This window comes from Polaromonas sp. A23, assembly GCF_002001015.1.
In the GTDB taxonomy this organism is placed as follows: Bacteria; Pseudomonadota; Gammaproteobacteria; order Burkholderiales; family Burkholderiaceae_C; genus Polaromonas.
Window position 1 is genome coordinate 1 of the sequence record NZ_MUNO01000008.1, and the last position, 55,277, is coordinate 55,277.

At 63.0% G+C, this 55,277-nt stretch carries 56 protein-coding genes and 1 pseudogene (1 of these 57 running past the window's edge); 34 read left to right on the forward strand and 23 right to left on the reverse strand.

What is annotated here, in order from left to right:
* Positions 1-278: pseudogene (locus tag B0B52_RS03545) on the reverse strand (lysophospholipid transporter LplT); the annotation flags it as partial.
* Between the two features lie 197 nt (positions 279-475).
* On the opposite strand from B0B52_RS03545, the gene alr reads away from it, so the two are divergent.
* On the forward strand, positions 476-1,570 hold the full coding sequence (gene alr, locus B0B52_RS03550) for an alanine racemase (protein ID WP_077592244.1): 1,095 nt from the start codon (positions 476-478) through the stop codon (positions 1,568-1,570).
* A complete protein-coding gene (locus tag B0B52_RS03555; protein WP_077592245.1) occupies positions 1,567-2,376 on the forward strand; it encodes a hypothetical protein in 810 nt (269 codons plus the stop codon). The genes alr and B0B52_RS03555 overlap by 4 nt, the downstream gene beginning before the upstream one ends.
* Positions 2,377-2,391: 15 nt before the next feature.
* Here B0B52_RS03555 and B0B52_RS03560 read toward each other — a convergent pair whose 3' ends face one another.
* The 12 genes from B0B52_RS03560 to hpaR all read right to left on the reverse strand — a co-directional run bounded on the left by B0B52_RS03560 (position 2,392) and on the right by hpaR (position 12,329).
* Positions 2,392-3,285 carry an NAD(P)-dependent oxidoreductase gene (locus tag B0B52_RS03560; RefSeq protein ID WP_077592246.1) on the reverse strand — a complete coding sequence of 298 codons (894 nt, stop codon included), beginning with the start codon at positions 3,283-3,285 and terminating at the stop codon, positions 2,392-2,394.
* A gap of 61 nt (positions 3,286-3,346) precedes the next feature.
* Positions 3,347-4,249 carry a DMT family transporter gene (locus B0B52_RS03565; protein WP_077592247.1) on the reverse strand — a complete coding sequence of 301 codons (903 nt, stop codon included), beginning with the start codon at positions 4,247-4,249 and terminating at the stop codon, positions 3,347-3,349.
* Complete coding sequence (locus B0B52_RS03570) at positions 4,246-5,241, reverse strand: 2-dehydropantoate 2-reductase (protein ID WP_077592248.1); 996 nt, start codon at positions 5,239-5,241, stop codon at positions 4,246-4,248. Before B0B52_RS03570 ends, B0B52_RS03565 begins: the two co-directional genes overlap by 4 nt.
* A 38-nt stretch (positions 5,242-5,279) precedes the next feature.
* Positions 5,280-6,050, reverse strand: a complete 771-nt coding sequence (locus B0B52_RS03575) for a class II aldolase/adducin family protein (protein ID WP_077592249.1) — start codon at positions 6,048-6,050, stop codon at positions 5,280-5,282.
* A gap of 12 nt (positions 6,051-6,062) precedes the next feature.
* Positions 6,063-6,893: an aldolase/citrate lyase family protein gene (locus tag B0B52_RS03580; protein ID WP_077592250.1), complete on the reverse strand. Its 831-nt coding sequence runs from the start codon at positions 6,891-6,893 to the stop codon at positions 6,063-6,065.
* Positions 6,894-6,906: 13 nt separating this feature from the next.
* Positions 6,907-7,707 carry a 2-oxo-hept-4-ene-1,7-dioate hydratase gene (hpaH, locus tag B0B52_RS03585; RefSeq protein ID WP_077592251.1) on the reverse strand — a complete coding sequence of 267 codons (801 nt, stop codon included), beginning with the start codon at positions 7,705-7,707 and terminating at the stop codon, positions 6,907-6,909.
* A 2-nt stretch (positions 7,708-7,709) separates the two neighbouring features.
* Positions 7,710-8,117 carry a 5-carboxymethyl-2-hydroxymuconate Delta-isomerase gene (locus B0B52_RS03590; RefSeq protein WP_077592252.1) on the reverse strand — a complete coding sequence of 136 codons (408 nt, stop codon included), beginning with the start codon at positions 8,115-8,117 and terminating at the stop codon, positions 7,710-7,712.
* A 13-nt stretch (positions 8,118-8,130) separates the two neighbouring features.
* Positions 8,131-9,054, reverse strand: coding sequence for a 3,4-dihydroxyphenylacetate 2,3-dioxygenase (hpaD, locus tag B0B52_RS03595; RefSeq protein ID WP_077592253.1), 924 nt, complete (start codon positions 9,052-9,054; stop codon positions 8,131-8,133).
* A 2-nt stretch (positions 9,055-9,056) separates the two neighbouring features.
* A complete protein-coding gene (hpaE, locus tag B0B52_RS03600; protein ID WP_077592254.1) occupies positions 9,057-10,514 on the reverse strand; it encodes a 5-carboxymethyl-2-hydroxymuconate semialdehyde dehydrogenase in 1,458 nt (485 codons plus the stop codon).
* A 2-nt stretch (positions 10,515-10,516) separates the two neighbouring features.
* A complete protein-coding gene (locus tag B0B52_RS03605) occupies positions 10,517-11,281 on the reverse strand; it encodes a fumarylacetoacetate hydrolase family protein (protein ID WP_077592255.1) in 765 nt (254 codons plus the stop codon).
* Positions 11,278-11,901 carry a fumarylacetoacetate hydrolase family protein gene (locus B0B52_RS03610; protein WP_077592256.1) on the reverse strand — a complete coding sequence of 208 codons (624 nt, stop codon included), beginning with the start codon at positions 11,899-11,901 and terminating at the stop codon, positions 11,278-11,280. The genes B0B52_RS03605 and B0B52_RS03610 overlap by 4 nt, the downstream gene beginning before the upstream one ends.
* Positions 11,898-12,329: a homoprotocatechuate degradation operon regulator HpaR gene (hpaR, locus tag B0B52_RS03615; RefSeq protein WP_077592257.1), complete on the reverse strand. Its 432-nt coding sequence runs from the start codon at positions 12,327-12,329 to the stop codon at positions 11,898-11,900. The genes B0B52_RS03610 and hpaR overlap by 4 nt, the downstream gene beginning before the upstream one ends.
* Positions 12,330-12,437: 108 nt before the next feature.
* On the opposite strand from hpaR, the gene radA reads away from it, so the two are divergent.
* The 5 genes from radA (at position 12,438) to waaF (ending at position 16,641) form a co-directional block, all read left to right on the forward strand.
* The gene (gene radA, locus B0B52_RS03620; RefSeq protein WP_077592258.1) at positions 12,438-13,805 is read left to right on the forward strand and encodes a DNA repair protein RadA; all 1,368 of its coding nucleotides are present in this window, start codon (positions 12,438-12,440) and stop codon (positions 13,803-13,805) included.
* A gap of 163 nt (positions 13,806-13,968) precedes the next feature.
* Positions 13,969-14,403, forward strand: a complete 435-nt coding sequence (locus tag B0B52_RS03625) for a glycerate kinase (RefSeq protein ID WP_077592259.1) — start codon at positions 13,969-13,971, stop codon at positions 14,401-14,403.
* An 81-nt stretch (positions 14,404-14,484) separates the two neighbouring features.
* Complete coding sequence (locus tag B0B52_RS03630; protein WP_077592260.1) at positions 14,485-15,423, forward strand: branched-chain amino acid transaminase; 939 nt, start codon at positions 14,485-14,487, stop codon at positions 15,421-15,423.
* A gap of 2 nt (positions 15,424-15,425) precedes the next feature.
* The gene (locus B0B52_RS03635; RefSeq protein ID WP_077592261.1) at positions 15,426-15,635 is read left to right on the forward strand and encodes a zinc-finger domain-containing protein; all 210 of its coding nucleotides are present in this window, start codon (positions 15,426-15,428) and stop codon (positions 15,633-15,635) included.
* Positions 15,622-16,641: a lipopolysaccharide heptosyltransferase II gene (gene waaF / locus B0B52_RS03640; RefSeq protein WP_256387514.1), complete on the forward strand. Its 1,020-nt coding sequence runs from the start codon at positions 15,622-15,624 to the stop codon at positions 16,639-16,641. Before B0B52_RS03635 ends, waaF begins: the two co-directional genes overlap by 14 nt.
* Here the strand turns inward: waaF and B0B52_RS03645 are convergent, their stop codons facing one another.
* The 4 genes from B0B52_RS03645 to B0B52_RS03660 all read right to left on the reverse strand — a co-directional run bounded on the left by B0B52_RS03645 (position 16,642) and on the right by B0B52_RS03660 (position 21,373).
* A complete protein-coding gene (locus B0B52_RS03645) occupies positions 16,642-17,259 on the reverse strand; it encodes a carboxymuconolactone decarboxylase family protein (protein WP_077592327.1) in 618 nt (205 codons plus the stop codon). It abuts the gene before it with no gap.
* Positions 17,260-17,631: 372 nt separating this feature from the next.
* A complete protein-coding gene (locus tag B0B52_RS03650) occupies positions 17,632-18,837 on the reverse strand; it encodes a HAMP domain-containing sensor histidine kinase (RefSeq protein WP_077592263.1) in 1,206 nt (401 codons plus the stop codon).
* Positions 18,838-18,990: 153 nt separating this feature from the next.
* Positions 18,991-19,701 carry a response regulator transcription factor gene (locus B0B52_RS03655; RefSeq protein WP_077592328.1) on the reverse strand — a complete coding sequence of 237 codons (711 nt, stop codon included), beginning with the start codon at positions 19,699-19,701 and terminating at the stop codon, positions 18,991-18,993.
* Between the two features lie 265 nt (positions 19,702-19,966).
* Positions 19,967-21,373: an MFS transporter gene (locus B0B52_RS03660; RefSeq protein WP_077592264.1), complete on the reverse strand. Its 1,407-nt coding sequence runs from the start codon at positions 21,371-21,373 to the stop codon at positions 19,967-19,969.
* A gap of 35 nt (positions 21,374-21,408) precedes the next feature.
* On the opposite strand from B0B52_RS03660, the gene B0B52_RS03665 reads away from it, so the two are divergent.
* From B0B52_RS03665 to B0B52_RS03760, 19 genes are all read left to right on the forward strand, one after another.
* Positions 21,409-22,230 (forward strand): M48 family metallopeptidase, encoded by an 822-nt coding sequence (locus tag B0B52_RS03665; protein ID WP_077592265.1) that lies wholly within the window; start codon positions 21,409-21,411, stop codon positions 22,228-22,230.
* A 210-nt stretch (positions 22,231-22,440) separates the two neighbouring features.
* Entirely contained in the window at positions 22,441-22,779 is a 339-nt protein-coding gene (locus B0B52_RS03670) for an Hpt domain-containing protein (RefSeq protein WP_077592266.1), read from the forward strand.
* 101 nt (positions 22,780-22,880) lie between these two features.
* Complete coding sequence (locus B0B52_RS03675; protein ID WP_077592267.1) at positions 22,881-23,270, forward strand: response regulator; 390 nt, start codon at positions 22,881-22,883, stop codon at positions 23,268-23,270.
* Between the two features lie 96 nt (positions 23,271-23,366).
* Positions 23,367-24,986 (forward strand): MFS transporter, encoded by a 1,620-nt coding sequence (locus B0B52_RS03680; protein WP_254425626.1) that lies wholly within the window; start codon positions 23,367-23,369, stop codon positions 24,984-24,986.
* A 506-nt stretch (positions 24,987-25,492) separates the two neighbouring features.
* On the forward strand, positions 25,493-27,337 hold the full coding sequence (locus B0B52_RS03685; protein WP_371327364.1) for an allophanate hydrolase: 1,845 nt from the start codon (positions 25,493-25,495) through the stop codon (positions 27,335-27,337).
* A 34-nt stretch (positions 27,338-27,371) separates the two neighbouring features.
* Complete coding sequence (locus B0B52_RS03690; protein ID WP_077592270.1) at positions 27,372-28,370, forward strand: ABC transporter substrate-binding protein; 999 nt, start codon at positions 27,372-27,374, stop codon at positions 28,368-28,370.
* A gap of 5 nt (positions 28,371-28,375) precedes the next feature.
* A complete protein-coding gene (locus B0B52_RS03695; RefSeq protein WP_077592271.1) occupies positions 28,376-29,224 on the forward strand; it encodes an ABC transporter permease in 849 nt (282 codons plus the stop codon).
* A 160-nt stretch (positions 29,225-29,384) separates the two neighbouring features.
* Positions 29,385-30,206, forward strand: a complete 822-nt coding sequence (locus B0B52_RS03700) for an ABC transporter ATP-binding protein (protein ID WP_077592272.1) — start codon at positions 29,385-29,387, stop codon at positions 30,204-30,206.
* A 21-nt stretch (positions 30,207-30,227) separates the two neighbouring features.
* The gene (locus B0B52_RS03705; RefSeq protein ID WP_077592273.1) at positions 30,228-30,449 is read left to right on the forward strand and encodes a DUF4089 domain-containing protein; all 222 of its coding nucleotides are present in this window, start codon (positions 30,228-30,230) and stop codon (positions 30,447-30,449) included.
* On the forward strand, positions 30,446-31,843 hold the full coding sequence (locus tag B0B52_RS03710) for an AtzE family amidohydrolase (protein WP_077592274.1): 1,398 nt from the start codon (positions 30,446-30,448) through the stop codon (positions 31,841-31,843). The genes B0B52_RS03705 and B0B52_RS03710 overlap by 4 nt, the downstream gene beginning before the upstream one ends.
* Before the next feature lie 5 nt (positions 31,844-31,848).
* The gene (hpxZ, locus tag B0B52_RS03715) at positions 31,849-32,226 is read left to right on the forward strand and encodes an oxalurate catabolism protein HpxZ (RefSeq protein WP_077592275.1); all 378 of its coding nucleotides are present in this window, start codon (positions 31,849-31,851) and stop codon (positions 32,224-32,226) included.
* Positions 32,227-32,295: 69 nt separating this feature from the next.
* Complete coding sequence (locus B0B52_RS03720; RefSeq protein ID WP_077592276.1) at positions 32,296-33,399, forward strand: BMP family ABC transporter substrate-binding protein; 1,104 nt, start codon at positions 32,296-32,298, stop codon at positions 33,397-33,399.
* Between the two features lie 116 nt (positions 33,400-33,515).
* Positions 33,516-34,646: an ABC transporter permease gene (locus B0B52_RS03725; RefSeq protein ID WP_077592277.1), complete on the forward strand. Its 1,131-nt coding sequence runs from the start codon at positions 33,516-33,518 to the stop codon at positions 34,644-34,646.
* Complete coding sequence (locus tag B0B52_RS03730) at positions 34,643-35,566, forward strand: ABC transporter permease (RefSeq protein WP_077592278.1); 924 nt, start codon at positions 34,643-34,645, stop codon at positions 35,564-35,566. Before B0B52_RS03725 ends, B0B52_RS03730 begins: the two co-directional genes overlap by 4 nt.
* A gap of 11 nt (positions 35,567-35,577) precedes the next feature.
* A complete protein-coding gene (locus tag B0B52_RS03735) occupies positions 35,578-36,573 on the forward strand; it encodes a formamidase (protein WP_077592279.1) in 996 nt (331 codons plus the stop codon).
* A 2-nt stretch (positions 36,574-36,575) separates the two neighbouring features.
* Positions 36,576-37,271: a cysteine hydrolase family protein gene (locus tag B0B52_RS03740; protein ID WP_077592280.1), complete on the forward strand. Its 696-nt coding sequence runs from the start codon at positions 36,576-36,578 to the stop codon at positions 37,269-37,271.
* Complete coding sequence (locus tag B0B52_RS03745; protein ID WP_077592281.1) at positions 37,268-38,893, forward strand: ABC transporter ATP-binding protein; 1,626 nt, start codon at positions 37,268-37,270, stop codon at positions 38,891-38,893. The genes B0B52_RS03740 and B0B52_RS03745 overlap by 4 nt, the downstream gene beginning before the upstream one ends.
* A gap of 727 nt (positions 38,894-39,620) precedes the next feature.
* Positions 39,621-40,301 carry a cysteine hydrolase family protein gene (locus B0B52_RS03755; RefSeq protein WP_077592282.1) on the forward strand — a complete coding sequence of 227 codons (681 nt, stop codon included), beginning with the start codon at positions 39,621-39,623 and terminating at the stop codon, positions 40,299-40,301.
* Between the two features lie 18 nt (positions 40,302-40,319).
* Positions 40,320-41,048, forward strand: a complete 729-nt coding sequence (locus B0B52_RS03760) for a GntR family transcriptional regulator (protein WP_077592283.1) — start codon at positions 40,320-40,322, stop codon at positions 41,046-41,048.
* Between the two features lie 102 nt (positions 41,049-41,150).
* Here B0B52_RS03760 and B0B52_RS03765 read toward each other — a convergent pair whose 3' ends face one another.
* The gene (locus tag B0B52_RS03765) at positions 41,151-42,029 is read right to left on the reverse strand and encodes an exodeoxyribonuclease III (RefSeq protein ID WP_077592284.1); all 879 of its coding nucleotides are present in this window, start codon (positions 42,027-42,029) and stop codon (positions 41,151-41,153) included.
* Positions 42,030-42,040: 11 nt separating this feature from the next.
* On the opposite strand from B0B52_RS03765, the gene pyrE reads away from it, so the two are divergent.
* Together pyrE and B0B52_RS03775 are read left to right on the forward strand one after the other, a co-directional pair.
* Complete coding sequence (gene pyrE, locus B0B52_RS03770; RefSeq protein WP_077592285.1) at positions 42,041-42,808, forward strand: orotate phosphoribosyltransferase; 768 nt, start codon at positions 42,041-42,043, stop codon at positions 42,806-42,808.
* 21 nt (positions 42,809-42,829) lie between these two features.
* Complete coding sequence (locus B0B52_RS03775; RefSeq protein ID WP_077592286.1) at positions 42,830-43,501, forward strand: DUF4124 domain-containing protein; 672 nt, start codon at positions 42,830-42,832, stop codon at positions 43,499-43,501.
* Between the two features lie 83 nt (positions 43,502-43,584).
* On the opposite strand, the gene gatB is transcribed toward B0B52_RS03775, so the two are convergent.
* Genes gatB through gatC form a run of 3 tightly spaced genes read right to left on the reverse strand, consistent with a single transcriptional unit; the run spans position 43,585 to position 46,904 of the window.
* Positions 43,585-45,045: an Asp-tRNA(Asn)/Glu-tRNA(Gln) amidotransferase subunit GatB gene (gene gatB, locus B0B52_RS03780; RefSeq protein WP_077592287.1), complete on the reverse strand. Its 1,461-nt coding sequence runs from the start codon at positions 45,043-45,045 to the stop codon at positions 43,585-43,587.
* Between the two features lie 51 nt (positions 45,046-45,096).
* Positions 45,097-46,605, reverse strand: a complete 1,509-nt coding sequence (gatA, locus tag B0B52_RS03785; protein ID WP_139351803.1) for an Asp-tRNA(Asn)/Glu-tRNA(Gln) amidotransferase subunit GatA — start codon at positions 46,603-46,605, stop codon at positions 45,097-45,099.
* Complete coding sequence (gene gatC / locus B0B52_RS03790) at positions 46,605-46,904, reverse strand: Asp-tRNA(Asn)/Glu-tRNA(Gln) amidotransferase subunit GatC (protein ID WP_077592289.1); 300 nt, start codon at positions 46,902-46,904, stop codon at positions 46,605-46,607. The genes gatA and gatC overlap by 1 nt, the downstream gene beginning before the upstream one ends.
* 240 nt (positions 46,905-47,144) lie before the next feature.
* Between gatC and B0B52_RS03795 the strand changes: the two genes are divergently transcribed.
* The 4 genes from B0B52_RS03795 to mrdA all read left to right on the forward strand — a co-directional run bounded on the left by B0B52_RS03795 (position 47,145) and on the right by mrdA (position 51,938).
* Positions 47,145-48,188, forward strand: coding sequence for a rod shape-determining protein (locus B0B52_RS03795; RefSeq protein WP_077592290.1), 1,044 nt, complete (start codon positions 47,145-47,147; stop codon positions 48,186-48,188).
* Between the two features lie 81 nt (positions 48,189-48,269).
* Positions 48,270-49,187 carry a rod shape-determining protein MreC gene (gene mreC, locus B0B52_RS03800; RefSeq protein ID WP_077592291.1) on the forward strand — a complete coding sequence of 306 codons (918 nt, stop codon included), beginning with the start codon at positions 48,270-48,272 and terminating at the stop codon, positions 49,185-49,187.
* Positions 49,184-49,702, forward strand: a complete 519-nt coding sequence (gene mreD / locus B0B52_RS03805) for a rod shape-determining protein MreD (protein WP_077592292.1) — start codon at positions 49,184-49,186, stop codon at positions 49,700-49,702. Before mreC ends, mreD begins: the two co-directional genes overlap by 4 nt.
* 166 nt (positions 49,703-49,868) lie before the next feature.
* Positions 49,869-51,938, forward strand: coding sequence for a penicillin-binding protein 2 (gene mrdA, locus B0B52_RS03810; RefSeq protein WP_077592293.1), 2,070 nt, complete (start codon positions 49,869-49,871; stop codon positions 51,936-51,938).
* 27 nt (positions 51,939-51,965) lie between these two features.
* Here mrdA and B0B52_RS03815 read toward each other — a convergent pair whose 3' ends face one another.
* Entirely contained in the window at positions 51,966-52,724 is a 759-nt protein-coding gene (locus B0B52_RS03815; protein ID WP_077592294.1) for a TSUP family transporter, read from the reverse strand.
* A 356-nt stretch (positions 52,725-53,080) separates the two neighbouring features.
* Between B0B52_RS03815 and B0B52_RS03820 the strand changes: the two genes are divergently transcribed.
* Positions 53,081-54,544, forward strand: coding sequence for an ammonium transporter (locus B0B52_RS03820; protein WP_077592295.1), 1,464 nt, complete (start codon positions 53,081-53,083; stop codon positions 54,542-54,544).
* 14 nt (positions 54,545-54,558) lie between these two features.
* Entirely contained in the window at positions 54,559-55,026 is a 468-nt protein-coding gene (locus B0B52_RS22805) for a hypothetical protein (protein ID WP_139351804.1), read from the forward strand.
* On the opposite strand, the gene B0B52_RS03830 is transcribed toward B0B52_RS22805, so the two are convergent.
* On the reverse strand, positions 55,023-55,277 hold the 3' portion of the coding sequence (locus B0B52_RS03830) for a response regulator (protein ID WP_077592297.1). The gene runs 2,028 nt beyond the window's last position; only the last 255 of its 2,283 coding nucleotides appear in the window; its start codon lies beyond the right edge, outside the window; the stop codon is at positions 55,023-55,025. The genes B0B52_RS22805 and B0B52_RS03830 overlap by 4 nt on opposite strands.

A 55,277-nucleotide genomic window follows, 5' to 3' on the forward strand; every position in this document is an offset into this window, starting at 1 on the left:
AACAGCATCATCAGGCAACCCGCCACCTTGATGGCATTGCTGATGAACATCACCTTGCCCTTGGGCTGCGCGTCGGCAAAGGCACCGACGAACGGCGCCAGCACCACATAGAACAACGCAAACATGGAGAACAACGCAAACATGGGCACCAGCGCTGCCGGCTGCCACTTGGGAGCCCCGCTGCTGCGAAGCAGTTCCACGGCAGCCACGAACAGCGCGTTGTCAGCCAACGAGCTGAAAAACTGGGCTGCCATGATGGTGTAAAAACCGCGCTTCAGCTTCATTGAACTGTTTTGGTCACTGTGGCGAATGCATCAGGCACTCTGATGCAGCACGATATATGTGAATGTCTCCTGACGATCAAGGTTTATAGCACGCTGCAAGCTGGCAGAATCCGGAAATAGGCCTTGACAAGGTCTTCTCACGCAGGGGCGCTTCGCCCCATCCCCTGTTACAACCAGCGCACGATCGACCCATGCCCCGTCCCATTCTTGCCACCGTTCATTCCGCGGCCCTGAGCCATAACCTGGCGCGTGTCCGCGCTGCCGTGCCGGATGCGCGGGTCTGGGCTGTCGTTAAAGCCAACGCCTACGGCCACGGCATCGAGCGTGTTTTTGACGCGTTGCGCAGTGCCGACGGCTTTGCCCTGCTGGATCTGGCGGAAGCCCAGCGCCTGCGCGCATTGGACTGGCGCGGACCGATCCTGCTGCTCGAAGGCTGCTTTGAATTGCGCGATCTGGAGTTGTGCTCGCGTCTGGGCTTGTGGCACACCATCCACTGCGACGAGCAGATCGACATGCTGGCCACGCACAAGACCCAGGTGCCGCATCGCGTCTTCCTCAAAATGAACTCGGGCATGAACCGCTTGGGCTTTGCGCCCGAACGCTACCGGGCTGCCTGGACGCGCCTGAACGCCTTGCCCCAAGTTGAAGAAATTTCATTGATGACCCACTTCAGCGATGCCGACGGACCCAAGGGCATTGCGGCACAGCTTCGGGCTTTTGAGGCTGTCACGCACGACCTGCCTGGCGAGCGCACGCTCAGCAACAGCGCAGCGGTGTTGCGGCATGGCGCTGCCGTCGGCGAAAAGTCCGACTGGGTGAGGCCGGGCATTGTTGTGTACGGCAGCGCGCCCGATTTTCCCGAGCACAGCGCCGCCGACTGGGGCTTGCAGCCGACCATGACCCTGGCGGCAAAGATCATCGGCGTGCAACACCTCGTCGCGGGTGATACCGTGGGTTACGGCTCCAGCTTCACGGCGGACGGCCCTTTGCGTATTGGCGTGGTTGCCTGCGGTTATGCCGACGGCTACCCCCGACACTGCACAACGGGCACACCTCTCCTGGTCAATGGCGCGCGCACACGCATGGTCGGCCGGGTCAGCATGGACATGCTCACGGTGGACCTGACGCCGGTGCCCGAAGTCGGCATGGGCGCCGAGGTGACTTTGTGGGGCCGGTCTTCGGGCGGCGCGGTGCTGCCGATTGACGAGGTTGCCCAGGCAGCAGGCACGGTGGGTTATGAGTTGATGTGCGCAGTGGCGCCGCGCGTGCCTTTTCAGGTGGAATGAAAAACCTTTCGAACTGGCGCTCGGTCCGGGTGCTTGAAAGCCGGCTGGAGCGCGAACTCCGCCAGCGGCACAGCCTGGCCTTCCATGGTGTGTGCATAGGCGTTTTCACCCTGGCCATGATGTGGCTGGTCTCGCATCTTCAGATGATGCTCGGTGTGGATTCGCTGGCCCTGCGTTATCTCGTCACGCTGGGCGCTGGTTATCTTTCCTATCTGCTGGTATTGCGTTGGTGGGCGGCCGTGCTGGTTGGGCGCTCCAGCGACCCCGGCTCGATGGACGGCTTGGGCGATGTGGCTGATGTTCTCGGCGACTTTCCGGTGGGGCGGGATGGCGTTAACCTGCCCACATTGCAGTCCGGCCAGGGCGGTGATTTCGGTGGAGGTGGCGCTACGGGTGACTTCGGCGGAGGAACGGAGGCGAGCAACGGTCTGGGCGACGCAGCAAGCGGTGCGCTGGACGTGCTGGGTGGTGCCGATGAAGGCGCCGTGGTGGTGATTCCGGTGGTGGCCATTTTCCTGATCGGCGCTGCAGTTTTCCTCGGTGCCGGTTCCCTGCTGCTGCTTTTCTTTGGTTGGGAAGTGCTGCTGACCGTGGCGGTCGAACTGGCTTTTTCCTACGTCTCGGCACGCGCGGCCGTGCGCATGGTGCGGGAGGGCTGGATGTCGGCCGCGGTGCGCCTGACGTGGAAGCCCTTGCTGGGCGCCCTCGCCTGCGCGGTGGCGCTGGGCGCCACGATAGACCACTTCATCCCTGCGGCAAACTCCTTGCCGCAGGCGGTCAAGCTGATCAGGGCGCAAACGCGTTAGTCAGACGGGACCGGTTTACTGCGGCGCAATTTTTGCGCCCGTGAGTTTTTCCTGCGCCGTCACCAGGGCGGGGACGAACTTCTTGCCCTGGCCCAGGGCGCTGGCCATGGCGAGGCTCTGGTGCACGGCTTCGCCGACGAGTGAGGGTACGTTCACCATTTCGGCCAGATGGGTGTAGTAGCGCAGGTCCTTGCGTGCGTTGTCCAGCTCGAACTTCAGACCCGCAAAGTCGCCGTTCAGGGTTTTGGCCATGGCCTGGAACAGGCCGGAATTGACAGCGCCTGCCGAGACCACGTCAACCAGCTTCTGCGGCTGGATGCCGGCCAGGGCGCCGACCGCAAAGGCTTCGGCGGTGGCCGTGCAAATCGCCTGGGCGATAAAGTTGTTCAGCAGTTTGATGACATGGCCGGCGCTCGGGCCGCCGACGTGGAAGATGTTTTCGCAATAAGCCGCCAGCACCGGCCGGATCTGGTCGAACACCGCCTGCTCCGCACCGACCATGGTGTTGAGCTTGCCGAGCTCGGCTTCCACCGGTGTGCGTGCCAGCGGGGCGTCCACCAGGGTGGCGCCGCGTTCGGCGCACAGGGCGGCCAGGCGGCGCGTGGACTCGGGTTCGCTGGTGGAGGTGTCGATCACGACCAGCCCCTTGCGCGCTGCGGACAGTACGCCCTGCGGGCCGGTCAGCGTTTGCTCGACCTGGGGGGAACCGGTCACGCAGATGATGACCGCGTCGCAGGCGGCCAGGGCTGCGGGCGTGGCGACCTGCTTTGCGCCCGCGGCCAGCAGGTCGGCCACGCGCTCGGTGTTGCGGTGCACCGTCAGGCTGACTTCAAATCCTTTGGCTTGCAGGTTGCGTGCGATGCCGTGGCCCATCAGGCCGGAAGCGCCTATGACGCCGATGTGTTTCATGTTGTGTCTCCTGGGGGGTGAGCGAATGCCGGGAAAAATGCACTTTACCCGGATAGAACCCTTAGCGCTTGCGCAGGCCCAGCACCATCACCGCGCCCACCACCAGCAGGGCGCCTGCCACCTGAACAGGTGCAATCGCCTGGTCCAGAATCAGCCAGGCCAGCACCAAGGCAAAGACGGGCTCCACGTTCATGATGGCCGAATTGCCGGCCACGCCCAGCTTGGGCAACACGGTGAACATGATGGTGAAAGCCGTGCCATACAGGAATGTGAGCGCCGCCAGGCCCCACCAGCCGATGGCCGCTTGCGGCAGATGAAAGCCGCCCTGCACGGCCACGCCCGCCAGTGCAAACAGGCCGACGGTGGCCATGGTTGTCAGCGTGCGCACGCGACCGTCCACATCGCCGGCTTCGTGCTGGGTCAGCACCAGCGCCACGCCGAAGGTGGCGGCGGCAGCCAGCGCAAAAGCCACGCCGGTACCGATGCGGCCCCACTGCCCGGCCGCGCCCAGGCCCGAAGCCGCGCCAAAGACGTCGAGTGCGAGCGCCAGCCCGATCAGGATCACCGGCATGGCCAGCAACATCGCGCGCTCGGGCGAGCGGCGGTACAGCAGCCGGTCCCAAAGCGCCGTCCAGATCGGATAGGTGTTGAAGGCCAGCAGGGCCAGCGCCACCGGCAGCCGCGCGACCGCTGAATACAGGCACAGGCTCTGCACCGCAATCAGCAGGCCGATGACCGGCAGGATGCGCTTGTTGCGTGCAGTGAAGCGCAGGGGCACGCGCTGGATGGCAAGAAGCGCCGCCACCACCAGTGCCGTGACCACGCTGCGGAAAGCCACCGCCGTGGCCACGTCCACGCCGTCGTTGAAGGCCAGGCGCGCGGCCACATGGTTGGCGCCCATCATCAGGGCGATCAGCAGCAGCGTGGCAAACGCCGTGCCGCTGAGGGCTTTGCCTGTGGTCATGGGTAAAGACGGTGGACGCGGGCGTGCAGGCGGGAAAGACCCAGCAGTGCATCGGTAAACGGCGTCGGAACCTGCGTCAGCTGGCCCAGTTCCCGCACCACGCTCACCAGCGCATCGAGCTCGACCGCCTTGCCGGCTTCCACGTCCTGCAACATGGAGGTTTTGAAAGCGCCTAGCTTGAGCGTGACGGCGTGCCGGTCTTCGGGCTGTTGCTCAATCGGGAGGCCGATGCGAGCGCCTATCTCCTTGGCTTCGAGCATGATTTTCGAGATGAAGTCACGCACCAGCGTATCGCCGAGGATCAAATCGGTGGTGGCCCCGGTGAAGGCGCTGATCGGGTTGACCGTCATGTTGCCCCAGAGCTTGTACCAGGCGTCTTTCTGGATCTGCGCCGACACGCTGGCTGCAAAGCCGGCGCGCACCAACAGGTCTGCCAGCGCCTGCACGCGTGGGCTTGTCTGGCCCGAAGGCTCACCGATGATGAGGCCGTTGCCGAAATGGTTGCGAATCAAACCGGGCGCATCGACCGAGCAACTGGCATGCACCACGCAGCCGATGACGTTTGCCGCCGGGATGGCCGCGGCAATCTCGCCGGTGGCATCCACCGCCTTCAGTTGCGTGCCGGCGTAAGGGCCGCCAAAACCCTGGAAGAACCACCAGGGCACGCCGTTCATCGCCGTCAGGACGAGGGTGTCGGGGCCGATCAGTGGCGCGATGTGGCGTGCCACGTCGAGCAGCGCCGGTGCTTTCACCGCGATGACCACGAGGTCTTGCACGCCGAGCGTCGACGGGTCGGCGCTGGTTTGCACGGCGGCGGATCGTGTGTCTGTTCCACTCGCCACACGCAAGCCGTGACTGTTCAGCGCTTCAAGCGTTGCACCCCGCGCGACCACACTGACACTGCAGCCCGCGGCAGCCAGCCCGGCGCCTATCCAGCCGCCAATGGCGCCGGCACCGTAAATACATGATTTTTGGATGTTTTTATAAGTCATTTTGGCCTCTGGCCCTTTAGATTCGGGCGTGAGTAGCTCTAATTTTGATAGCTGATGTCCATCTTGTCGACCTGCCGCACCAGTGCGTCGAACACGTCCTGCCCTGCGCCGAACTGGGCGTCGAACTGGAAGGAGTCATGGGTGGTTTTCCTGGCGACAGCTTCAGGCACCGTGATCGCCGGCCCCATCGCTGCCTGCGCCATCTGGATGTCGCAGGCGCGTTGCAGGGTCCACAGCCGCACAAAGGCCAGCGGTAGCGTTTTGGCCCAGGCCAGCAGGCCGTGGTTGCGCAGGATCACCACCGGCTTGTCGCCGATGTTTTTAAGAAGGCGCGGCGCCTCGTCGGCGTGGATGGTGATGCCTTCGAAGTCGTGATAGGCCACCAGGTCATGCAGCTGCGCAGAGTAAAAATTGTTCTGCGCCAGCCCGCACTGCGTGCAGGCCACCGCGATGCCGGCCGTGGTGTGGGTGTGCATCACGCAGTGCGCATCGGGCAGGCCATCGTGGATGGCTGCATGCACTGTGAAGCCGGCAGGGTTGACCGGATAGCGCGAGCCGTCAAGCACCTTGCCCTGCAGGTCGATCTTCACCAGGTTCGACGCGGTGACTTCGCTGTAGTGCAGGCCGAAGGGGTTGATCAGAAACTGCTTTTGTCCGCCGCTGGCGCTGTCCGGCAGCCGCACCGTGATGTGGTTGTAGATCATCTCGGTCCAGCCGAGCATGGCAAACACGCGGTAGCAGGCGGCCAGCTCGATGCGGGCTTTCCACTCGTCGGGGTGCATTCCGGGTTTTTGGAGGATGGCGTTCATGGATGTCTCCGGTCAATAGGTTTTGCTGGCGGGCACGGCTGCGACACTGGTCTTGAAGCGTGCAGCCAGCGCGCTGGTGTGGCGTACCAGCAGGTTGGTGTCCAGGCCGACGGCGACAAAGGTGGCGCCCATGTCCAGGTAGTGGCGCGCCAGTGTTTCATCGGTGCTCAGGATGCCGGCGGCCTTGCCGGCCTTGAGGATGTGCACTATCGCTTTTTCAATGGCGGCCTGCACGTCCGGGTGGCCCGGGTTGGCGACGTGGCCCAGGGAGGCTGACAGGTCGGCCGGACCGATGAACACGCCGTCCACGCCTTCGGTGGCGGCAATCGCATCGAGATTGTCCAGTGCGGTTTGTGTCTCGGCTTGCACCAGCAGGCAGATTTGCGCATTCGCCTCGTGCGCATAGGCCGGGTAGCGCCCCCAGCGCGAGGCGCGCGCGCCGGCCATGCCGCGTATGCCGCCGATGTCTTTGCCCTCTGCGTCGTATTGCGGATAACGGGTGGCGCGCACCAGCGCAGCGGCCTGCGCAGGTGTGTCGACCATGGGCACCAGCAGGGTTTGCACGCCGATGTCGAGGTACTGCTTGATCAGCATCTCCCCCACATGGCCGTGGCCCATGGGCACGCGTGCCACCGGGTGCGACGGGTAGGCCGCGACAGCCTGCAGCTGCGCCAGGATGCTGCGCACATCGTTGGGCGCATGTTCGCCGTCGATCAGCAGCCAGTCGAAACCGGCGCTGGCGCAAATCTCGGTGCTGTAGGCATCGGACAGGCTCAGCCACAGGCCGATTTGCGCCTGCTTGTTGCGTAGGGCTTGCTTGAAGGTGTTGACGGGGGTTTGCATGGGTATGGTTTTTTCAGGTGAACTTGAATTCAAAGCGACCGAGTGGGCCGTAGTCGGTGTCGAAGACGTCGCCGGTCTTTGCAACGACCGGCCGGGTGAAGGAGCCCGCCAGCACCACTTCGCCGGCTTCCAGGCATTCGCCCCAGGCGCTGAGTTTCATGGCCAGCCAGGCGACGCCGATGGCCGGGTGGCCCTGCACGCCGGCCGCCAGGCCGGTTTCCTCGACCGCGCCGTTCTGGCGCAGGATGGCACCGACCCAGGGCAGGTCGACTTCGCGAGGTGACATTTGTTTTCCACCCAGTACGATGCCTGCGTTGGCGGCGTTGTCGCTGATGGTGTCTTGCACCTTGCGCATGGCCTTGCTGTGGCGGTCGAACTGTTCGATGCGCGCGTCGATGATTTCGATCGCAGGTTGCACGTAGTCGGTGGCATTCAGCACATCGTCCACAGTGATGTTTCGGCCTTCCAGCTTTTTCTTCAGCACAAAGGCCAGCTCGACTTCGACGCGTGGCGCGATGAAGCGGGCCGCCGGAATGTTGCCGGGTTCAAAAAACATGTCGTCCAACAGCGTGCCGTAGTCGGGTGAGTCGATCTGGCTGGAGATCTGCATCGCGCGCGAGGTCAGGCCGATCTTGTGGCCTCTGGCCACACGCCCTTCAGCGAACTTCATCTTCACCCACGCGCGTGAAATGGCATAGCCGTCTTCCACGGTCATGCCGGGGTAACGTTTTGAAAAATGCTCGACCTGCACACGGGTCTGCTCGCTGTGGTTCAGCTCGGTGGCCAGCTGGGCAATGAGTTCGGGGCTGAACATGGTCAGGTTTTCTGGAAGAGGGGATGGAGATTGCTGTGTTTGCCGTCGTAGACCTGGCCGGGGCTTTCGTCCATCTGCATCGTGATGCCGATCAACCGTTCCTTCATCAGGGGATCAAAATGGGCTGTAGCCGCCGCCAGCAATGCATCACCAGCTCTCTTTTTGGTAGCGTCCGAGCGGCCCGCGGCCATGCGCAGGTTCAGATAGACAAAGGCGTAGTTTTGCTTACCGTCCGCCACCGCGTAGTGCGCGGCCGGGTAGGCCAGCACCCTTGTACCGCCGGTGGGGAAGACCTGTTTGCCCTCCTCGTCTTGCACGGCCAGCATGGTGTCGGCCAGTGCACGGCACAGCGCCGTCATGTCGGTGGCAGCGTCGAGGTTGGGGGTGTAGAGGATGACGAGGTGTGGCATGTGGTTCTGTGGGTCAGAGTCGGCTTACGGCCTGGTAGCCCCGCGCGGACGAAGCCTGCGCAGCGGGGATGGCCGCGCCGGTTTGTGGCGTGACCGGAAACACGGCATTGATCTGTCCCGTGCCCGAGGCGCCGAAGTAGGGCGTCACCACCTCCGCCTGGCCATCGTAGCCGGACCAGCCCAGCGCGCCCAGCAGCATGGCGGTGTCGTGCATGAAGCCTTCGCCATGGCCCTTGGCCGCGTACTCGGGCAGCATGGCGCAGAACGCAGTCCAGTCGCCGCGCTGCCACATGCGCACCACTTCCTGGTCCAGCGTTTCGAGGAAGGGGCTCCAGATTTTGAACGCGTATTCGGGTGCCAGTCCGTTTTGTGCAAAGCGGTGCGAGAGAGAGCCACTCGCAAAAATCGCCACGGTGCCGTCATACTCGTCTTCAATCGCGCGGCGTATGGCCCAGCCCAGGCGTGCGCTGTCGTTCAGGTAATGCGCCTGGCACAGGGCCGAGACCGACACCACCTTGTAGTGCTGGTCGGCGTTCATGTAGCGCATGGGCACCAGCGTGCCGTATTCGGGGTTCAGCGTGGTGGCGTCGTGCGCCAGGGTTTCCACACTGTGCGCATTGCAGATCTTGGCCAGCAGCTGGCCCAGCGCCGGGTTGCCCGGGAACTCAAAGCCCATGTTGCTGATGAAGTGCGGCAGTTCGTTGCTGGTATACAGGCCTTTGAAGTGCGGCGCGCAATTGATGTGGTAGTTCGCGTTGACCAGCCAGTGCGTGTCGAACACCACGATGGTGTCCACGCCCAGGGCGCGGCAACGCCGGTCGATTTCCAGGTGGCCGTCGATTGCATCCTGGCGTGTGCCCTTGCGCGGGCCGTCCAGCTCGCTGAGGTACATCGAAGGCACGTGTGTGATCTTGGCGGCGAGGGCGAGTGTTCCCATCTTCAGACTCCCCAATGTGGAATGTGATGGCTGCCCAAGGACACCGCGACGTTCTTGGGTTCGCAAAACACTTCGTAGCTCCAGGTGCCGCCTTCGCGGCCGGTGCCTGATGCCTTGGTGCCGCCGAAAGGCTGGCGAAGGTCGCGCACGTTCTGGCTGTTCACGAAACACATGCCGGCTTCGACGGCGGCGGCGACACGATGCGCGCGGCCGAGGTTTTCGGTCCAGACATAACTCGATAGCCCGTACTGCGTGTCGTTGGCCAGGCGGATCGCGTCGGCCTCATCCTTGAACGGGATCAGGCAGGCGACGGGACCGAAAATTTCTTCCTGCGCGATGCGCATGCGGTTGTCGACATCGGCAAACACCGTGGGAAGCACGTAATTGCCCTTGCTGACGCGGCCCGGCAGGTCCGGTGTGCCGAGCCCGCCGCACAGCAGGGTGGCGCCTTCCTTCGGGCCGAGCTCGATGTAGCTGCGCACCTTGGCCAGGTGCCCTTGCGAAATCATGGGGCCTATGGTGGTGGCTTCATCGAGCGGGTCACCAACCTTGATGCGTTTGGCGCGCTCCACGAACTTCGCAGCGAAGTCGGCGTAGATCGATTGCTGCACCAGAATGCGGCTGCCTGCGGTGCAGCGCTCGCCGTTGTTGGAAAAGATCATGAAGACGGCGGCGTCGAGGGCGCGCTCAAGATTGGCGTCCTCAAAAATCACGAACGGTGATTTGCCGCCCAGTTCCATGCTGAATTTTTTCAGACCGGCAGCCTGCACGATGCGGTTGCCGGTGGCGGTGGAACCGGTGAAAGAGATGGCGCGCACGTCGGGGTGGCGGCACAGCGGCTCACCGGCGTCTTTGCCGTAGCCGTGCACGATGTTGAGCACGCCGGGCGGAATGCCGGCTTCGAGTGCGAGTTCACCCAGGCGCGCCGCTGTCATCGGCGACAGCTCGCTCATCTTCAGCACCGCGGTGTTGCCGAAAGCCAGGCAAGGTGCGACCTTCCAGGTGGCCGTCATGAAAGGCACGTTCCATGGCGAGATCAGCGCGCAGACGCCGGTCGGGTGGTACAGCGTGTAGTTGAGGTGCGTCTCGGTCGGGTAGGTGTGGCCGTCGACACGTGTGCACATTTCTGCAAAGTAATAAAAATTGTCGGCCGCGCGCGGAATCAGCTGCTTGCCGGTCTGCGCAATTACCTGGCCGCAATCATCGGTCTCCATGCGGGCGATCTCGGGCACGTGGGCGGCGATCAGGTCGCCCAGCTTGCGGATGAGTTTGGCGCGCTGCGGCGCGGGCATGCCTGCCCACTTCGGGAAAGCTTCTTTCGCCGCGGCGACGGCGGCGTTGACTTCGGCTTCGCCGCCCGCGGCTACTTCGGCCAGCAGGTCCTGTGTGGCGGGGTTGACGGTCTCGAAGTAGCTGCTGCCCGGAACGGGCTTGCCGTTGATGAGGTGATCTATTTTCATATTCATTCAATCGTGTTGATGAGTTCGCCCAGCCCCTCGATGCTGGTGACAATCACGTCGCCAGGTTGGCAATCAACCACCCCGTCGGGTGTGCCGGTCAGGATCAGGTCGCCGGGTTGCAGGGTCATGAAGCTGCTGAAATATTCGATCAAAAACGGCACGTCGAAAATCATGTCGCGCGTGTTGCCCGTTTGCGTGACCTTGCCATTGACGGTGGTCTGCAGCGCCAGCGCCATAGGGTCCGGCACATCGGCCGCGTCCACCAGCCAGGGGCCCAGCGGTGTGCAGGTGTCGCGGTTCTTCACGCGCAGGTTGGGGCGGTACCAGTTTTCCAGGTAGTCGCGGATCGCGTAGTCGTTGGCGACCGTATAGCCCGCGATGAAGTCATAGGCATCGTCGCGCTTTACCCTTTCGGCCGTCTTGCCGATGACTACTGTGAGTTCACATTCGTAGTGCATGAACCGCACGCCGGCCGGGCGGCGCGTGAGCTGCCGGTGGCCGGTCAGCGTGCCTTCGCCCTTGACAAAAACCAGTGGTTCTTCGGGCGCCTTGAATTCAAGTTCCTTCGCGTGGTCGGCGTAGTTCAGGCCAAGGGCGAGGATGCTTCGCGGGCGCGGCGTGGGTGCCAGTGGCGGCAGCCAGGTGAGCAGGTCCTGAGAAATAACGCGGCCGTCGCTCAGGCGTACAGCCGCTTCCGGATGACCGCCGAACTCATGGCTGGTGCCCGTATATTCACGCCCTTCATACATGACTCGGGCGTGTTTCATGCGGGCTCCTCAATAAGCGTGTTGCTCAATGTGCCGAAGCCCGGCGCCGTGATGTCAATGCGGTCACCCACTTTGGCCAGCGGCCGGCCTGCATCGCAGCCCAGCATCAACACATCGCCGGGATGCAGCGTCATGAATTCACCGACATCGGTCAACAGCCGGGCGGCATCGCGAATTAGGTGGTTGAAGTTCATGGTTTGTTTGAGCTCGCCGTTGATGCGCACTTCCAGCATGAAACCCGACGGATCGCCGGCTTCGTTGGCAGGCACCAGGCGCTCGCCGATACCCAGAAAGCCGTCCAGGCATTTGAACTTGACGGGCGGCCGGAAAAAGCTGGCGTGCGGAACGGACAGGTCGTTCATCAGCACATAGCCGGCAGCCGTGCCGGCCACGCCCATCACCATCGCGATGGTCGCGCCGATCTCGACCTCGGAAACGCGGGCCGGCACGGTGATGGCCGCACCATGCGCGCTCCAGGTGTTGGCCGTTTTCACGTAGAGCACAGGCGCTTTCGGGGGCGTCTTGTAAGGCGGCTGATTCATCTGCGGCGCCAGCGCTTCGACTTCCGCGCGAAAGTTCAGCAGCGTGCCGTAAACGGTCCCTTGCGGCATCCAGCTCATGGCTGCTCCAGTTCAATCAATTTATCGAGCAGTTCATAAAGCTGTGCCAGGCTCTGTTTGCCCAGGGTTGTTTCCATCCAGGCGTAGTGCGCCTCGATCGTCTGCGACAGGGTTTCGACGAGCTGCATGCCTTTGTCCGTGGCTTCGACCACGGTGCGGCGCTGGTCGGCCGGATCGCGCGCGCGGCGGATCAGGCCGTCGCGTTCCATGCGGGTCAGCACACCGGTCAGGCTGGGCCCGAGGATGAAGGCTTCGCGTGCGACCTTGCCGGTCTCCACCACGCCGTGTTCGCCCAGCACCCGCAACACACGCCATTGCTGGTCGCTCAGGGCGTGCTCACGCAGGCGCGGCCGCGTGTGCGCCATCACGGATTCGCGCGCCTGCAGCAGCAGGCGGGGCAGGTTGCGGTGGGTAAAAGGGGTGGTCATGCAGGGTGTCAAAATTATTTAACATGTTAAATGAAATGACGCTTTCCTGCCCAGCCCCTGCCTGCCGGGATTTACCCGTACTGTGATTAATTACAGTAATATCGCCGCATGGCCAAAGACAAGACGATTTACACCTGCACCGAATGCGGCGGCATCAACCCGAAATGGCTGGGCAAATGCCCGCATTGCGGCGCCTGGAACACGCTGATCGAATCGGTCGCGGAAAGTCAGTCGCCGGTGAAAAACCGCTTTGCCTCACTGGCCAAACCGTCGGAAGTGGCGACCCTGGCCGACATCGAGGCGACCGACATGGCGCGCACGCCCACCGGGCACGAGGAGCTGGACCGCGTCCTCGGGGGCGGCATCGTCGAAGGCGGTGTGGTGCTGATAGGCGGCGATCCCGGCATCGGAAAATCAACCCTGCTGCTGCAGGCGCTGGACTCGCTGCAGCGCGCCGGACTCGATACCTTGTACGTCACCGGCGAGGAAAGTGGCGCCCAGGTGGCGCTACGTTCACGGCGGCTCGGGCTGGACGGTTCCCAGGTCAAGGTGCTGGCGGAGATCCAGCTCGAGAAAATCCTCGCCACGCTGGAAGCCACGCGGCCGGCCGTGGCGGTGATCGATTCGATCCAGACTGTTTATTCAGACCAATTGACCTCGGCGCCGGGCTCGGTGGCGCAGGTACGCGAATGTGCGGCCCACCTCACGCGCGCGGCCAAGGCCAGTGGAGTCTGCATCGTGCTGGTCGGCCATGTCACCAAGGAGGGCGCCCTGGCCGGACCGCGCGTGCTGGAGCACATGGTGGACACCGTGCTTTATTTCGAGGGCGACACCCATTCGAGCTTTCGCCTGGTGCGGGCCATCAAGAACCGCTTCGGCGCGGTCAACGAGATCGGCGTGTTTGCCATGACCGAAAAAGGCCTGAAGGGGGTGAGCAATCCGAGCGCGATTTTCCTGAGCCAGCATGCCGAACCGGTGCCGGGCAGCTGTGTGATGGTGACGCTGGAAGGCACGCGCCCGCTGCTGGTCGAAATCCAGGCGCTGGTCGACAGCGGTGGCCCCAGCCCGCGGCGCCTGTCGGTGGGCCTGGACCGTGACCGCCTGGCCATGCTGCTGGCGGTGCTGCACCGCCACGCCGGTGTTGCCTGCATGGACCAGGACGTGTTCGTCAACGCTGTTGGCGGTGTGCGCATCAGCGAGCCGGCGGCCGACTTGGCCGTGATGCTGTCCATCACCTCCAGCCTGCGGGGCAAGCCGCTGCCCAAGGGATTCATCGCCTTCGGTGAGGTCGGACTGGCCGGCGAAGTCCGCCCCGCGCCGCGCGGACAGGAACGCCTGAAAGAAGCGGCCAAGCTGGGTTTCAGCGTGGCGGTGGTGCCCAAGGCGAATGCGCCCAAAAAGCCCATCGAAGGCCTGACTATCCATGCTGTCGAGCGTGTGGAAGAGGCCATGGAAGTTGTGCGTAGCCTCGCGTAAACAAGGCTCCAGTCAGATTTTGCTATTAAAAATGTAGCTACTTACGCCCGTAACACCTGGGCAAAGCGCCGATTTCACTTGCAAAACATGGCTGAACGGTCCGCCGGACCGCCTACGCACTCCCCGCAGGAAAGAGTTTGGTCAGGGCTGCGAAAATAGCGTCATGAACTTCCAGAAAATCCTTGTTCCGATCGCCGGTGTCGCTTTGGTGGCGTTGGCGTACCGCGGCTTCGGCTGGGCCGGCGTGGCGGCTGCCGTTGGCGGCCTGATGATGTGGCTGCTGCTGCATTTCACCCGCATGATGCAGGTGCTCAGGCGCACCGCCAACCGGCCCATCGGTTACCTCGACAGCGCCGTCATGCTCAATGCCAAACTCAAGCCGGGCATGACGCTGCTGCACGTGGTGGCCATGACCCGAAGCCTGGGTGCACTGCAATCTGAAAAGGATGCACAGCCGGAGGTGTTTCGCTGGACCGACGGCGGGCAGTCGCACGTTACCTGCACTTTTGTCGGCGGCAAGCTGACGCACCATGTGATGGTCAGGCCGGAGGAACCCGATTCCCCGCCCGCCACGGGTGAGCTGCCGCCGGCCCCGTAAAATCAGCGTTTCGGGTTTTCGCGGGGCCTCCGCCCTGCCGGCCAAAGAATCACTCCCACGACATTACACAGGATCAGCACCATGCCCCCAGTAGCACCCTCCATGGCAGACCGCGACGGCAAAATCTGGATGGACGGCCAGATGGTCGAATGGCGCGACGCCAAAATTCACGTGCTGAGCCACACGCTGCATTACGGTTGCGGTGCCTTCGAGGGCGTGCGTGCCTACAACGCCCAGGGCGGCACGGCCATCTTCCGGCTGGAAGAACACACCGAGCGTCTCTTCAACAGCGCCAAGATCCTGCGCATGAAGATTCCCTTTACCCAGGACGAAGTCAACGCAGCCACGAAAGCTGTCGTGCGTGAGAACAAACTGGAGTCCTGCTACATCCGGCCGCTGACCTGGATCGGCTCACAAAAACTCGGCGTCAGCCCAAAGGGCAACCAGATCCACCTGATGGTGGCGGCCTGGGCCTGGGGTGCCTATCTGGGTGAAGAGGGCATGAAGCGCGGCATCCGCGTGAAGACTTCCAGCTACACCCGCCACCACGTCAACATCACCATGACGCAGGCCAAGGCGGTCAGCAACTACACCAACTCCATCCTTGCCAACATGGAAGCGCTGGACGACGGTTACGACGAAGCGCTGTTGCTCGACGCCTCAGGTTTTGTCAGCGAAGGCGCCGGTGAAAACATTTTTGTCATCAAGGGCGGCGTGGTCTACACGCCCGATTTGTCGGCCGGTGCACTCAACGGCATCACACGCAACACCATCCTGCACATCTGCAAGGACCTGGGGCTGGAGCTGGTGCAAAAGCGCATCACACGCGACGAGGTGTACATCTCCGACGAGGCCTTCTTCACCGGTACCGCCGCGGAAGTCACGCCGATCCGCGAACTCGACCGCATCGAAATCGGCGCCGGCTCGCGCGGGCCCATCACCGAAAAAATCCAGAGCGCGTTTTTTGACATCGTCAACGGACGCAACCCGAAGTACGCCCATTGGCTCGCGAAAGTCTGATCATGAGTACCTCCTCTACTGTTGAACTGCTGGCCAAAGACCTGAATTCGCAGGGCGGCGTGTTCTGCCCGAGTCCCAAGGCAGATATGGCGATTTGGAACAGCCATCCCAAGGTCTACCTGGATGTGGTGCGCACCGGTCAGGCCAAGTGCCCCTACTGCGGCACGCTCTACAAGCTCAAGGACGGCGAGCACGTCGGTGCCCACCACTAGCAGGTCGCTGATCGTCGCCCCTCAGTGGATAGGCGACGCAGTCATGACCGAGCCGCTGCTGCGGCGCCTGCATGCGCGGGGTGAACAACTCACCGTTGGGGCTCTGCCTTGGGTGGCGCCGGTGTACCGCGCGATGCCGCAGGTGCACGAGGTCATCGAGTTTCCATTTGCGCACGGCGGCCTGCAGCTGAAGGCGCGCCGCGCACTGGCGAAACGCATCGCCGGGCAGTTCGATAGCGCCTATATCCTGCCCAACTCCCTCAAAAGTGCGCTGCTGCCATTGCTGGCCGGTATCCCGAAACGCATCGGTTATCTGGGCGAGGCGCGCATCGGCCTGCTGACCCACCGCCTGAAAAATCCCGCCAAGGGGCAGCGTCCGCCCATGGTGGCGTTTTATTCGGCACTCAGTGGCGAGACGGACCTGGACGCGGACCGGCCGCAACTGCAGATGCCGGCTGATGTGGTGGCGCAGGCGCTCACCGAACTCGGCCTGCAGCGCGGCGCTTATCACGTGTTTGCGCCGGGGGCCGAATATGGGCCGGCCAAGCGCTGGCCTGCGCGGCATTTTTCCGAGCTGGCCCAGAAACTGGCGCTGCCCGTTCTTTTGCTGGGGTCGGGCAAGGAAGCCGCGCTGTGCGAAGAAATTGCCGTAGCCGCCAACGCCGGGCGCCCTGGCGCCTGCGTCAATCTGGCAGGCAAGACCAGCTTGATTCAGGCACTGTGCGCCATCGCTGCGGCCAGGAGTGTCGTGAGCAACGACTCCGGGCTCATGCATGTGGCCGCGGCCTTTGGCGTGCCGCAGGTGGCAATTTTCGGTTCGTCCAGTCCCCTGCATACGCCGCCGCTAAGTGCCGAGGCCAGCGTGCTGTGGCTGAAGAACGATCCGGCCTACCAGCCACCGCTTGATTGCGCGCCGTGTTTTGAGCGCGAGTGCCCCCTGGGCCACACGCGCTGCCTGAATGACATCAACCCTGCGCGCGTGCTGCAGGCCTTGCAGGTCGGCTGATCAGGCGGGAAACGCCGCCAGCGGCGCGAAGCCCGGCTTGTTGTCTGTGGGCGTGCGTGCCACATTCATGACCCAGCAGACCATCGCAAAATAGCCGACCAGCGTCGACAACTCGACCACACCCTGCTCGCCGAACACACCCAGTGCGGCGGCATAGCTGCTGTCGCTGACACCGTGGTGTTGAAGCAGCTCGGTGACCAGATCGACGGCCGCCGCCTCGTCCGGGGCCGTGCTGTGCGGGTACCGGCCTTCGGCAATGGCATCCAGGCTGGCCTGCGGAACGCCGGCCTTGAGCGCCAGCGGAGCATGCATCAGCCATTCAAACTGGTTGGACACATGGCGCGCGACCAGGCACATGACAAGTTCACGGATGCGGACTTCCAGCACGCTGTCAAAACGCAGGTATTCGCCAACCTTGCCGACACGCGACATCAACTCGGGGCTGCGTAGCAGGGGAATGAAGGGGCCGAACACGGCCTTGCGCGGCCCGGCAATCAGGGCGTCGGCCGCCTCGCGCTGCGCGGCAGACATGGCGTCTGTGGCCAGCATCGGCAGCCGTTCATGGGTCGGCACGGCAAAGCCCTGGATGACAGGGGCGGTTGGATGGGTCGAAGGCACGGCAAAACTCCTGAGATCAAGCGGGTTCACGGAGGCGGCGCGCTGTAAAAAAGCTGCCGCCCGGCGGCTCTGCAATGGTACGCGCCCGCATGGGGTGGCTGTTGATTGTGAACGGGCAAAAAAAAAGGCCACCTTGCGGTGGCCTTGCCAAATCCCTTGCGGGACGTCGTTGAGACTGAGAATCTGTTGGCCGATTTTGTCTTCTGCCTTTTCAATTTTTCCGTGTTGTCACAGCAACCGGTGAACTGTAAAAGTTCGGGGGCGGGCCGGCATCCCCTATTTGAGGGAGAGCTGTGGTTTTTATGCGTGAATAGGCCAAATATTGCGATTTATTTCACGCTGCGAACGCCCCCACGAGTGTCATGACCAGGGTCATGCCGTGGCCGGCATGGGCAGCTCAACCACAAAAGAGGCGCCCCCGCCCGGCCTGTCTTCGCAGCGGACGATGCCGCTGTGACGCTCGGTGATGGATTTGACAAGCGCCAGGCCCAGGCCAACGCCGCCTTCGTGCTCGCTGGCACCCGGCAAGCGGTAAAAGGGTTCAAAAATGCGCTCCCGCTGGTCGGGCGGTACGCCCGGCCCATGGTCATTGACGCGGATGACGGCGCGCCGCTGCGCGCCTGTGTCGGTTTCGCTGAGCTCCAGGCTCACTTCACCGGTGCTGTAGCGTCTGGCGTTTTCCAGCAGGTTGCGGATCAGCCGGCGCAGCAGGCGCGCGGAGCCTTGCAGCGTGAGGCTTTGCGTCTGAAGCGCTGTACCCAGCTGGGCTTGCACACGGGCGCATTCCTCGGCGGCCAGGCCGGTCAGGTCCAGCGTCTCAAACGGCTCTGCGTCCGCTTGCTTCGTATCAAGTCGGCTGGCCAGCAGAATTTCGTCGATCAACTGGTCCAGCTCATTGATGCTGCGCGAGATCTCTGCGCGCTGCGTGGAGCCAGGCGCGGCATCCATCAGTTCCAGGCCCATGCGTATCCGTGCCAGCGGTGAACGCAGTTCATGCGAGGCATTGGCCAGCAATGACTTGTGCGAGGCGAGCAGCGACTTCTGCGATTCCATCAGGGTTTCGATGCGTTCTGCGGCATGGTTGAAACGCTCGGCCAGAAAGGCCACTTCGTCTTCTCCCTGCACGACCATGCGCGCCGACAGGTCGCCGCTGCCCCAGCGCTCAACCCCGCGCTGCAGGCCTTCCAGCCGCTGCGTGAGCCGGCGGATGATCGGATAGGCGCCCATTGCCACCGCCAGCGCCACCACGCCCAGCATCCAGCCGAAGCCGAACGGCGGCCGGCTCCAGGCGTTTCGGGGAGGGCGTTTGGGCCGGGGCAGCTCAAGATTGAGCACCTGGCCGTCCGTGGTCACCAGGTCAAACTCCAGGCCGTCGCCCGGTTTCCGGTCGGCTTTGGTTTGCGCCCTGCCGATGACTTCACCCGCCTGGTTGTGCACCAGTACTTCACGTATTGGCAGTTGGGGCGGGTCCGTGCTCAGTTGCCACGCGGCGCCCACCAAAAAAGCGAGCACGACCACGGTTGCCACCACGGCAAGCCAGATGCGCACATAGAGATGCGATGTAAAGCGGGACCACATGGGAGACTCCTACAAATCCGATTTTCGGGCGCATGACTGCGTTGCGCGGTGCTCGGAATCCTCATGCACCCCAGTGCATTCCGGTGTCCTGCGCTCCGTGCGCCTTGCCCTGCATCCCGACAATCGAATTTTTAGAAGTCTCATAAGACCGGTTCAATCCTGCTGCTTGGCAAAAACGTAGCCGACACCGCGCACGGTGAGAATGCGTTTGGGGTCTTTGGCATCGAGCTCTATGGCGCTGCGGATGCGGCCCATGTGCACGTCAATCGAACGGTCGAAGGCTTCAAGTTCCCGGCCGCGCACTGCCTCCATGATCTGGTCCCTGGAGAGTACCCGGCCTGCGCGTTCGGCGAGGGCCACCAGCAGGTCGAACTGGTAGGAGGTCAATTCGCAAATCTTGCCGGCGACGGAAACCGTCCGCGCGTCACGGTCGATTTCCAGCGAGCCGAAACGCATGGTCTGCTGCGTGCCTGCCGTGCTGCCACCTTCACCGCCGCGGCGTAACACGGCGCGGATACGCGCCAGCAGTTCACGTGGCTCGAAAGGTTTGGGCAGGTAGTCGTCAGCGCCGATTTCCAGCCCGACGATCCTGTCCATGGGATCCCCTTTGGCCGTAAGCATCAGAACCGCTGTGCGGGAAAACTCCCCGCCCAGGCCCTTGATGCGACGGCACACCTCCAGGCCATCCATGTCGGGCAGCATCAGGTCAAGAATGACCAAGTCGGGCTTGCAGCTCTGCAGGGCTTCCAGGCCCTTGGCGCCGTCAACCGCATGGGTGACGCCGTAGCCTGACTGACGCAGGTACTCGATCACCATGGTCGCCAGGCGGGTGTCGTCTTCGATCATCAGAAGTTGCTGTGTCATGGGCTGGCTCGCTGGACGGGTGCTGGTCGGCTGTTCAGTGTAGCCACTGGCGCCCGTTTGTGGCGAGGCGCCGAGGACGTCGGTGGTGAAAGGGCTGGGGTTGCGGTCGCTCATGAGGGACTCCTTCTTCAATGACGGTCCATCGTGCGCGCCCAGGGAGAAGTCGCGTTAAAGCGGCTGTAAAGTTAGGTAAACCGCTGCAGCGATTTGCACCGACAAGCCTGTCGGTTTTGCTATTAATTAAATAGCTATATGTGCCCGTCAATCAAGGACGATCTGGCATTTTCATGCGAGAAGCCAGCCAAACCAACACCAGTACAGGCACCCCCAACAAGGCCGTACTCGTGAAAAAACTGCTGTAACCGAAGGTATCCACGTAGGACCCCGAATACCCCGCCAGAAACTTCGGCAGCAGCAGCATCATGGAGCTGAACAGGGCGTACTGCGTGGCGGAGTAATTGACGTTGGTCAGGCTGGACAGGTAGGCAATGAAAGCGGCCGACGCAATGCCGCTGGACAGGTTGTCGGCCGAGATCACGAAGATCAGCGCGTGGACGTCGTGCCCGCGCGAACCCAACCAGGCAAACAGCAGGTTGCTTGCGGCACTGAGCACCGCGCCCAGCATCAGAACGCGCATCACCCCGAAGCGCATCGCCAACGCGCCACCAGCAAACGCACCGACCAGCGTCATGATGACCCCGTAAATCTTGGTGACGGCCGCTACCTCGTCTTTGGTGTAGCCCATGTCCACGTAGAACGGGTTGGCCATGATGCCCATCACTACGTCACTGATCCTGTAAACGGCAATCAGAGCCAGGATCAGCAGCGCGTGTTTGCCGTAGCGGCGCAGAAAGTCAGCAAAGGGCTCGACCAGCGCACTTTTGAGCCACTCAGCCGCATTGCGCGCAGGCGGAATTTCGCGCGGCACCGGCTCGGGCGAAAACAGCACAGTGACCACGCCCAGCAGCATGGAGGCCGCCATCACCAGGTAAGCGGTTTGCCAGGCACCGTGCTGGTAGGCAATCACGCCGCCTGCACCGGCCACTTCGGCGCGTGCGGCAATCCACAACACGCCGGCGCCGGCCCAGATCATGGCCATGCGATAGCCTGTCTGGTAGGCCGCTGCCAATGCGGCCTGACGTTGCATGTCGGCCGATTCGATGCGAAAAGCGTCCAGGGCGATGTCTTGCGTGGCCGAGGCAAAAGCCACTGCCAGCGCACACCACACCACCGGCAGCAGCGCGAGTTTGGGGTCGGTCAGCGCCATGCCGGTCAGCGCTGCCATGATGACGGTTTGCGACAGCAGCAGCCAGCTGCGCCTGCGGCCGAGCAGCCGCGTCAGCAAGGGAATGGGCAGGCGGTCAACCAACGGAGCCCAAACCCATTTGAAGCCATAGGCCAGCCCGACCCAGCTCAGGTAACCAATGGTGGTGCGGTCGATGCCGGCTTCGCGCAGCCAGAAGCTCAAGGTGCCAAACACCAGCAACAAGGGCAGGCCGGCCGAGAACCCTAGAAGCAGCATGCGAAGGGTGGGTGCCTCCAGATAAACCCGCAGGGTGTCGGCCCAGCTTGGCCGGGAAGCGGGGGAGGGACCGGCGGTGGAGGCTGGAGCGTCAGAATGGGGTGTCGGCTGACGCGATGCAGCCGGTTTGTCAGATAAGGTCTCGCTCATGCGGGAATAATACGCTGTACCCTTACTTTGGAGACATGATGAAATTTTCCCTGAGTGTGACCTGCGCTGCGCTGTCTGCCTTGATGCTGCTGGGCGCACCGCCTGCCATGGCCCAGAACGAAGGTGTGGACGTGGGCAAGAACTCCGGGTTCACCCAGCTGGTTCCTGCGGGAGAGATCGAGCAGGCCTCCAAGCAGCAATACGGCAAGATGATGCAGGAGGCGGCCAGTAAAAATGCGCTCGCGCCGGCCAGCCATCCGCAGCTTCAGCGCCTGCGACGGATTGCCCAGCGTGTTATTCCTCACGCGGTGGCCTGGAACCCGCGTGCGAAGGATTGGCAATGGGAGGTCAACCTCATTGCGAGCAAGCAGGTCAATGCGTTTTGCATGCCGGGCGGGAAGATCGCTTTTTACACCGGCATTCTTGACCAGCTGCAGCTCACGGATGACGAAATCGCCATGATCATGGGCCATGAAATGGCGCATGCCCTGCGCGAGCATGCGCGCGAGCGTATGGGTAAGTCGGCGGCCACCAACATCGGCGCCAGTTTGCTGTCGCAATTGTTCGGGTTGGGCGATCTGGGCCAGACCGTTGCGGGCATCGGGGTGCAACTGATCAACCTGCGTTTTGGCCGTGAAGACGAGTCGGAAGCTGATCTGGTCGGGATGGAGCTGGGCGCGCGTGCCGGGTTCAACCCGCGCGCCGGCATCACGCTCTGGCAAAAAATGGCTGCGGCCAACAAAGGCGCACCACCAGAATGGCTCAGCACCCACCCGGCCGGAGCGACCCGGATTGCCGACATGGAGCGCAACCTGCCCCGGGTGATGCCTTTGTATGAAAGGGCCCGCAAAGGCTGATGGTTCCCTGGCCGGTCATGATGCTTGCGTCAGGCCTGTAGCCGGACATGGTGGCGACGTTGTTCGAGTCGCCGGTGCAGTCGCTCTGGGCCAGTTCCCCTATGCCGGCAGCCGTGGTTTAATAAAAAGCAGCATGAAAAATCGTCCTGACCCTGCCCGTCCAGCCGTCCCCGGGGCGGTCATCGCGATGATCGCCGTGGAGGATCTGGCATGAGCACGCCGCAAGAGGAGTTCCAGCGATTCCTTGCCGAGCAGCGGGTCGAGTATCAGCGCAGCCTGCCCGGAAAAATAGCGGAGATACGCGCGCTGTGGCTGGTGGTCAACGCAGACGCAGACGCACCCAAACCGATGAAAGATCTGGAGCGCATGGCCCATACCCTGGCCGGTACCGCCGGGACACTGGGTTATCGGGAAATAGGCACTGCAGCCAAGGCACTGGAGCTGCTGGTGGAGCACGCGGTGGTGGCCGGGCCGGACCTGACCCTGACCCAGCGCTCCGAGATTGCCCAGGCCATCGACACGCTGCAGGGCGCCCTGCCCGCCGGATGATGGTTGCCCGTCCGTGTTTTCCACTTCATACTTGCGCATCCGAAGCTGGCCGTTCTCCGCTGCGCGCCTGAGCCACCTGTTATTGACCACAAGGACCCCGAATGCCCAAACCCCTCGCCCGAATCCTGTATGTGGAAGACGAGCCTGATATCCGTGCTGTTGCGCAAATGGCGCTCGAGGCCGTTGGCGGTTTCACTGTAATTGCCTGTTCTTCTGGCAGTGAGGCGCTCGCGGCGGCGCCGACTGCGCAGGCTGACCTGCTGCTGCTTGACGTGATGATGCCCGGCATGGATGGGCCCAGCACGCTCAAGGCATTGCGCTTGCTGCCCGAGACAGCGGCGACGCCAGTCATTTTCATGACCGCCAAGGTGCAGGCCGCCGAAGTGGCGCAATACCGTGAACTGGGCGCGATCGACGTGATCCACAAACCGTTTGATCCTATGGAGCTCTCGGCGCAGCTCGGCCGCATCTGGGCGGTGCAGGGGCAATAAGGCTTGCAATTCCTGCACGACGCGCAGAAACCCAGGCGCGCAGGGCCTTTGTTCTCGGAATGCATCGGCCGCCCGGGGTCCAAGGGACAATAACCCATGCCCCACCCCGATCCATCTGCTGAGCCTGTCCTGACCCCTCACGATCCCGCGTCGCTGTCAGCGTGGGCGCCTATGGGCTCACCGGTTTTCCGGATGTTGTGGGGCACCTGGATGGCCGCCAATATCTGCATGTGGATGAATGATGTCGCTGCTGCCTGGCTGATGACTTCACTGACCACTTCGCCGATCTGGGTGGCGCTGGTGCAATCGGCCTCGACCCTTCCGGTGTTTCTACTTGGCTTGCCGAGCGGTGCGCTGGCCGACATCCTGGACCGGCGCCGGTATTTCATCATCACGCAGTTCTGGGTGGCCGCAGTGGCGCTGGTGCTGTGCCTGACGATTGTCATGGACGTCATGACGGCGCCGCTGCTGCTGGCGCTGACCTTTGCCAACGGTGTCGGGCTGGCGATGCGCTGGCCGGTGTTCTCGGCCATTGTTCCGGAGCTGGTGCCGCGGGCCCAGTTGCCCGCCGCGCTGGCACTGAATGGCGTGGCCATGAACGCTTCGCGCATCATCGGCCCTCTGGTGGCTGGTGCGCTGATCGCGAGCGCCGGCAGTGAGTATGTTTTTATTCTCAATGCCGTGTTGTCGCTGCTTGCCGGTTTTGTGATCATGCGCTGGCGCCGGGAGCACGTGCCCAGCCCGCTGGGGCGCGAGCGACTGATCAGCGCCATGCGTGTCGGCGTGCAGTTCGTGCGCCAGTCGGCACGCCTGCGCGCCGTGCTTTTGCGCGTAGCGCTGTTTTTCTTTCATTCCACTGCCTTGCTGGCGCTGTTGCCCTTGGTCGCGCGCGGTCTGAACAGCGGCGGTGCCGGCACGTTCACCCTGCTTTTGGCATCCATGGGTTTTGGCGCCATCTTTGTGGTTGCCTTCCTGCTGCCGCGCTTGCGCCGCACTTTCTCGCGCGATGCGCTGGTGCTCTGCGGCATGGTGTTGCAATCTGTGGCCACGGCTGTGGTGGCCTTCGCGCCCAATGTGTACATCGCCTCACCGGCGATGTTTCTGGCCGGTATGGCCTGGATCACCACGGCCAACAGCCTCAGCGTATCGGCGCAACTTGCCCTGCCCGATTGGGTACGCGCGCGTGGCATGTCGATGTTCCAGATGGCCATCATGGGCGCGAGCGCGTTGGGCGCAGCGGTGTGGGGGCAGATAGCCACGGTGACCAGTGTTCCTGTCAGCATGCTGATTGCCGCCTCGACGGCGGTACTGGCCATTGGCGCCACGCAGTTGTTGCTGCGCGACCGCAGCATCGAGGAAGACCTGACACCTTCGCGCGTGTTCAAGGTGCCCAGCGCCGAGGCACCGCCACTGACGGGCCAGATTCGCATCACGATTGAATACCGCATTGATCCGGCCCGGGGCGAGGAGTTTCGCGCCCTGATGCAGGAAAGCCGCCGCAGCCGCCTGCGCCAGGGCGCACTGGCCTGGGAGCTGCTGCGCGACATCTCGGAACCCGGGCGCTATATCGAGCAAATCAGCGACGAGTCGTGGACCGAGCATCTGCGCCGCTTTGACCGTGTCACGGCGGGCGACGTGGCACTGCGTGATCGCAAGCTGGCTTTCCATCTGGGTGAAAGCCCTCCGGTTGTGACGCGTTTCGTGCTCGAGGCTTAGGGAAGCGCTGAACAAGTCCCCTGCGGCGCGCGATCAGACGGGCTCGGGCGGTCTGCTGCGTTGAATTTCTTGCCAATAGCCAGCTATTGATTGCGAAATCCGCCTTGGCAATCCCATCCCGATCCGGCTGCCGCACATCCGCAAGGACTTATTCAGCGCTTCCTTAGGACTCGGGGCTGCTCACAGGCCGGCGTTGTGTATGCCTGCGTATGGGCCGTGCGTCCCGGCGGGCCGCACCGGGCCTTCCCTCGCACGGCAAGTCGGTAGATGCCAAAATTCGGCCCACCTTGCTCAATTTGAAGAAAATCTGCCTGTGGCCCTTATTGCACGGGCATCAGCAGCTACGCTTTTAATAGCGGATACCGATCGGCGAGTAATTTCCGACCAGAAGCCAGGCAGAAGTACACGTCACGCAGGCCTCTGCGTTACTTGGCATGCACCTTGCATCTCATCTTGTACACAAGTATGGATGCTTTAAATTGGTGCAAGTTTCATTAACCCCTGATGTGACCGGCAAACCGTCCTTACCGGAGCACGCGTCCGCACCCGCAGGCGGCAGTCCGCTTGCGCCGCAGGCCTGGATCCACCGTCCTGCGCCACCGGCAGCGGGCACGCAGGCGGCTTCATCCGGGGCGCTCGCAGGCTTGACTTTCGCGGCCAAGGACAACATCGACGCTGCAGGTCTGCCGACCACGGCCGGCTGCCCGGCCTTTGCCTACACGCCCCCGGTCAGCGCTTTTGTTGTGCAGAAACTGCTCGATGCTGGTGCGCAGCTGGCAGGAAAAACCAATCTCGACCAGTTCGCCTGCGGCCTGAACGGTACCCGTTCGCCGTTTGGGGCGGTGCCCAATGCGTTTAATCCCGCCTATGTATCAGGCGGCTCCAGCTCCGGTTCGGCCTATGTGGTGGCCACCGGGCAGGTGGACTTTGCGCTGGGCACGGACACGGCAGGCTCCGGCCGTGTGCCGGCCGGCCTCAACAACATCGTCGGCCTCAAGCCTTCGCGCGGACTGATCAGCGCCCGCGGTGTTGTGCCTGCGGCGCAAAGCGTGGACTGCGTGTCCATCTTTGCGCGAACCGTGGCCACAGCGGTGCAGGTGCTGGAAGCTGCGATGGGCCATGACGCACTCGACCCCTATTCGCGAAAGCTGGTGCTGGCCAGTGCACCGTTTGCAGCAGCTTTCCGTTTTGGTGTTCCAGCCAGCCTGGAGTTTTATGGCGATCGCGCCGCCGAAGCCGCGTTTGCAGAGGCTGTGATGCGGTTGCAGTCCCTGGGCGGCACGCCGGTGCCCATCGACTTCGCGCCGCTGGCCCAGGTGGCGGCCCTGCTCTATGAAAGCGCGCTCGTGGCCGAGCGCTACACCGCCATCCGCAGCTTCTTCGATACCCATGAGGACGAGGTGATTGAGCCGGTGCGCAGCATCATCGCCGCAGGCCGCGCCTACAGCGCGGCGGATCTTTACGCGGTGCAGACCGAGCTGAAACGCCTGGGCCAGCAGGCCGACGCGATGTGGTCTTGTTCCGCCAACGGCCGCAGCGAAGGGCCGCCCCAAGCAAGGCCAGCCCCTTGCACCCATGAAAGGGGCAGCGAGTACCCGGATCCACACGCAGTTGGGAGCGTGGGGGCCAACATAGACCTGCTGGTGGTGCCGACAGCTCCCACGCATTACACGATTGCCCAGATGAAGCAGGACCCCGTGGCACTGAACCGCAAGCTCGGTGCCTACACCAACTTTGTGAACCTGCTCGACTACGCAGCGCTGTCAGTGCCCAGTGCCATGCGCCCCGACGGCCTGCCCTTTGGCATCACGCTGATCGCACCGTGCGGCAGCGACTGGCAGCTGGCGGACCTAGGTCAGAGGTACCACCATGCCACCGGCCTGAGGCAAGGCGCCACCGATGCATCCCTGCCAGCCATGCGGTCCATTGCCGGCATTTGCAAGCCGGCCACAGTGAAAGTGGCCGTTGTCGGCGCACACCTTTCCGGCATGCCCCTGAATACCCAATTGACCGAACGCGGCGCCGCTCTGGCCGGCCCCGCGGAAACCGCACCGCATTACAAGCTGTTTGCCCTGCCGGGTACCACACCGCCCAAGCCTGGGCTGCTGCGTGTTGCTGCCGGGCGGGGTGCGCGTATTGCCCTTGAGGTCTGGGAGATGCCACTCAGCGCCTATGGTTCCTTTGTGGCGCTGGTTCCCACACCCTTGGGCATAGGCACCCTGGAGCTGGGCGACGGCAGCACGGTCCAGGGCTTTTTATGCGAACCCGAAGCCCTGCACGGTGCGCAGGACATCTCGCATCTGGGCGGATGGCGCGCCTACATTGCTTCCTTGAAAGTTGCCAACCTTTGACCCGTTTTCATCCATTACCTACCAGGAGAGACTCATGAGCCAAGCCAACCATTCCACCCGCCGCACCCTGTTGAAGGCCGGCGCAACCAGCGCAGCGTTGGGCGTGCTGGGCGCGCCTGCTATCGTGCGTGCGCAGTCAGGCCCCAAGATCCGCATCGGCTACTGGCCCATCGCCGCCGGCCTGCCGTTCTATTCGGCCATCGAGCTGGGCTACTTCAAGGAAGCCGGGCTTGACGTCGAGGCGCTCAAGTTTGCGGGCGCCCAGCAGGTGATGGAGGCAGTGCTCTCGGGCCGTGCCGACGGCACCTCTAACGGAACCGGCTCGGCCAACATCGCCATTGGCGAAATCGCCCAGCCCGGTACCTTCAAGATTTTCTGCTCCAACCCCAGCAATGCAAAGAACGTACTGGACGAAGTGATCGTGCCTGTCAACAGCCCGGCCAAGACCATGGCCGACCTGAAAGGCAAACGTGTCGCGTCCGGCCCGGGCATCCAGAATGTGACGCTGGCCAAGACCGTGCTTGAACGCGGCGGCGCCACCGGCGCCACCGTGGTGGAACTGCCCATCGGCCAGCATGTGGCCGCGCTCGCCGCCGGCCAGGTCGATGGTGCCTACACGTTGGAGCCCACCGGGACCATAGGTCGCATGAACGGCACCACGCGCGTGCTGGAGCCCGGCGTGATTGCCCGCTACGTGCTTGGCGACCCGATGGCACCCTGGTTCGGCGGTTCGGCTTCGTTGTCTTCGGAATTCATCAAGAAGAACCCGGACGCGGCAAAGAAGTTCATCGCCGCCTACGGCAAGGGCGTGAACTATGTTCGCACCAAGTCCGTCGAGGCAAGGAAATACCTCAAGGGCTACACCGCCATCGAAGGTGCACTGACCGGCGAGGTGCCACTCGCGGCCTACACCATGTACAACGAGTTCACGCCCGCCGACGTGGCGCACTTCCAGAAGTTCTTCGACCTGTTCTCGGAAAAAGGCATCTTCACGTCGCGCCTCATGGTGGATTCGATGCTCTACAAGGGCTGAACAAGATGACCACCACCCCTTCCGCAACGGCGGTGCCGGAAGCGACCGCCAAGCCCTGGGCGCCACCGGCCAGCAGACTGGCGGCTGTTGTGCAGCGCACGCCGGCGCTCGACAGGGTCCTGCCCTTCATCGGCCCGGTGGTGCTCTTCATCGTCTGGGACCTGGTGGTGCGTCTGGGCTTCATCAAGGCCATTTTGCTGCCACCCCCGCTGGACGCGTTGGGGGCATTGGTCAGTGGGCTTGCCGGCGGGCCGCTGCTCAAGGACTTTGCGGTCACTGTGTGGCGCACGGTGCAGGCCTTCATGATTGCCGCCGCGGTCGGCATGCCACTGGGTGTGCTGCTTGGCAGCAACGAGAAGGCCTACCGCAGCGTCGAGTTCCTGATCGATTTCTTCCGCTCCACACCTTCCTCGGCGCTGATTCCTTTGTTTCTGATGATCTTTGGCGTGTCCGACATCAACAAGGTGGCGATTGCTGCTTTCGGTGCGCTGCTGATTGTGGTTTTCAACAGTGCCTACGGCGTGATCAACGCACGCAAGCAGCGCGTGATGGCGGCCAAGGTCATGGGGGCTTCCCGCTGGCAGGTGTTCAAGGACGTGCTGATTTGGGAAAGCCTGCAGCCGAGTTTTGTCGGCCTGCGTTCGGCCGTGTCCATGGCGCTGGTGATCGTGATCGTCGCGGAAATGTTCATCGGCGCTGACACCGGCCTGGGAAACCGCATCATCAACTCACAGCAAGTGATGAATGTGAAGGACATGTACGCGTCGATCCTGGCCGCCGGTGCACTGGGTTACGCGCTCAACATCCTGTTCCTGGTTGTGGAGCGCCGGATTGTTCACTGGAGTGGCAGGTAGATATGGCCCCCACGCTTGTCGCTTCGCGTACTGCGCTGCCCCCCGAGGGGGCCGCTGCGCCTGCGGCCCGGCGAAGCCGGTTCCGCGGCCCCTGCTGGTCTGAAGAAACCCCTGAGTTACTTACTACCTCGCTTCCACAAGCACCCCGCCGGAGTTCAATATGTCCGCTGTAATCAACGCCCCGGTGTTTGCCGATGTGCCTGTGCGCGAGTTCCAGCCGGGACCGGCCGGCACGCACATCACCATACGCGGCCTGACTAAATATTTCGCCGGGTGGCCGCTTTACGAGGACTTCAATCTCGATATCCCGAAACACAAGATCGTGTCGGTGTTTGGTCCCAACGGCTGCGGCAAGTCCACACTGATCAACATGATCGCCGGGCTGGTGCCTATCGACGCCGGTGAGATCCTGTTCGACGGCAAGTCGCTGAAAGACACCAAGATCGGTTACGTGTTCCAGAACTACCGCGAAGCGATGTTCCCGTGGATGCGCACCATCGACAACATCGCCTACCCGCTCAAACTCGAAGGCAAGTCCAAGGCCGAGGTGGACAGGCGCATGGCTGAGTTGGTGGCGTCGTTTGATGTGAAGTTTGATCTCAAGCGCTACCCCTATGAACTCTCGGGAGGACAGCAGCAGACCGCTTCCATCATGCGGGCGCTGGCCAACAACCCCGAAGTGCTGTTCCTGGACGAGCCTTTCTCGGCCCTCGACTTCGAGATGACGCTGTTCATCCGCGAGAAGCTGCAGGAGGTGTTCATGCAGACCGGCACCACCATGCTGCTGGTGTCGCACGACCTCGAGGAGGCCGTCTACCTGGCCGATCAGGTGCTGCTGCTGACCAAGCGGCCCACCCGTGTGGCAGAAATCCTGCCCTACAACGATGCCCGGCCACGCACGGTGGAGACACTTTCCGAAGCAGGCTTCATCAGCACCAAGAAGCGCAGCCTGGAAATCTTCCAGCGCGAGGTCCGGCGCTGAACGGCAGTAGCTCAGACAACCATGAATGACACCCGCATGCTTGCTTATGTTGAAAGCACGGCTGCATTGCTGAAGCTGCCGCTTGACGCGGCGCGCACCCAGCGTGTGGCCGCGAACCTGCAGCGCACGGCCGCCATGGCGGCGCTGCTGGAAGCCGTGCCACTGACGGCGCACGACGAGCTTGCGGAAATATACAGGCCGGCAGCCTTCCCGCCCAATGACGACGGTCATAAACAGCTATGAAAACAATAGCATCTGACGCTGCTGCGATGGCCCGAGCGGTTGCTTCCGGCAAGGTCAGCGCGCGTGAACTGCTGGACGCCAGCCTGGCGCGGATTGAATCCACCGACGGCCGGGTCAACGCTTTCACGGAAAAAACGCAGGCGCGTGCCCGGGCAGAAGCCGACGCCGTCGATGCGCGGCGGGCCGCTTCGCAGCCCCTGGGGCCTTTGGCCGGTGTGCCTTATGCGGTGAAGAACCTGTTCGACATTGAAGGTGTCGTGACACTGGCCGGCTCCATCGTCAACCGCGGCGATCCGGCCGCGGCATCCGACGCCTTTCTGGTGCAGCAGATGAAGGCCGCTGGCGCCGTGCTGGTGGGCGGGCTGAACATGGATGAATACGCCTACGGTTTCACCACTGAGAACACGCATTACGGCCCCTGCCGCAACCCGCACGATCTCACGCGCATCGCCGGTGGTTCGTCGGGCGGCTCCGGCGCCGCGGTGGCCGCCGGGCAGGTGCCGGTTTCGCTCGGGTCGGACACCAACGGTTCCATCCGCGTTCCGGCCTCGCTGTGCGGTGTCTGGGGCCTCAAGCCGACCTTCGGTCGGCTGTCGCGCCGAGGGTCTTACCCGTTTGTGCACAGCATTGATCACCTGGGGCCGCTGGCGGACAGTCTTGCCGGACTGGCGCTGGCCTACGACGCGCTTCAAAGCCCCGACGCGCTGGACCCCGGCTGCCAGGCCCTGCGCGTGCAGCCAGTCATGCCGCTGCTTGGCCGCGGGACGGCGGGCCTGCGCATCGGCGTGCTGGGCGGCTATTTTCACGACAACGCCACGCCAGCGGCGCGCGAGGTGGTCGCGCTGGCGGCCAGCACTCTGGGAGCGCAAGCCGAGGTGACCTGGCCCGACGCCGCCCTGGCGCGCGCCGCCGCCTTCATCATCACGGCGAGCGAAGGCGGTAGCCTGCACCTGAATGAACTGCGCACCCGTGCCGACGACTTCGAGCCGCTTTCGGTGGACCGCTTTATCGCCGGCGCCCTGCAGCCGGTGGACTGGTATCTCCGTGCGCAACGTTTTCGCCGGGCCTACCGCGACAAGGTCAACGCGCTGTTTCGCGACTGGGATGTACTGCTCACCGCCGCCACATCGGTCAGTGCGCCGGTCATCGGCACCGAGTGGCTGGACATCAACGGTACGCAGCAGCCCTGCCGGCCCTCCCTGGGTCTGTTGACCCAACCGGTGTCTTTTGCCGGCTGTCCCGTTGTTACCGCGCCGCTGTGGCCTACCGGCACCGGCGGTTTGCCGGTCGGTGTGCAGCTGATCGCCGCGCCGTGGCGCGAAGACCTCGCTTTTCGTGCAGCAAAAATTCTCAGTGATGCCGGCGTAGCCCGTGTCCAGCCCGTTCAACTCTAAGCCCCATGCTCGCCATCAACCTTCCCGATGTCCTGGCCGAAGTCACGGCTCAGTTCGAGCGTTACGAAAAAGCCCTGACCGGCAATGACGTGGCCGTGCTCGATGAGCTGTTCTGGAACAGCCCGCACACGCTGCGTTACGGCACAACGGAAAACCTCTATGGCTACGCCGACATCCAGGCCTTCCGGGCGGGACGGCCTTCGCAGGGGCTGGAGCGCAGCCTGCTGAAAACCGTGATCACAACCTATGGCTCCGACATGGCGACAGCCAATGTCGAGTTCCAGCGTGCCGGCAGCGCCAAAACCGGCCGGCAGAGCCAGACCTGGCTGCGCACGCCCGACGGCTGGCGCGTGGTCGCCGCCCACGTGAGCCTTCTTTCCTGAGTTTCATTCCCTGACCTTTCGACTCCTTAACCCTCAACCTTTCAACTTTTAACCCCTGGAGCATTGACCATGAGCAACTTCCTTAATCGCCGCGATTCGATCAAGACCCTGGCTGCGCTCGGCGCTGTTGCTGCCAGTCCGCTGTCGTTTGCGCAAAAGCCCATCACCGTCGGCGTGATCTACGTCGGACCGCGCGACGACTACGGCTACAACCAGGCCCAGGCCGAGGCCGCCGCTGCGCTCAAGAAAATGCCGGGCGTGAAAGTGGTTGAAGAAGAGAACGTGCCCGAGACCGCTGCCGTGCAGAAAAGCATGACCGGCATGATTGCGCAGGACGGCGCCAGCCTGGTGTTTCCGACCTCCTTCGGTTATTTCGATCCGCACATGCTGGCGGTGGCAGCCAAGTTTCCCGAGGCGCGTTTTGCCCATTGCGGCGGCATGTGGACGGAAGGCAAGCACCCCAAAAATACCGCCAGCTTTTTTGGTTATATCGATGAGTGTCAATACCTGAACGGTGTGATCGCCGGCCACATGAGCAAAAGCGGCAAGATCGGTTTCATCGCCGCCAAGCCGATCCCGCAAGTGCTGCGCAACATCAATGCCTTCACCATGGGTGCGCGCTCCGTGAAGCCCGGCATCACCACCAGCGTGATCTTCACCGGCGACTGGTCGATGCCCGTGAAGGAGGCCGAAGCCACCAACAGCCTGGCCGACCAGGGTGTGGACGTTTTCACCATGCACGTAGACGGTCCCAAGGTCATCGTGGAAACAGCCGCCAAGCGCGGCAAGATGGTCTGCGGCTACCACGCCAGCCAGGCCAAGCTGGCTCCGCAGGCCTACCTGACCGGTGCAGAGTGGAACTGGCTTACGGCCTACACCACCTTCATCGAGGCGGCACGCAGCGGCAAGCCGCATCCCAACTTCATCCGCGGTGGCCTGAAAGATGGTTACGTGAAGGCATCGGCCTACGGCTCCATGGTGACCGATGCCGCAAAGAAGCAGGCCGACGGCATCAAGGCGCAGATGATGGCCGGCAGCTTCGACATCTTCAAGGGTCCGCTCAAGGACAACAAGGGCGGCACCATCGTTCCGGCCGGCAAGGTCTTCAAGCAGACCGATCTTGAACTGGAGAAGATGAACTACCTGGTTGAAGGCGTCGTCGGCAGTGTTTGACGAACACCCCCGAAGCGCCTTCGGCACTTCCCCCTCAAGGGGGCGCCACCAGCGGCCCGGCAAAGCCGGTTCCGCGATGGCCCTGAACAGGCACGTCGGTCGCTGACGCCAAGCTCATGCGCAATTCCCTCGCCAACTTCCTGCTGCCCACAGCTGCCATCGCAGCAGCGCTGCTGCTGTTCGGCCTGTTCGTCTGGTTCGCGGGTGTCAATCCGCTGGAGGTCTGGCTGCTGCTGTTCAAGGGTGCCTTCGGTGACTGGTACTCGTGGCAGAACACGCTGCAGCGCGCCGCACCCCTGATGCTCACGGCGCTGTGCGTGGCCATTCCTGCACGCGCCGGGCTGGTGGTGATTGGCGGCGAGGGCGCGTTGGTGCTGGGCGGGCTGGCCTGCGCGGGGCTGGCCCAGGCGTTGCCGCTGCCGGCCAACCTTGCGGGCACCGTGCTGGTGTGCCTTGCGGCCGCGGCCGCAGGCGCATTGTGGATTGCACTGGCGGGCTGGCTGCGCCAGTACCGGGGCATCAACGAAACCATCAGCAGCCTGCTGCTGGCCTATGTAGCTATTGGCCTGTTCAAACACCTCGTGGAAGGGCCGCTGCGCGACCCGTCCAGCCTGAACAAGCCTTCCACCTTTGCGCTGGCCGAGGGCTTGCGCATCAGCGGCATCGCCGGCTCCGACGTGCACTGGGGCCTGGTTATCGGTGTGCTGGCCTGCCTGGCGGCCGGCCTGTGGTTTCGCCTGACCCCGTCCGGCTTTGCCGTTCGTGTGGTGGGCGGCAACCCGCGCGCCGCGCAGCTGGTGGGTTTGCCCGCGTCCAGGCTGATCCTGCTGGCCTGCGCGCTCGGCGGTGCCGGCGCGGGGCTGGCCGGTGCCATCGAAGTTGCGGCGGTACACACCAATGCCAACGTGGCGCTGATTGCCGGTTATGGTTATGCGGGCATCCTGGTGTCTTTCATCGCGCGTCATCACCCGGTGGCGGTGATTCCGGTCGCCATCCTGTTCGGCGGCTTCGGTGCAGCGGGCAGCCTGCTGCAGCGGCGCCTGGGCTTGCCCGATGCGTCGGTGCTGCTGCTGCAGGGTATCGCCTTCGTGCTGATCTTGGCCAGCGAAGCGCTGCGCGATACGGACTGGAAAGCCCTGTTCTTGCGCCTTAGCCGCTTCGGCCCCTCCGAGCCCTCTCCCATCGTCATTCCCGGCTTGACCCCGGCACCAGGCATGGCGGATCAAGCCCGCAACGACAAGTCATGACCGCCGACCAGCTCCTCATTTTCCTGGCCGGCATTGTCGGCGGTGCCCTGCGCGTGGGTGCGCCTTTCCTGTTTGTCAGCCTGGGCGAATGCATCACCGAAAAATCCGGCCGTATCAACCTCGGCCTGGAAGGTGTGCTGGTGCTTTCGGCCATGTCGGCCTTCGGCGCTTCCCATCTCAGTGGCTCGCCGTGGATCGGCGTGCTGGCAGCGGCCGCCACCGGCGGGCTGCTGGCCACCTTGCACGGTGTGCTGTGTTCGCTGCCGCGGGTGAACGACATTGCCACTGGCATTGCGCTGATGTTGCTGGGCACCGGCCTGGCGTTTTACCTGGGCAAGCCGCTGATCCAGCCGCAGGCAGCGCAACTGCCTGCCATTGCGTTGGGCAACTGGAGCGATTCGGCTGCTGTGCGTTCAGCTCTACAGGTCAATGCGCTGGTGCCCATCGGGCTGGCCCTGGCGGTGGCGCTCTGGTGGGCATTTGCCAACACGCGTGCCGGCCTGCTGGTGCGCATGGCCGGCGACTCGGCCCTGGCCACGCGCGCGCTGGGTTATTCCGTGGCGGGCATCCTCATTGCGGCCACGGCGGCCGGGGGCATGGTGGCGGGTCTGGGCGGGGCTTCGCTCACCCTGTTTTACCCCGGCAGCTGGAATGAAGGCATCTCCAGCGGCCAGGGCTTGATCGCGGTGGCGCTGGTGATTTTTGCGCGCTGGAGCCCGCTGCGCTGCGTGGGGGCGGCTTTGCTGTTCGGTGGCGCCGGTGCCATCGGGCCGGCCCTGCAGTCGGTCGGCATCAGCTGGGGCTATCACCTGTTCAACATCGTTCCCTATGTGCTCACCCTGCTGATCCTGGTCATCACCTGCCGGCCCGGCACCACGGCGGCCGGCAGCCCGGGCGAGCTTTCTTCCACATCCAGATAAGGAGTATTCCCATGAGCGGCCTGGGCGGACTCAACAAATCAAGGCACGGCGTGGTCATGGGGCTGGTGCAGCTGCAGCTACCGGTGGTCGAGACGCCGGAGCAGCTCGCTGCGCAGACGCAGCGCATCTGCGCCATGGTCGCCAAGGCCAGGCGCAACCAGTCCACCATGGACCTGGTGGTGTTTCCGGAGTACGCGCTGCACGGCCTGTCGATGAGCATGGACCCGGCCCTGATGTGCACGCTCGACGGACCTGAAGTCGCGGCTTTCAAGCAGGCCTGTGTGGACAACAGGATCTGGGGCTGCTTTTCCATCATGGAAGCCAACCCCGGCGGCAACCCCTACAACAGCGGGCTGATCATCGACGACCTGGGGGCCATCAAGCTCTATTACCGCAAGTTGCACCCCTGGGTGCCGGTTGAGCCCTGGGAGCCGGGCAACCTCGGCGTGCCGGTGTGCGACGGCCCCAACGGCAGCAAGCTGGCCCTCATCATCTGCCACGACGGCATGTTCCCCGAGATGGCCCGCGAGGCCGCGTACAGAGGCGCTGAAATCATCATTCGCACGGCCGGCTACACCGCGCCCATTCGCCACAGCTGGAAAGTCACGAACCAGGCCAATGCTTTTTCCAACCTGGCCGTGACGGCCAGTGTCTGCCTGTGCGGCAGCGACGGCACCTTCGACTCCATGGGCGAGGGCATGTTCTGCAACTTCGACGGCACGGTGCTGGCCGAAGGTGGTGACCGCCCCGACGAAATCATCACCGCCGAAGTGCGGCCCGACCTGGTGCGCGAGGCGCGCAGCGGCTGGGGTGTGGAAAACAACATCTACCAGCTTTACCACCGCGGTTATGTGGCGGTGAAGGGCGGCGCCCGGGACTGCCCCTACACCTACATGCGCGACATGCTGGCCGGCCGCTACCAGCTGCCGTGGAAGGTGGACGTGACCGACGGGTCCTCCTGCGGCTTTGCGCCGCCGACACGCAGCTACCAGGGACCGGAGGTCTGACCATGGAACGTTTCGTCCAAGCCAACCCCTATCCCTGGCCCTGGAACGGCGACCTGCGGCCGGCCAACACCGCGCTGGTGGTGATCGACATGCAGACCGATTTCTGCGGCGCCGGCGGCTACGTGGACAAGATGGGTTACGACATTTCGCTCACACGTGCGCCCATCGAACCCTTGAAGAAACTCATGGCCGCAATGCGCCGGGCAGGGTACCACCTCATCCACACCCGGGAAGGCCACAGGCCTGACCTGAGCGACCTGCCGGCCAACAAGCGCTGGCGCTCGCGGCAGATCGGTACCGCCGGCACGGGCATCGGCGACGCCGGGCCGATGGGGCGCATCCTGGTACGCGGCGAACCGGGCTGGGAGATCATTCCCGAGCTGGCACCGCTGCCGGGTGAAATCATCATCGACAAACCCGGCAAGGGCTCTTTCTGCGCCACCGACCTGGAGTTGATCCTGCACACCCGCGGCATCGCCAACCTGATCCTCACCGGCATCACCACCGACGTGTGTGTGCACACCACCATGCGCGAAGCCAACGACCGCGGTTTCGAATGCCTGGTGCTCTCGGACTGCACCGCCGCCACTGACGTGGGCAACCATGAAGCCGCGCTGAAGATGATCACCATGCAGGGCGGCGTGTTTGGCGCGCACGCGCCGTCGCAAGCGGTGCTGGATGCACTGGCCACGCCATGAGCGCAACCGCAGCCATCGGCAGCCTGCCGCCGGTCACCGGGGCGTTGGCACTGGACACCTACCGGATGAGCATGCGCTTCGGCAGCTTCACGGCACTGGACAGCGTCAGCATGAAAGTGGCGCCGGGCACGGTGCATGCGCTGCTCGGCGAAAACGGTGCCGGCAAAAGCACGCTGGTCAAATGTGTGGCGGGTTTCCAGCGGCCTTCGGAAGGCAGCATCCTGATCGACGGCCGCGAGCAGGCGATTGACAACCCCGTGGTGGCGCGCGCGCTGGGCATCGGCATGGTCTACCAGCACTTCACCCTGGCGCCCGGTATGACCGTGGCCGAGAACCTGCTGCTGGCCGGCGGCAAAACGCCCGCCATCATCGACTGGAGGGAAAAACGCGCCGAACTCGAGGCCTTCCTGCAGACCACACCGTTCCGGCTAGCCCTCGACGCCCGCCCGCTGGACATGGCGGCCGGCGAGAAGCAGAAGCTGGAACTGCTCAAACAGCTGTATCTGCGGCCGCGCCTGCTGATCCTGGACGAGCCGACTTCGGTGCTGACACCGCAGGAGGCCGACGAGGTGCTGGGCCATGTGCGCGCCTTCGCGCGCAGCGGACTGTGCACCGTGCTCATCATCACGCACAAGTTTCGCGAAGTCATGGCGTATGCCGACGATGTGACGGTGTTGCGCCGCGGCAAGGCGGTGCACCACTGTGCTGTCGCTTCCACCGACCCCGGCATGCTTGCCCAGGCCATGGTCGGTGATGCGTCTGCTGCCCGGCCGGAAAGCCCCCATTCAGAAGAAAAAGTGCCTCCAGCCCTTATTTTGCGGGCGCAAAGTGCTACTGATTTCATAGCAATGCAGGCGTCACTGGAGGTCCGTGGCCTGCAGGTCATGGGTGACCGCGGCACGCTCGCGGTGCGTGACCTGAACTTGACCGTCGCGGCCGGCGAGATCCTCGGCGTTGCCGGCGTCTCCGGCAATGGCCAGCGTGAACTGGTCGAAGCCCTGGTCGGCCAGCGCGAGCGCGCAGCCGGCATGGTGAGGGTGCAGGGCCAGCCTTATGCTGCACGGCGCGAGGAAAACCACCGCCTGAAGGTGCGCAGCCTGCCGGAGGAGCCGCTGCGCAATGCCTGCGTGGGCGAACTTTCCGTGGCCGAGAACATGGCGCTGCGTGATTTCGACCGCTCGCCGCTGTGCCAGGGAGGGCGCCTGCGTTTCGGCGCCTGGCGCAGCCGCGCACGCGAGTGGATTACCGCCTACGGCATCAAGACCCAGGGAGAAAATGCGCCCATTCGCAGTCTCTCGGGCGGCAATGTACAACGCGCCGTGCTGGCGCGCGAGCTCAACGGCGAGATCGATGTGCTCATTGCGGCCAACCCGGTCTTCGGCCTGGACTTCGCCGCCGTGAAGGAAATCCACACCCGCCTGCGGGGTGTGCGTGACCGCGGCGGCGCGGTGTTGCTGGTCAGCGAAGACCTGGACGAATTGCTGGAGCTGGCCGACCGCATCGTGGTGATGAGCGAAGGGCGGGTTGTTTTTGAAACTTCTGCTGCGGATGCCGAGCGGCAGGTTCTTGGGGCGCATATGGGTGGGGGGCATCATCAACCTTTGGCTGAGGTTGTGGTGTGAGCGGCTTTTTTGATTCTTCCTGCAAGTCGGGCTTCGCCCTGGTGCGGGAGTTGTTGCGGCTGTCGGTTCCCGTGCCCGCTCGGGGTGAGCATGTTGAAGTTTTCTCTAATCCTGCTTCCGTGGGTCGCCAGCAAGCCGGGGGTTGCCCGGCGGCAAGTAACTTTCTTTTGCTTCGCCAAAAGAAAGTCACCAAAGAAAAGGCGACCCGATGGTCTGGGTCCCTTCGCTTCGCTACGGGCAACCTGCGGTGCTCGGCAAAAGCGGGGTCTCGCTCGAACTCGGCTTCGCCTCAGACAATCGCGAGCCCTGATCCGCTTTTGCCTGCGCTCCTCGGCCCAGCCCGACGGGTGGGGGGGGAAAGACAAATTCGGGGAGACGAGGACGCGCAAAGCGCGTCCTCGTCGGTGCCCGGCTTCGGTATCCGTATTTATTCCCCCACCCCTTCTGCATGCGCCGAGGAGCGGAGGTCCAGACGGATCAGGGCGAGCGATTGTCTGAGCGTAGCGAGTTCGAGCTCGACCCCGGCTGGACCGAGCACCGCAGGTTGCCCCCGTAGCGTTAGCGAAGGGGGACGCAGTCAGCGGGGTCGCCTTTTCTTTGCTTACTTTCTTTTGGCGAAGCAAAAGAAAGTGAGTAGCCGCCGGGCTACCCCCGGCCAGCAGGAAGCATCTCAACAGCTCGCACTGGCAATGACTCCAGCGACAGCATGAACCCAACTAAATCCATCATGCAACTAGACCAGGCCCAACCCTTCCCCTACAACTTCGAGCTAAAGTCCACAGCCCTCGTCATCATCGACATGCAGCGCGACTTCATCGAACCCGGCGGCTTTGGTGAGAGCCTGGGTAATGACGTGTCGCTGCTGTCGGCCATCGTGCCGGCCTGCCAGGCGGTGCTGGCGGCCTGGCGCGACGCAGGCGGCCTGGTGGTGCACACGCGGGAGGCGCACCGGGCTGACCTGTCCGATTGCCCGCCCGCCAAACGCCACCGCGGCAACCCCTCGCTGCGCATTGGCGACGCCGGGCCGATGGGCCGCATCCTGGTGGCCGGCGAGCCGGGCAACCAGATCATCCCCGCGCTGGCTCCACTGCCCGGCGAAATCGCCATCGACAAACCCGGAAAGGGCGCCTTTTACGCCACGCCGCTGCACGAGCTGCTGCAGCAGGAAGGCATCACACACCTGGTGTTCATGGGGGTGACCACCGAGGTCTGCGTGCAGACTTCCATGCGTGAAGCCAACGACCGCGGCTATGACTGCCTGTTGCTGGAGGACTGCACCGAGAGCTACTTTCCGGCATTCAAGACGGCGGCCGTCGAGATGCTGCGCGCCCAGGGCGCCATCGTCGGCTGGACGGCCACCAGCGATCACCTTCTGTCTCTGCTGGCGACCCCGCCGGCACGGCAATAACACTGCTAGAGTTTCGCCATGCACATTGCCGCCAGCCGCCTTCCTGCCCTTGCCGAGGCCTCCGCCCACCGTTCGCGTGCCGACGAGGTGTACGAGCAGCTCAAGCGCGACGTGTCTGAATTCAAGCTGGTGCCGGGTGACCGTTTTACCGAAACCGAAATCAGCGAACGCCTGGGTGTCTCACGTACCCCGGTGCGCCAGGCCCTCTTCAAGTTGCAGCAGGAGGGGTTTGTCGAGGTGCTGTTTCGCAGCGGCTGGCGCGTGCTGCCGTTCGACTTCAACCAGTTCGAGGAGCTCTATGACCTGCGCATGGTGCTGGAGACCACGGCCGCGCACCGGCTGTGCGATGGCGCGCTCAAGATCGACAACAGCCTGCTTGATGCCTTGGCCGCCATTTGGCTGGTCAGCCCCGACCAACGCAGCAGCGACACCGTGCAGGTGGCGCAGTGGGACGAGGCCTTTCACTGCGCGCTGGTGGCGGCGGCAGGCAATGCAGAAATGGCGCGCGTGCACCGCGACGTGACCGAACGCATACGCGTGATCCGACGGCTGGACTTCACCAAGCAACCGCGCATCGACGCCACCTACGACGAGCACGCCAAGATCCTCAAGGCGATCCAGCGCAAACGCGGCGACCAGGCCGCCTTGCTGCTACGCACCCACATCCAGACCAGCCAGGCCGAGGTGCGCAAGATCACGTTGCACCAGGTGCACCTGGCGCGCCAGCTGGGCGCGAAGGCGCGCTAACACGCTGGTCGCGGCGATTCCGCGTCAAAACCGCCGTTAGTTCATACCTGATGCACGTGGATGGCTATTGTTTTTGTAGCAAATGCATTGCAGAAATTGTGCCTACAGGCTCAGGTCATAGTCCACAGTGATGGGCGCATGATCCGAAAACCGCTGCGTCCTGTAGATGGTTTCGCTTTGCGCCAGGGCTGCAAATGCCGGTGTGGCCAGGTGGTAGTCCAGCCGCCAGCCGACGTTTTTGGCATAAGCCTGGCCGCGGTTGCTCCACCAGGTGTAGGCGTCGTCGGTGGTCGTGGGTTGCAACTTGCGGTAGACATCGACCATGCCGCCACCGCGTGTCGCTTTCATCGTGGGCTTACCGGTGCCGTCGGTCAGTTCCTCCACGGCTTCTTCGGCCATTTCCGCATCGCGCAGCAACTCGGTCATCCAGGCTCTTTCCTCGGGCAGGAAGCCGCTGTTTTTCCGGTTGCCCTTGAAATTCTTCAGATCGATTTCCTGATGGGCGATGTTGACGTCGCCGCACAGCACAAAGTCGCGCGTCTCCTTCAGCGCAGCGAGGTAGGGATAGAACTCCGCCAGGAAACGAAACTTGGCCGCTTGTCGCTCTTCGCCGGAGGATCCGCTGGGAAAGTAGCAACTGATGATGGACAGCTTGGGAACGCGTTTGCGGCCGGGTCGGTCAAATCGCAACTCAACGTAACGGCCTTCCGCATCAAATTCTGCCGAGCCGTAGCCGGTGATCACGTCCGTGGGCTCATGGCGGCTGTATACGGCCACGCCTGAATATCCCTTTTTCTCGGCAAAGTGAAAATGTCCCTTCAAACCGGCGATTTCCTCGAAGCGGCCGGCCACGTCGGCCGCCTGGGCCTTGAGCTCCTGCACGCAAATACAATCCGGTTGGGTCTGGGCCACCCATTCCTGCAGTCCTTTGGTGGCAGCGGAACGGATGCCATTGAGGTTCAGGCTGGTCAATTTAAACAAGGACATCTCCAATGAGCACCCCAACGGTCACGCCAGGGCAAAAACAAAACAACAACAGCCAAACCGCCGAAGGTCAGGATCTGGCGCAGGAATTCGTACAGTTTGCCATCGAGTCAGGCGTGCTGCGTTTTGGTGAATTCAAGACCAAAGCCGGCCGCATGAGCCCGTACTTTTTCAATGCGGGCCTGTTTGACGACGGAGCCAAGCTGGGCCGGCTCGCGCAATTTTATGCGCGGGGGTTGCTGCTTGAGGAGAAGAGCCGCGGCCTGCAGTTCGACATGATTTTTGGGCCGGCCTACAAGGGTATTCCGTTGGCAGCGGCGGTTGCGGTGGAGCTGGCGCGGCTGGGGCGCAATGTGCCTTTTGCCTACAACCGAAAGGAAGCCAAGGACCACGGCGAGGGCGGCACACTGGTCGGTGCGCCGGTCAAGGGCCGGGTGCTGATCATCGACGACGTGATTTCTGCCGGTACCGCGACGCGCGAGTCGATCGCTATTATTCAGGCTGCCGGAGCTGTTCCGCATGCGGTGGCCATTGCGCTGGACCGCCAGGAAAAAGCCACGGAAAACGGGCAGGACGTGAACTACAGCGCCGTTCAATATGTTACCAATCAGCTGGGCCTGCACGTTTTCGCGATTGCCCGATTGACTGACTTGCTACAGTATCTGGCTGGCGTGCATCCCACTCCGCCGGGGGCTGGGGAACCAATGGCGGACGATTCGCTTCAGACTCACTACCAGCGTGTGCTGGCCTACAGGCAACGCTACGGCATCGATTAAGGGATTTTTTTGTTATTGCAAATGCGTATTCGGATGGTGGCAGGGATGGGCTGGGTTGCCTTGGCAACCTGCCTGGGCACCGCCGTTCAGGCGCAGGGCATTTACACCTGTGTCGATGGCAAAGGCCGCAAGATCACAGCCGACCGGCCGATTGCTGAATGCAACGACCGCGCGCAGCGCGAAATCAATCCTTCAGGCACGGTTAAGCGGGTCGTTGGCCCTACGCTGACAGCGTCGGAGCGCAATGCGCTGGAGGAAAAGGAAAAGCTGGCTGCCGAGACGCGCGCCCGCGAGGCGGAAGAAAAGCGCCGCGACCGCGCCTTGCTGTCGCGTTATCCGAGTCGGACGGTGCATGACAAGGAGCGCGCTGAGGCGCTGGAGCAAATTGAGGTGGTGATCAAGGCGGCCAGCAAACGCTCGACCGAACTGGCCACGCAGCGCAAGGCCATTGATGCGGATCTGGAGTTTTACAAGACCGACCCGGCCAAGGCGCCGACGTCACTGAAGCGCCGGCTTGAAGAAAATGACAGCAGCGCTGCAGTACAAAAACGCTTTATTGCCGATCAGGACGCAGAGAAAAAGCGCGTCAATATGCGCTTTGATGAAGAGCTGGTCAAACTCAACCAGCTTTGGCGCATGGCCGGCGGTGACGCCGGTGCCGAGGCTGCTGCTGCCACGTCCGTTAAAAAGTAGCAGCCCCAGAGGCTATGAGCCCTTGGCAGGGTAGCGCATGATGCTGCTATTTTGATAGCAACAAGCCATCGACCTGACCCCAGTTAACCAAGTTTTTTCTTCAGCAGCTCGTTGACCTGCGTCGGGTTGGCCTTGCCCTTGGTGGCCTTCATGGCTTGGCCCACCAGTGCGTTGAAGGCTTTTGCGTTACCGGCACGGACTTCGTCGACGTTTTTGGTGTTCGCCGCGAGTACTTCGTCGATGATTTTTTCCAGCTCGCCGGTGTCGCTCATCTGCTTGAGGCCCTTGGCTTCGATCACAGCGTCGACGTCTTGACCTTCGCCTGTCCACAAGGCGTCAAACACCTGTTTGGCGGCATTGTTCGAGATCGTGCCATCCGCAATGCGATCTACGAGTTTTGCGAGCTGGTCCGCGCCAACAGCTGAAGCTTCAATGGATTTTTCTTCGCTATTGAGGCGCCGGGACAACTCGCCCATTACCCAGTTGCTTGCCAGCTTGGCCTGTTTGCTGGCAGTGGCGACCGCCTCGAAGTAGGCGGCCGTGGCCTTGTTTTGCGTCAGCTGGCCGGCATCGTATTCCGGCAGGCCATAGTCAGCAACGAAACGCGCAGCCATGACGCGCGGCAGCTCACTCATGTCGGCGCGTGTGCGCTCCACCCATTCGCGCGAAATCACCAATGGCGGCAGGTCCGGATCGGGGAAATAGCGGTAGTCTGCCGCGTCTTCCTTGGTACGCATGCTGCGTGTTTCTCCGGTGTCCGGGTCGAACAGTACGGTGGCCTGCTGAATCGCATGGCCGTCCTCGATCTGTTCAATCTGCCAGCGCACTTCGTAGTCGATGGCCTGCTGCATGAACTTGAAGCTGTTCAGGTTCTTGATCTCGCGGCGCGTGCCCAGCTCAGCGCCTGGCTTGCGCACTGAAACGTTGGCGTCGCAGCGGAAGCTGCCTTCCTGCATGTTGCCGTCGCAAATGCCTATCCAGGTGACGATCTTGTGCAGCTCTTTCGCGTAAGCCACGGCTTCAGCCGAGGAACGCATGTCGGGCTCGGTCACGATCTCGAGCAGCGGCGTGCCGGCGCGGTTCAGGTCAATGCCGCTTTGGCCAATGAAGTCTTCGTGCAGCGATTTGCCCGCGTCTTCCTCCAGGTGGGCGCGCACAAGGCGCACGGATTTTTTTTCGTCGCCCAGGAAAAACTCTACGATGCCGCCCTGCACGACCGGAATCTCGAACTGGCTAATCTGGTAACCCTTGGGAAGATCGGGGTAAAAATAATTCTTGCGCGCAAACACGCTGCTTTCGGCAATGTGCGCATTGACGGCCAGGCCGAACTCAATCGCACGCTGGACGGCGCCCTTGTTCATGACCGGCAGCGCGCCGGGCAGGGCAAAGTCCACCGCAGACGCCTGCGTGTTTGGCTCGGCACCAAACGCGGTGGAAGCGCGGCTGAAAATTTTCGACTGCGTGGTCAGTTGCGTGTGAGTCTCAAAGCCGATGATGACTTCATAACCTTGCACCAATGGTCCGGTGGGCCGGCCGGCCTGCATCTGGGCGAAGGAGTTCACGGGGGGTGGGGTCTGACTCATTTTCAGGATCACTCAAATGCCTTGGGGCTGGCGCATGTGCCAATCGGTCGCCAGCTGGAACTGGTGGGCAGCACTCAGCAATTGCGCCTCTTTGAAGTAGTTGCCGATCAGTTGCAGGCCAACAGGCATGTGGTGCTCGCCAAAACCGGCCGGCGCGCTCATGCCGGGCAGGCCTGCCAGGCTGGACGATAGGGTGTAAATGTCGGCCAGGTAGTTGGCCACCGGGTCGTCCGATTTTTCGCCGATTTTCCAGGCCACAGTCGGTGACACCGGGCCGGCAATGATGTCGCACTGCGCAAAGGCCTTCTGGAAATCCTCGGCGATCAACCGGCGGATTTTTTGCGCTTTCAGGTAGTAAGCGTCGTAGTAGCCGTGCGACAGCACATAGGTGCCGATCATGATGCGGCGCGTCACTTCGTCGCCAAAACCTTCGGAACGAGACTTCTTGTACATGTCGGTGAGGTCGCCGTAGTGCGCCGCGCGGTGGCCATAACGCACCCCGTCAAAACGGCTCAGGTTGCTGCTGGCCTCGGCCGGCGCAATCACGTAATAGACCGGGATCGACAACTCGGTCAGCGGCAGACTCACGTCCACCAGCGTTGCGCCCAGTTTTTCGAACTCGGCCAGGGCGGCGCGCACAGCTTTGAGCACCTCGGCCGAGCAGCCAGTGCCGAAAAACTGGGTGGGGAGGCCAATTCTCAAGCCTTTTAGGGGCTCAGCCCTTTGTTCTCGGGTACTGGTAGCTATCAAATCAGTAGCATAGTCGAGGGCGGGCAGATCCAGCGAGGTGGAGTCCCGGTCCGGGTCGGGGCCGGCCATGCTGGACAGCAACAACGCGCAATCGAGTGCACTGCGCGCCATCGGCCCCGCCTGATCCAGGCTGGAGGCAAAAGCAACCATGCCGTAACGCGAGCAGCGGCCATAGGTCGGCTTGATGCCGGTGATGCCGGTCAGGGCTGCCGGCTGGCGAATCGAGCCGCCAGTGTCGGTGCCGGTCGCTGCCGGCACAAGCCGTGCGGCCACCGCGGCCGCCGAGCCGCCCGAGGAACCGCCGGGTATGCGGCTGGTGTCCCAGGGGTTTTGCACCGGTTTATAGGCGCTGTTGTCATTGCCCGAACCCATGGCGAACTCGTCGCAGTTGAGCTTGCCCAGGGTAACCATGCCGGCGCCGTGCGTCACGCCCAGCTTGCTGACCACCGTGGCATCAAACGGGCTGCGGTAGTTGTCCAGCATCTTCGAGCCGGCGGTGGTCGGGAAGTCGCGCGTGACAAAAATGTCCTTGTGCGCCAGCGGCACGCCCAGCAGCGGGGTGCGTTCGCCAGCGGCCAGCCGCGCGTCGGCAGCGCGCGCCTGCGCGAGCGAAACTTCGGCATCGGTGGCCAGGAAGGCGCCCAGGCTGTCCTGCTGCCGGATGCGCTCGAGGAAATGTTGTGTCACCTCCACGCTGGAGACTTCACGCGCAGCGAGTTTTGCTGCCAGTTGGGCGACGCCGAGGTCGTGCAAATCTTTAGGGAGACTCATTATTCGATGACCCGGGGAACTAGGAACAGACCGCGCTCGACGGCGGGGGCGCTTTTCTGGCTTTCCTCGCGCTGGTTGGGCTCGGTCACGACATCCTCGCGAAGGCGCAGGGCGACCTGGCCCAATACGGCTGCCGGATGGGCAAGGGGCTCAACCCCTTCCGTATTGACCGCATCCATCTGTTCAACGAGGGCAAAAAAGCCGTTGAGTTGCTGGAGCGTGTGTTCGATTTCTTCGGGGCGCAGCTCCAGCCTTGCCAGGTTGGCAACGCGAGCGATGTCTTGAGATGTCAATGCCATGGGTAAAAAGAGGGGCTGAAACCGGGTGTAAAGATGAAATAATGGGCAGGGTGCCGCCCGGTGATTTACAGGGGATGCGTTATTATCCCGCCTTTGATGCGAAATCAGGGCTGGATGCACGCTTTAGGCGCTGGAATCAGGGTGTTACCCATCTCCTCGTTTATCGGCTCTCTTTGATTAATCATAAAAGGTGGTAGAGCAACGAAGTTTGCTCAGTGCCAAAAACCGGACTCCCTCACCATGTTTGAAACATTTCGTCGGTATTTTTCCACCGACTTGGCGATTGACCTCGGTACCGCCAACACCCTGATTTTTGTACGCGACCGCGGCATTGTGCTGGACGAACCCTCCGTCGTTGCCATTCGCCACGAAGGCGGCCCTCAAGGCAAAAAAACCATCCAGGCTGTCGGCCATGAAGCGAAGGCCATGCTCGGCAAGGTTCCGGGCAACATCGAGGCCATTCGCCCGATGAAAGACGGCGTGATCGCCGACTTCACCGTGACTGAGCAGATGCTCAAGCAGTTCATCAAGATGGTGCATCCGCGCAGCTTCTTCAAGCCGAGCCCGCGCATCATCATCTGCGTGCCTTGCGGCTCCACCCAGGTCGAGCGCCGGGCCATCCGTGAAAGCGCCCTGGGCGCCGGTGCCAGCGACGTCTACCTGATTGAAGAGCCCATGGCCGCGGCCATCGGTGCCGGCCTGCCGGTGTCGGAAGCCAGCGGTTCCATGGTGGTAGACATCGGCGGCGGCACCACCGAGGTTGGTGTGATTTCGCTGGGTGGCATGGTCTACAAGGGCAGTGTGCGCGTGGGCGGCGACCGTTTCGACGAGGCCATCATCAGCTACATCCGCCGCAACTACGGCATGCTGATCGGCGAGCCGACGGCCGAAGCGATCAAGAAAAACATTGGTTCGGCCTTTCCCGGCTCTGAAGTCAAGGAAATGGAAGTCAAGGGCCGCAACCTGTCCGAAGGCGTGCCGCGCAGCTTCACGATCTCCAGCAATGAGATTCTCGAAGCCCTGACCGACCCGCTCAACAACATCGTCAGCGCCGTGAAAACCGCGCTCGAACATACACCGCCTGAACTCGGTGCCGACATCGCTGATCGCGGCATGATGCTGACCGGCGGTGGCGCCCTTCTGCGCGACCTGGACCGCCTGCTGGCAGAAGAAACCGGCCTGCCGGTGCTGGTGGCAGAAGACCCCCTGACCTGTGTCGTGCGCGGCTGCGGCATCGCGCTGGAACGCATGGACCGCTTGGGCTCCATCTTCACTTCTGAATAAGCCGGGGCGCCGGGTGCGCGTGACTGCCTGCACTGCTTCGCATTACAAGGCACGCACCCGCGGCCCGTTTGACAGCCCATCATGCCTTTAGGAACCCTGGACCGCACGCCGCCCCCCTTCTTCAAACAGGGGCCGTCGGCGTTGTCCAAGTTGATGTTTTTCAGTGCGCTGGCCTTGTTCCTGATGGTCGCGGACCTGCGCTTCAAGATTACCCAGCCGATTCGTGCCGCGGTGGCCACCGCGCTTTACCCGGTGCAGTGGCTGGCTCTCCAGCCGGTCCGGGCCGTGCAGCATGGCGGCGGTTATTTCACTGCGCTCAGTCAGGCACGGGCCAGCGAAGAAGAGGCCCATAAAAAACTGGCCTTCCAGTCCTTGCGCGCCAGCCAGGTCGAGCAGCTCGCACAGGAAAATTCACGCCTGAGAAAACTGCTGGGCTTGCGTGAGCAACTGGCTATCTCCGGTGTGGCGGCGCAGGTGCTGTACGACGCCCCGGATCCCTACACGCGCAAAGTCATCATTGACCGGGGACTGGTCCAAGGCGTGGAGTTGGGCTCGCCGGTGCTCGATGAATTCGGTGTGCTGGGGCAGGTGACCCGTGTCCATCCGTTGGTCAGCGAGGTTACCCTGGTGATCGATCGTGAGCTGGCTATTCCCGTGCTGAACACCCGAACAGGCGAGCGCAGCGTGGCCTTTGGCGAGCCTTCGGCCTATGGTGGGGGGCTGGAGCTGCGGTTCATGGGCAGCAACTCTGATGTGCAGAAGGACGACCTGCTGACGACCAGTGGCGTAGACGGTGTTTATCCTTCCGGTCTCCCGGTGGCCAAGGTCGACAGGATAGAGCGGCGAGCCGAGTCGGCGTTCGCCCGAATTTATTGCACGCCGCAGGCCAAGGTGAATGCGGCGGTCCATGTCATGGTGGTCAAGCCGGTTTCGGGCGGGGAGTTGCCACCGCCGGCGGCGGAGCCTGTGGGCCCAATCACCAAAGGAGGCCGTAAATGATCATGCCCTCGGGCCAGCAACTGCTGTTGCCGGCCAATCCGTTTTTCATCTGGACCAGCCTGATCGTCGCCCTGTTGCTGGACATGCTTCCGCTGGGGCGCGTGCCCTGGATGCCCGACTTCCTGGCGCTGGTGCTGGTGTTCTGGAACGTTCACCAGCCGCAGCGCGTCGGTATCGGCCTGGCCTTCATGTTTGGCTTGGGCATGGATGTGCACCAGTCCGCGCTGCTTGGACAGCATGCGCTGGCGTACACAGCCTTGAGTTTTTTTGCCACCATGATTCATCGTCGCCTGCTGTGGTTCACGGTGCCTTCGCAGGCGCTGCAGATCTTGCCGCTGTTTGCGGTGGCGCACGGCGTGGAGATACTCATCCGACTGATCAGCGGCGGTACTTTTCCCGGCTGGGTGTTGCTGCTCGCGCCGGTCGGCGAATCCCTTCTGTGGCCGGTGGTCAGTGTGATGCTCTTGGCCCCGCAACGCCGGGCGCCCAATCCGGATGAGAATCGGCCCTTGTGATGCCCCCACGGTCGTTCACTTCGTGTAACTCCCTGCCCCCTGAGGGGGCCGCTGCGCCTGCGGACTGGCAAAGCCAGATCCGCGGCCCCTGCTTGATTGAAGAGCAGCGCGGGCATTTGTTTCGCTTGTTGCGTGCACTTTCCGGCAGTTGTAGAGTTACACGGCCATGACTGAACTGCGCAACGTCGAAGCCGACCTTTCCCGCTTTCGGACGCGGGTGCTTGTGGCGGGCCTGGTCATCCTGTTTGCCTTCATCCTGGTGGCGACGCGGCTGGTCTACCTTCAGGTGGTGCGGCATGAGGAATTCAATGCGCAGGCCGAGAGCAACCGCACGGCCGTGGTTCCCATCGTGCCCAACCGGGGGCTGATTCTGGACCGCAACGGCATTGTGCTGGCCACCAACTACTCGGCCTACACACTGGAAATTACGCCTTCGAAAGTGGCCGATCTGGAGCAAACCATTGAAGCACTCGGGCGTCTGGTGGATATCCAGCCTCGCGACAAACGCCGCTTCAAGAAGTTGCGCGAGGAGTCCAGGACCTTCGAGTCCCTGCCCATCCGCACCCGCTTGACGGACCAGGAGGTGGCACGTTTTGCGGCCCAGCGTTTCCGCTTTCCCGGTGTCGACATCAAGGCGCGGCTGTTTCGCAGCTACCCGCATGGCGAATTGGCCAGCCATGTGGTGGGGTATATCGGACGCATCAACCGTGCTGAAAAGGAAAAAATCGAAGAGGGCGACGAAGACGGCAACTACCGCGGAACCGACTACATCGGAAAGCTGGGGGTGGAGCAGAGTTTTGAAACGCAGCTGCACGGCCATACCGGCGTTGAGCAGGTTGAAACTTCTGCAGGCGGCCGGGCAATTCGTAAACTCGCAAGCAGCCCGGCCACCCCGGGCGACACCGTCATGCTGTCGATTGACATCAAGCTCCAGAAGCTGGTGGAGGACTTGTTCGGCGAGCGGCGCGGTGCACTGGTGGCGCTGGATCCCGCAACCGGGGAAGTGTTGGCCTTTGTCAGCAAACCGACCTTCGACCCCAACCTGTTTGTCGACGGCATTGATGGCGAAAGCTGGCAGGCGCTCAACGAATCGATCGACAAGCCGCTGCTCAATCGCGCGTTGCGCGGAACCTACCCGCCTGGCTCCACCTACAAGCCGTTCATGGCTCTGGCGGCGCTGGAGTCCGGAAAGCGCCAGCCTGGCAGCATCACCAACGACACCGGTTCCTGGATGTTTGGCGGCCACCAGTTCCGCAGCCACGGGGCCGGGCTCGGGCCGGTGGACATGTACCAGAGCATTGTGAAGTCGAGCAACGTCTACTACTACTCGCTGGCCAACGACCTTGGCGTGGACGCCATGCACGATTTCATGAAGCCGCTGGGTTTCGGGCAGATCACGGGTATCGATATCAACGGCGAGGTGCGCGGGGTGCTGCCCAGCCAGGAATGGAAGCGCAAGACCTACAAGCGGACCGACCAACAGAAATGGTACCCGGGCGAAACCATTTCGCTCGGCATCGGCCAGGGTTACAACGCGTTTACCATGCTGCAATTGGCGCAGGCCACAGCCACGCTGGCCAACAATGGCATGCAGCACAAGCCGCAGCTGGTGATCGCCACCCAGAACTCCATGACACGGGACATTGAGCCGATAGCGCCGAAGCCTGCGCAAGACCTGGGCTACAAGCCGGAAAACGTGGCCGTGATTCGCAAGGCCCTGGTGGGCGTGACCCAGGAGGGCACCTCGACCCGTGTGTTTGCCGGGGCGGCTTATCTCAGCGGAGGAAAGACGGGTACAGCCCAGGCTGTGGGTGTCGGGCAGAAAGACAAGTATGACGCCCGCAAGCTCGAAGAGCATCAACGCGATCATGCCCTCTATATAGCCTTTGCCCCCGCGGACAAACCCAAAATCGCTTTGGCCGTGGTGGTGGAAAACGCCGGCTTTGGCGCCGCCCACGCAGCGCCCATCGCGCGGCGTGTTTTTGACTACGTGCTGTTGGGGCAATACCCCAGCGAAGTGGACATGGCTGCGGTTCAGAAAGGTCTGGCAGGCGCGCCGATCGGCAAGCCGCGGCAGGCATCCGAGATGACCGGGTTGCTGGCTGCAGGTGCCGGCGGTACCGCGCAGCAGACCGGGGCCTCTGCGGCAGCGAACGCCGCCAAGGCAGCGGCGATTGCCGAAGCCCTCAGCAAGCTCACGCCGGCTGCGCCGCCCCAGGACGCCTACCCCGACTAAGTCTTCGGAGACGTCTCGTTACCGTAGCTATTTCAGGAAGGCGTCGAAGGCGGTTTTCAGGATCAGCGCGCTGACCACGACGATAAACACCACGCGCACAAAACCAGCGCCGTGTTTAAGCGCCAGGCGTGTACCCAGCACGCTGCCCACCACATTGGCCAGGGCCATGGTCAGCGCGAAATGCCACCAGACGTGCCCCTTGTAGGCAAACAGGAGCAGTGCGGCGAGGTTGGTCGCGGTGTTGAGCAACTTGGCAGAAGCTGAGGCGGTCAAGAAGTCATAGCCCAGCCAGCGGACAAACAGGAAGACAAAAAAACTGCCGGTGCCCGGGCCAAAAAAACCGTCGTAAAAACCCAGCAGCACACCGATGGTGCAGGCGGCCCAGGTTTCCGCACGGCCGGAAAAACGTGGCGCATGAGTGCGCCCCAGTTCCTTGCGGGCCAGGGTGTAGATCAGCACCGCCAGAAGTACAAAAGGCAAAACCTTGCGCAGAAAACCGGGGGAAATGACCGTGACCAGCCAGGCGCCCGCAAAAGAACCGGCAAAACCAGCCAGAGCGGCTGGCAGCAGGGCGGCCCAGCGCATGTCGACACGCCGGGCGTATTGCACTGTAGCCACCGCAGTGCCCCAGACTGAGGCGCCTTTATTGACGCCAAACAGCGTTGCCGGATGTGTTGTGGGGAAAACAGCGAACAGCGCTGGCACCAGCACCAACCCTCCGCCGCCCACGATGGAGTCCACGAAGCCTGCCAGCAGGGAGGCGAGCGAAACAATCACTAATTCCATCAAGGAATTGTCTCATTGGATGTGCGGCAGTCCGTCTGGAGGCTTGTAGCCAGCGCACAGGCAAAAAAAAGCACCGGACTTGCCGGTGCTTTGAAAAAACATTTCGTTGAATGTCAGTGTTGTTCTGATTGTGTGTTTGTCTCCTCGGCCCTCTGCAAGCACTTGGCTTGCATACAGACCATCCAATGTAATCCTCGCACCCGTCTAGTGCATCGGGATTTTCCCTTCCCCGGTGCCTCAATCGAGGCCTTCCTGTGGCTCCCCCGGGAGCGGGGCCTCAAAAACGGCTTGGCACGACTTATGCCTGTTACGAATTGTTCAGCCGATGGGAACACAGCAGCAACAACGGGAATCACATGCACTACAAGCGGTTCGTCATACTGGGTTGGGGACTTTGCATTCTGTTGGCCGCTCCCCTGGCGGGGGCCCAGGTCGCGGCACCCGCCGATCCGGCCTCGGCGGTACCCGCCGTCAGTGCGCCTGCACCAACTCCTGCACCCGCCACACCGGTACTTGTCGCACCGCTTGCGGTAGCGGCTGCACCAGCACCGGTCCCAGCACCCCTGACCCGGCCCGGCCTGGTGCCCGCCGGCAGCCTCAACGGTGCCGACACGGCCTGGATGATGACGTCGACGGCCCTGGTTCTCCTCATGACCCTGCCGGGCATTGCCCTGTTCTATGGCGGCATGGTGCGCAAGAAAAACGTACTCAATACCATGGCTTGTGTGGTGGCGATCTGCGCCATCGTCAGCCTGCTATGGTTTGCCGTCGGGTACTCGCTGGCCTTCACGCCGGGTAACGGCGCACTGGGTCGCTACATCGGCGGTGGCGAACGGCTGTGGTTTGCCGGGCTGGATTACGTCAAGGATACGCAGCAAGTGGCGGTCAGCCACCTTGCCCCGAATATTCCGGAGTCGGTGTACGCGATGTTCCAGCTGACCTTTGCCATCATCACGGCGGCGCTGGTGGTGGGCTCTTTTGTGGAGCGCATGCGGTTTTCCGCCGTGCTGTGCTTTATCAGCCTGTGGACCGTGATGGTCTATGCACCAGTTGCGCATTGGGTCTGGGAGCCCAGTGGCTGGCTGGCCCAATTGGGGGCGCTTGATTTTGCGGGTGGTTCGGTCGTCCATATCAATGCCGGCGTGGCCGGACTGGTTTGCGCCTATGTCCTCGGGCCGCGCCGCGGTTACGGCCGCGAGGCTTTTACTCCCTTCAATCTGGGGCTAACCATGGCCGGCGCTGGCATGCTCTGGGTCGGTTGGTTCGGCTTTAATGCGGGCTCGGCGGTTGCTTCCGACGGGCGGGCGGGCCTGGCGATGGCGGTGACGCACATCGCGGCAGCGGCTGGTGCCCTGTCGTGGATGGTGGCCGAATGGATGGTGCGCGGACGCCCCACCTTGTTGGGCCTGTGCTCCGGGTTGGTGGCCGGGCTGGTGGCCATCACGCCGGCTGCCGGTTTTGTCTCGCCCCGCGCGGCTCTGGCCATCGGATTGATCGCTGGCGTGGCCTGCTACTGGGGGGCGACCGGGCTCAAACGCCTGCTCAATGCTGACGACTCCCTCGACGTGTTCGGTGTGCATGGTGTCGGCGGCATTGTCGGTTCGCTGCTGACCGGGGTGTTTGCCAGCAAAACCATCTCCGGCGTGGAAGGCAGCTTGCTGACCCAGGCCATCGGCGCGGGCGCGGTGCTGTGCTACAGCCTGGTCATGACAGCCATCGCACTCTGGATCACTTCCCTGTTTGTCAGCCTGCGGGTCGGCGACAGTCCCGAATCCGACGGCCTGGACATTGCCCAGCATGCTGAGCGGATGGGCACCTGATGGAGGGCCACAACATGCCGACCAGCGAAAAAATCGCCATCGCCGCCCATCTGCACGTGTTGCTGCGCAGAAAGACCGGGCGTGTGACGGACACCGAGTGGATGGCGACCAATGCGGAATACGCCGCCGAAATTGTCCGCTTCTCGCGCGAGAAGGCGGCAGAAGATGGCCACATCGACCTCGGCGTCTGGGCTGACCGGCTTGAAGAAATCATGGCGGCACCTGATGCCAAACAGCGGGTGCCGCTGGTCAAAATGATGGCCGTCGCGGTCAAGGATCTCGGCGCGGTGCCGCCGGCTCCTGCGCCTGTGCCCGTGCCGGACCGGCACAGCGCCCGTTCGATCGACACGGAAGAAGAGGTTTACCCGGAATCCGGTTTTATCGAATCGACTTTCGGAAATCTGTTTGGTGACACCGAAAAACATCGTGAACGCAAGTCCCGGGATCCGGATGCGCCGCGTTATGTAAAAGGGCTGCGCTAACGCGAGCCACCCTCTGCCAGCGTGAAATAGAAACTTGCGCCCGCGCCGGGGGCTGAGGTCGCCCAGATACGTCCACCATGGCGCATGACAATCCGCCGCGCTGTGGCCAGGCCGGTTCCGGCGCCGGCAAACTCACCGGCTGAGTGCAGGCGCTGGAAAGCTGTGAACAATTTGTCGACATAGGCCATGTCGAACCCCACACCGTTGTCCTTGACGAAGAAAACCAGGCCGCCGCCGGTGACCGGCTCCGC

Excerpts from the sequence above, each read along its gene's own strand:
- hpaH (WP_077592251.1), bottom strand. The coding sequence starts at position 7,707 with ATGTTCAGCCCCGAACTCATTGCCCAGCTGGCCACCGAGCTGAACCAC.
- mreD (WP_077592292.1), top strand. The coding sequence starts at position 49,184 with ATGATCATGCCCTCGGGCCAGCAACTGCTGTTGCCGGCCAATCCGTTT.
- B0B52_RS03700 (WP_077592272.1), top strand. The coding sequence starts at position 29,385 with ATGTCCGCTGTAATCAACGCCCCGGTGTTTGCCGATGTGCCTGTGCGC.
- B0B52_RS03680 (WP_254425626.1), top strand. The coding sequence starts at position 23,367 with ATGCCCCACCCCGATCCATCTGCTGAGCCTGTCCTGACCCCTCACGAT.
- B0B52_RS03690 (WP_077592270.1), top strand. The coding sequence starts at position 27,372 with ATGAGCCAAGCCAACCATTCCACCCGCCGCACCCTGTTGAAGGCCGGC.
- B0B52_RS03710 (WP_077592274.1), top strand. The coding sequence starts at position 30,446 with ATGAAAACAATAGCATCTGACGCTGCTGCGATGGCCCGAGCGGTTGCT.
- gatC (WP_077592289.1), bottom strand. The coding sequence starts at position 46,904 with ATGGCATTGACATCTCAAGACATCGCTCGCGTTGCCAACCTGGCAAGG.
- B0B52_RS03575 (WP_077592249.1), bottom strand. The coding sequence starts at position 6,050 with ATGAACGCCATCCTCCAAAAACCCGGAATGCACCCCGACGAGTGGAAA.
- B0B52_RS03630 (WP_077592260.1), top strand. The coding sequence starts at position 14,485 with ATGCCCCCAGTAGCACCCTCCATGGCAGACCGCGACGGCAAAATCTGG.
- B0B52_RS03560 (WP_077592246.1), bottom strand. The coding sequence starts at position 3,285 with ATGAAACACATCGGCGTCATAGGCGCTTCCGGCCTGATGGGCCACGGC.
- B0B52_RS03725 (WP_077592277.1), top strand. The coding sequence starts at position 33,516 with ATGCGCAATTCCCTCGCCAACTTCCTGCTGCCCACAGCTGCCATCGCA.
- hpxZ (WP_077592275.1), top strand. The coding sequence starts at position 31,849 with ATGCTCGCCATCAACCTTCCCGATGTCCTGGCCGAAGTCACGGCTCAG.
- B0B52_RS03565 (WP_077592247.1), bottom strand. The coding sequence starts at position 4,249 with ATGACCACAGGCAAAGCCCTCAGCGGCACGGCGTTTGCCACGCTGCTG.
- B0B52_RS03555 (WP_077592245.1), top strand. The coding sequence starts at position 1,567 with ATGAAAAACCTTTCGAACTGGCGCTCGGTCCGGGTGCTTGAAAGCCGG.
- B0B52_RS03650 (WP_077592263.1), bottom strand. The coding sequence starts at position 18,837 with ATGTGGTCCCGCTTTACATCGCATCTCTATGTGCGCATCTGGCTTGCC.
- B0B52_RS03730 (WP_077592278.1), top strand. The coding sequence starts at position 34,643 with ATGACCGCCGACCAGCTCCTCATTTTCCTGGCCGGCATTGTCGGCGGT.
- B0B52_RS03755 (WP_077592282.1), top strand. The coding sequence starts at position 39,621 with ATGCAACTAGACCAGGCCCAACCCTTCCCCTACAACTTCGAGCTAAAG.
- B0B52_RS03570 (WP_077592248.1), bottom strand. The coding sequence starts at position 5,241 with ATGACTTATAAAAACATCCAAAAATCATGTATTTACGGTGCCGGCGCC.
- B0B52_RS03625 (WP_077592259.1), top strand. The coding sequence starts at position 13,969 with ATGAACTTCCAGAAAATCCTTGTTCCGATCGCCGGTGTCGCTTTGGTG.
- B0B52_RS03740 (WP_077592280.1), top strand. The coding sequence starts at position 36,576 with ATGGAACGTTTCGTCCAAGCCAACCCCTATCCCTGGCCCTGGAACGGC.
- hpaD (WP_077592253.1), bottom strand. The coding sequence starts at position 9,054 with ATGGGAACACTCGCCCTCGCCGCCAAGATCACACACGTGCCTTCGATG.
- gatB (WP_077592287.1), bottom strand. The coding sequence starts at position 45,045 with ATGCAGGCCGGCCGGCCCACCGGACCATTGGTGCAAGGTTATGAAGTC.
- B0B52_RS03775 (WP_077592286.1), top strand. The coding sequence starts at position 42,830 with ATGCGTATTCGGATGGTGGCAGGGATGGGCTGGGTTGCCTTGGCAACC.
- B0B52_RS03610 (WP_077592256.1), bottom strand. The coding sequence starts at position 11,901 with ATGAGCTGGATGCCGCAAGGGACCGTTTACGGCACGCTGCTGAACTTT.
- B0B52_RS03655 (WP_077592328.1), bottom strand. The coding sequence starts at position 19,701 with ATGACACAGCAACTTCTGATGATCGAAGACGACACCCGCCTGGCGACC.
- hpaR (WP_077592257.1), bottom strand. The coding sequence starts at position 12,329 with ATGACCACCCCTTTTACCCACCGCAACCTGCCCCGCCTGCTGCTGCAG.
- B0B52_RS03635 (WP_077592261.1), top strand. The coding sequence starts at position 15,426 with ATGAGTACCTCCTCTACTGTTGAACTGCTGGCCAAAGACCTGAATTCG.
- B0B52_RS03815 (WP_077592294.1), bottom strand. The coding sequence starts at position 52,724 with ATGGAATTAGTGATTGTTTCGCTCGCCTCCCTGCTGGCAGGCTTCGTG.
- radA (WP_077592258.1), top strand. The coding sequence starts at position 12,438 with ATGGCCAAAGACAAGACGATTTACACCTGCACCGAATGCGGCGGCATC.
- B0B52_RS03760 (WP_077592283.1), top strand. The coding sequence starts at position 40,320 with ATGCACATTGCCGCCAGCCGCCTTCCTGCCCTTGCCGAGGCCTCCGCC.
- hpaE (WP_077592254.1), bottom strand. The coding sequence starts at position 10,514 with ATGAAAATAGATCACCTCATCAACGGCAAGCCCGTTCCGGGCAGCAGC.
- mreC (WP_077592291.1), top strand. The coding sequence starts at position 48,270 with ATGCCTTTAGGAACCCTGGACCGCACGCCGCCCCCCTTCTTCAAACAG.
- B0B52_RS03670 (WP_077592266.1), top strand. The coding sequence starts at position 22,441 with ATGAGCACGCCGCAAGAGGAGTTCCAGCGATTCCTTGCCGAGCAGCGG.
- alr (WP_077592244.1), top strand. The coding sequence starts at position 476 with ATGCCCCGTCCCATTCTTGCCACCGTTCATTCCGCGGCCCTGAGCCAT.
- B0B52_RS22805 (WP_139351804.1), top strand. The coding sequence starts at position 54,559 with ATGCCGACCAGCGAAAAAATCGCCATCGCCGCCCATCTGCACGTGTTG.
- B0B52_RS03820 (WP_077592295.1), top strand. The coding sequence starts at position 53,081 with ATGCACTACAAGCGGTTCGTCATACTGGGTTGGGGACTTTGCATTCTG.
- B0B52_RS03590 (WP_077592252.1), bottom strand. The coding sequence starts at position 8,117 with ATGCCACACCTCGTCATCCTCTACACCCCCAACCTCGACGCTGCCACC.
- B0B52_RS03675 (WP_077592267.1), top strand. The coding sequence starts at position 22,881 with ATGCCCAAACCCCTCGCCCGAATCCTGTATGTGGAAGACGAGCCTGAT.
- mrdA (WP_077592293.1), top strand. The coding sequence starts at position 49,869 with ATGACTGAACTGCGCAACGTCGAAGCCGACCTTTCCCGCTTTCGGACG.
- B0B52_RS03795 (WP_077592290.1), top strand. The coding sequence starts at position 47,145 with ATGTTTGAAACATTTCGTCGGTATTTTTCCACCGACTTGGCGATTGAC.
- B0B52_RS03605 (WP_077592255.1), bottom strand. The coding sequence starts at position 11,281 with ATGAAACACGCCCGAGTCATGTATGAAGGGCGTGAATATACGGGCACC.
- B0B52_RS03705 (WP_077592273.1), top strand. The coding sequence starts at position 30,228 with ATGAATGACACCCGCATGCTTGCTTATGTTGAAAGCACGGCTGCATTG.
- pyrE (WP_077592285.1), top strand. The coding sequence starts at position 42,041 with ATGAGCACCCCAACGGTCACGCCAGGGCAAAAACAAAACAACAACAGC.
- B0B52_RS03695 (WP_077592271.1), top strand. The coding sequence starts at position 28,376 with ATGACCACCACCCCTTCCGCAACGGCGGTGCCGGAAGCGACCGCCAAG.
- B0B52_RS03580 (WP_077592250.1), bottom strand. The coding sequence starts at position 6,893 with ATGCAAACCCCCGTCAACACCTTCAAGCAAGCCCTACGCAACAAGCAG.
- B0B52_RS03665 (WP_077592265.1), top strand. The coding sequence starts at position 21,409 with ATGATGAAATTTTCCCTGAGTGTGACCTGCGCTGCGCTGTCTGCCTTG.
- B0B52_RS03745 (WP_077592281.1), top strand. The coding sequence starts at position 37,268 with ATGAGCGCAACCGCAGCCATCGGCAGCCTGCCGCCGGTCACCGGGGCG.
- B0B52_RS03720 (WP_077592276.1), top strand. The coding sequence starts at position 32,296 with ATGAGCAACTTCCTTAATCGCCGCGATTCGATCAAGACCCTGGCTGCG.
- B0B52_RS03660 (WP_077592264.1), bottom strand. The coding sequence starts at position 21,373 with ATGAGCGAGACCTTATCTGACAAACCGGCTGCATCGCGTCAGCCGACA.
- B0B52_RS03735 (WP_077592279.1), top strand. The coding sequence starts at position 35,578 with ATGAGCGGCCTGGGCGGACTCAACAAATCAAGGCACGGCGTGGTCATG.
- gatA (WP_139351803.1), bottom strand. The coding sequence starts at position 46,605 with ATGAGTCTCCCTAAAGATTTGCACGACCTCGGCGTCGCCCAACTGGCA.